Below are 55,510 nucleotides of genomic sequence, written 5' to 3'. Positions count from 1 at the left end.
TGCGCCAGTCCATGTCCTGGCTGCACACCTGGAGCGGCCTGCTGCTGGGCTGGCTGCTCTACGCGGTGTTCTTCACGGGCACCCTGAGCTATTTCCGCGACGAGATCAACGACTGGATGCGGCCCGAGCTGCACGGCTCGGTGCAGGACCCCGACACCGCGCAGCGCGCACTGGAGGCCATGCAGCGCATCGCGCCGGAAGCCACGACCTGGACGCTGGGCCTGCCCGGCCCGCGCCAGGTGGCCGTGGCCGCATCCTGGCGCGAGCCCGGCGCCGCCACGGGCCGCGCAGGCACCAAGCGCGCCGAGATCGACGCCGCCACGGGCGAGAAGCTGGAGCCGCGCGAGACACGCGCCGGCAACTTCTTCTACCGCTTCCACTTCGAGCTGCACGCCATGCCGCGCATCTGGGGCCGCTGGATCGTGGGCTTCGCCACCATGCTGATGTTCGTGGCCATCATCACGGGCGTGATCACGCACAAGAAGATCTTCACGGACTTCTTCACCTTCCGCCCGCGCAAGGGCCAGCGCTCCTGGCTGGATGCGCACAACGCCACGGCCGTGCTGGCATTGCCGTTTCACATCGTCATCACCTTCAGCGGCCTGGTGCTGCTGATGTTCATGCTCATGCCCTGGGGCATACAGGCGGCCTACAAAGGCGACACCAATGCCTACTTCGCCGATGTGCGGGGTGCGCGCGGTCAGGCGGCCAACCAGGGCCCGGGCGCGCGCGGTGGCAAACAGGAGCGCCAGGCCGCCGCGCTGGCCGATATCGCGCCCATGCTGGCCGAGGGCGCGCGCCGCTGGCCCGAGCACGGCGTGGGCAGCATCACCGTCAACGCGCCCGGCACCTCGCGCGCGGTGGTCGAGCTGCGCGAAGGCGGCGGCATGAGCCTCATCAACCGCGGCCAGTCCGAGACGCTGCGCTTCGACGGCGTGACCGGCCAGTTGCAGGCCAGCCCCGAGGCGCCCGCCATCTCCTGGGTGCGCGCCACCAGCAACGTGATCACCGGCGTGCACCTGGGCCGCTTTGCCGAGCCGGCCATGCGCTGGCTGCTGATGCTCAGCGGCGTGGTCGGCACCTTCATGGCCGCGTCCGGCATGGTGCTGTGGGTGGTCAAGCGCATGCCCGAGCGCCGCAAGCTGGGCCGCACGCCCTTCGGCCACCGTCTGGTGGAGGTGCTCAACGTGGGCTCCATCGCGGGCCTGTCGGTGGCCGTGGCCGGCTTCTTCTGGCTCAACCGCCTGCTGCCCGTGCCCATGCAGGCGCGCAGTGATTGGGAGATCAACGGCTTCTTCCTGATCTGGCTGCTGTGCCTGCTGCATCCGCTGCGGGTCTCTCACCGCAATGCCTGGCTGCAGCAGATGGCGCTGGCCGCCGTGCTGTATGCGCTGCTGCCCCTGCTCAACCTGCTGACGGGCGGCGCATCGCTGGTGCAGACCATGGCCAACGGGCAGTGGAGCATCGCCAGCTTCGAGTTGCTGATGCTGGGCCTGGCCGCCATCCACGGCGTGGTGGCCTGGTGGCTGCTGCGCGGCAAGCCGGCAGCGGCTGCAGCGCCTGCAGCCCCCCGCACGCAAGCCCGTGCCGCCAGCCATGCCCCCACGCTGGAGCGCGCGTCATGATGATTCTTGCCGCCTTTTTTCTGGCCTTTGCAGGCTTTGCCGTCGTCGCCGCTTCCATGGACCGGCACCAGGACCAACTGGGCACCGAAGGCCTGGCGCCCGCGCGCCTGAAGGCCTGGCGGCTGGCCGGCTACGCGCTGCTGGCCCTATCGCTGGCGCCTTGCCTGCTGCGCTGGAATGCCTCGGTGGCCGTGGCCGCCTGGCTGGGCCTGCTCACCTTTGCCGCGCTGGCCCTGGGCCTGCTGCTGACCTATGCGCCGCAGTTCGCGCGGCGTGTGGCGATTGTGGCTGCTGCCGCAGGATTGGGGACTTGGCTGCTGCTGGGCTGAGCGGGCAGGTCTTTCCCTTCGCTTTTTCCTGTTTTCCTTTGAGTGAATCACACGGCGGGGCCCCTTGCGGGCCCCGCCCCATTGCTGAGCATGCAAATGGTGCGGACCTCCTATTAATTGTGATTTATCAATAACAATCACATATTTGTGCGCAGAGATCGCTGCGTGATTGAATATCAATATTCAGCATCTGATTTCAATCCATCAGTCAGAAACAAGTTCGATTCGTGTTGTCAAACTGTGGTTCTTTGGCGGGAGAATGCGTATGACTGTTCCGGCATTTTATTTCCCTCTGGTTTTGACTGGCGGCTTGATGCTTGCCTCCAGTATGGCTCAGGCAGGACCCATGCAGGATATAGGGACTGCCTCGGGTCCGCAGTGCGCAGGCCTGGATGTCAATAATTCCGGATATGTGGTGGGCGCCTGTGCAGAGGCCAATGGATCTGCCTCGGGCTTTGTTGCCCTGGCGCCCGGCAGCGCGGTGGATCTGGCACATCTGGTCGATGGTCGCAATTGCGTGGCAGGCGCCATCACCAATGTGGGCCGTCTGGTCGGGTGGTGCATGAACAGCAATTCGCTGTCAACGGGCGTGGTCTGGAATGCCACGGCCCCCACCACGGTACAGGCTTTGCAGGCGTTGGCGGGCGGTGTGCGCACCAAGGTGACCGCGCTCAGCCAGAGTGGCGCGGTCGCGGGTGTCAGCCTCAATGCCGACAACACGGCCTTGCCGGTGATGTGGCGCAACAACGAAACCACGGCACGCACGCTGCCGGCCGGCCTGCTGGGCCTGGTTGCCACGAACTGCGTGCCCGCCGATGTGGACGACCATTCCGTGAATCCGACGATGCCCAATATCGTCGGCAACTGTCCCGGCTCCAGCGGCCGGCCCCAGCCCGTGCTGTGGTCCCCGGGGCTGCTGGGAACCTACGCCTCCGCCGCGCTGCCGCTGCCTGCCGATGCGCTGCACTGCCGCGCTTCCCAGGTGGTGAACTCGCGCATTCTGGGCCATTGTGATTTTGGTGCACAGGGCGGTCATGCCGTGCTGTGGAGCAATCCGGCTTCGGCGCCGCTGGTGTTGTCCACGGGCGCGCAGCGCAGCAGTGCCAAGACGCTGAACGCCAATGGCCGGGTCATCGGCAAGTACAGCAACACCAACGGCGATCCCGTTCCCTTCCACTGGGACACCACGACCAATGTGCGCACCGACATCCCCGCGCCAACCGGTGGCATGCATGCCTCGGTGTCGGACATAGGCGACAACGGCAATGTGGTGGGCAGCAGCGAGATGGGCGACGGTACGCGCCATGCGTTCAAGTGGACCCTGGCCGGAGGATCGGTGGACCTGGGCACGCTGCCTGGCGGCAAGAACAGCGGTGCCATTGCGCTCAGCCAGGACGGCTGCTATCTGACGGGCGGCAGCGAGACGGGCTCGGGGCAGGATACGCATGCGTTTGTGCAGAACCTGTGTGCGCCTTGAATGAATATGCCTCTTTTCATATTTTCAATGAATGGAGTGTTTCATGAATCAATTTAATAAAGCAATGGGTGGCTGGGTTGCCTTGATGCGGAAGATAAACATCGTTGCACAGACTAGATATACGGTATTGCTGCCTTTTGCTTGTGCAATGATGGTGCTGCCCGTTCCTGGTGACGCCAAAGATCTTCGGGAAGCGTACCGTCTTTATGACAAAAATGGCGTTGCCTTCACTCCTATTACAGACTTGAGGAAAGTTTTAGGGGACCAACTCACGGAGGAGGAGCTTGACGAGCTGATTGCGGAGATTGACTCGGATGGCTCAGGCCCCGTGGATCACGATGGATTCATGAAAATCATGACAGGCGAGTGACCCGCGCCTGTGCCGCCCCATGTTCTCAATACGCAGCCCCGAGGCGCTGCACAGGCTCGGCCACCGGCGAATCATCGAACTGCCCCCGCAGCCTTCGCGCCGCATTCGCAAACAGCAGCACATCCACGCCCACGGCCACGAAGCTGCAGCCCAGGTCCAGGTAGCGGCGGGCCAGGGCGGGGTCCGAGGTCAGGGTGCCGGCCGCCTTGCCGCTGGCGATGATGGTCTTCATCGCGCCCTCGATGGCGGCCTGCACTTCGGGGTGGCCGGGGTTGCCGCGGTGGCCCATGGAGGCGGCCAGGTCGGCGGGGCCGATGAAGACGCCGTGCACGCCGTCCACCGCGCAGATGGCTTCAAGGTTGTGCAGCGCGGCCACGGTCTCGGCCTGCACCAGCAGGCAGATCTCGTCGTCGGCCACCTGCAGGTAGTCGGCGCGTGCGCTCCACTGCGATGCGCGGCCCACGGCGCTGCCCACGCCGCGCACGCCCAGCGGCGGGTAGCGCGTGGCGGCCACCACGGCGCGCGCCTGTTCGGCCGTGTCCACCATGGGCACGAGCAAGGTGGTGGCGCCTATGTCCAGCATCTGCTTGATCAGGGCCGTGCTGCCTTCGACCACGCGCACCACGGCCTGGGCCGGGTGCGGGGCCACGGCCTGCAGCGCGGCCAGGGTGCTGCGCACGTCGTTGGGCGCGTGCTCGCCGTCGATCAGCAGCCAGTCATAGCCGCAGGTGGCGGCCGCCTCGGCCAGGTAGGGGTCGGCCATGGACAGCCACAGGCCGATGCGGGGCTGGCCTGCGGCCAGGGCGGTCTTGAAGGGGTTATGGGCTGGCATGGTGTCCGGTGATTTCGTTGAGGGAAAGATTCAGTCCAGCAGGCCCTGGCAGACGTACTTGGTGTGCAGGTAGTCGTCCAGGCCGTGGGTGGAGCCCTCGCGGCCGTAGCCCGACTCCTTGACGCCGCCGAAGGGCGCTGCCTCGGCGGCCAGTGCGCCTTCGTTGATGCCGACGATGCCGGTCTCCAATGCATCGGCCATGCGCCAGATGCGGCGTGCGTCATTGCTGTAGAAGTAGGCGGCCAGGCCGAAGGGCGTGTCGTTGGCGGCGGCGATGACCTCGTCCTCGCTGTCGAAGACGGTGAGCGGCGCCACGGGGCCGAAGGTTTCCTCGCAGGCGCAGGCCATGGAGGCATCGGCGCCCGTGAGCACGGTGGGCGCGTAGTAGTTGGCGCCCAGGGCATCCAGGCGCCTGCCGCCCGTGAGCACCCTGGCGCCGCGCGCCACGGCGTCCTGCACATGGCGCTCGATCTTTTCCACGGCGCGCGCATTGATCATGGGGCCGATCTGCGAGGCCGGGTCGCTGGCCGGGCCCACGTGCAGCGCGGCCACGCGCGCGGCCAGCTTCTGTGCAAACACGTCGTGCACGCTGCGGTGCACGAAGACGCGGTTGGGGCAGACGCAGGTCTGGCCGCCATTGCGGAACTTGGCGGCCATGAAGCCGTCGACGGCGGCATCGATGTCGGCATCCTCGAAGACGATGAAGGGCGCATTGCCGCCCAGCTCCAGCGAGAGCTTCTTGAGCGTGTTGGCGCTGCGCCGCGCCAGGTGCTTGCCCACGGGCGTGGATCCCGTGAAGGTGATCTTGCGCACGCGCGCGTCGTTCAGCCAGACATCCACCACCTCGGGCGTCTTCTCGCGCGAGGCCGTGACGATGTTGAGCACGCCGGCCGGCACGCCTGCCTCCTGGGCCAGCAGCACCAGGGCCAGCGAGGTCAGCGGCGTGTCTTCCGCGGGCTTGCAGACCACGGTGCAGCCGGCGGCCAGCGCGGGCGCGATCTTGCGGGCGATCATGGCGGCAGGAAAGTTCCAGGGCGTGATGGCGGCCACCACGCCCACGGGCTCGCGCAGCGCAAACATGCGCCGGCCCGGCACGGGTGCGGGAATGATCTCGCCGTTCATGCGCGTGGCCTCTTCGGCAAACCATTCGATGTAGCTGGCCGCGTAGGCGACCTCGCCCTTGCCCTCGGCCAGGGGCTTGCCCTGCTCGCGGCTGATGAGGCGGCCCAGGTCGTCCTGGTGGGCCAGCACCAGGTCGTTCCAGCGCTTGATGATGGCGGCGCGCTGTTTGGCGGGCGTCTTGCGCCAGGCGGGGAAGGCGGCATGTGCGGCGTCCAGCGCGGCGCGGGCCTCGGCGGCGCCGGAGTCGGGCACCTCGGTGATCAGTGCGCCCGTGGCGGGGTCGGTCACGGCCAGGCGCGGGGCGGGAGCGGCGGGCGTGGCAGTCGCAGTGGTAGTCGCGGTCGCCCATTGGCCGGCGATGAAGTTGGCGCTGCGCAGCAGCTCGGGGCGGGTCAGGGTCAGTGGCATGGAGTCGGTGGATGCAGGTGTTGTAAGGGGCGGCTCAGCTCACGATGCCCAGGTGCCAGGGCACGAACTCATGGTCGCCCAGGCCCAGGGCCTCGCTCTTGGTGGGCTCGCCGCTGGCGTGGCGCAGGATCTGCGCGAAGATGCGCTGCCCCATCTCGGGCACGCCGCATTCGCCGTCCACGATCAGGCCGCAGTTGATGTCCATGTCTTCCTCCAGTCGCCGGTACATGGGCGTGTTGCTGGCCAGCTTGATGGTGGGCGCGGGCTTGCTGCCGAACATGGAGCCGCGCCCCGTGGTGAAGCAGATCAGGTGCGCGCCGCTGGCAATCTGGCCCGTGGAGGCCACGGGGTCGTAGCCCGGCGAGTCCATGAACACAAAGCCCGGCTCGGTGATGGGCTCGGCATATTCGTAGACGGCGCGCAGCGGCGTGGTGCCACCCTTCATGGCCGAGCCCAGCGATTTCTCGAAGATGTTGGCCAGGCCGCCGGCCTGGTTGCCGTGGCCGACCACGCCGTTGAACTGCGCGTTCTGGCCGGCCGCGTAGCGCTCCCACCAGGCCAGGCGGTCCAGCAGCTTCTGCCCCACGGCAGGCGTGATGGCGCGGCGCGTGAGCATGAATTCCACGCCATGGATCTCGGGCGTTTCCGACAGGATGGCCGTGCCGCCGTGGCGCACCAGGATGTCCATGGCCGCGCCCAGGGCCGGGTTGGCCGAGATGCCCGAAAACCCGTCCGAGCCGCCGCACTCCAGCCCGATCTTCAGGTGGCTGGCGCTGACCGTGCTGCGCCGCGCGGCATCGGCTTCGGGCAGCATCTCTTCGATGGCGCGGATGCCTGCCTCTGTGGTCACGCGCGTGCCGCCGACCTCCTGCATCACCAGGGTGCGCATGAGCCGGCCTTCGCTCAGGCCCTGCGACTCCACGAGGGCATCGACCTGGTTGCGCTCGCAGCCCAGGCCCACGATGAGCACGCCGGCCAGGTTGGGGTGGCGCGCATAGCCGGCCAGCGTGCGGCGCAGCACGTCGAAATGCTCGCTGGGCGAGGACATGCCGCAGCCGCTGGTCTGGGCGAAGGCCACCACGCCGTCCACGTTGGGGAATGCCGCCATGCGCTCGGCCGTGAAATGCGCGGCAATGCGCTTGATCACCGTGGCCGAGCAGTTCACCGACGACAGGATGCCGATGAAGTTGCGCGTGCCCACGCCGCCGCCGGCGCGCACAAAGCCCTGGAAGCTGGCGCGCTGCGCCTCGGGCACATAGTCCACGGGCCGCACGTCGGCGCCGAAGGCCGGGTCGCGGTAGTAGTCCACGATGCGCAGGTTGTGGCTGTGCACATAGTCGCCGGCCTCCAGCTCACGCGTGGCCACGCCGATCACGGTGTCGTACTTCTTCACCTGCTCGCCCTCTGCGATGCGGCGCGCGGCGATCTTGTGGCCCGCAGGCACCTGGGCGCGGGCGCGCACGCCCAGTTCGGGAATCTCCTGGCCCAGCGACAGAGCGGTCCTGGCGACCAGCACGTTGTCGTTGGGATGCAGGTGCAGCAGGGGGCTATCGGTGCGGGACATGCGGGGCTTTCATGGACGGATATTTGCGGGAGGGGCCAAGCCCCAGGTCAAAAGAGAGCGTTCTTTCATCAGGTAGACGCATGTGAAAGCGGCATGCCCCAAGCCAGGGGCACCGAGCAAGGGCCTATGCCGGCCGCGCCGCCCCGCAGTGAGGGTGCCGTCCCCTGGGGGAAGGCGCGAAGCGCCTCAGGGGGGGTCAACTCCTCATCAATTCGCGCAGCTTGAGCTTGTCGATGAGCACGGTCTCCTTCTGGTAGACCGTGTTCACGTATTTCTCGTAGTCGGGGCCATCCAGGTACAGCAGCGGCGCGTCCAGCTTCTCGGCCACGGACTTGAACTCGGGGCTGGCCACGGCGGCGCGGAAGGCCTCGCGCAGCCTGGCCGCCACGGCCGGGTCCAGGCCACGCGGCGCGCCGATGCCGTTGGGCGCATCGACCACCACGTCGTAGCCGCATTCGCGCAGGGTGGGCACGTCCTTGAAGCGCGCCGTGCGCTGCTCGCCCCAGGTGGCCAGCAGGCGCAGCTTGCCGGCCTCCGCATGGGGAGCCCAGGAGCTGGAGTCGGCCAGCGCATCCACATGGCCGCCCAGCACGCCCTGCAGTGCCTCGGCGCCGCCCTTGTAGGGCACATGGTTGAGCTGTATGCCGGCCACGCCCGCAAATTCCTCCATGCCCACATGCGTGGCACCGCCCACGCCTGCATGGGCATAGGTCACCTGGCCAGGCCGGGCCTTGGCGGCGGCCACGAAGTCCTTGAGCGTCTTGAGCGGCGAATGGGCGGGCACGGCAATGCCGAAGGTCTGGCCCGAGGTGCGCGCGATGTAGGTGTAGTCCTTGCGCGGATCGGCCTGCAGGCTGCCCAGTTGCGAAAAGCGCGTGACCGAGATGGGAATCTGGCCGATGGTGTAGCCGTCCGCCCTGGCCGAGGCCAGCGCCTTGGCGCCGATCATTCCCGAGGCGCCCGCGCGGTTCTCCACCGCGATCGGCTGGCCCAGCAGCTTGCCGGCCACGGTGCACAGCGCGCGCATGGACTGGTCGGCCGTGCCGCCCGCAGGCCAGGGGCAGATGAAGGTGATGGGGCGTTCGGGCCAGCTCTGGGCGAAAAGAGGTCCGGTGGCGGCCAGTGCGCTGGCGCCGAGGGTGGCGAGCACGAATTCGCGCCGGCTTGCATGGCGTGTGCGTGGGGTGTTCATCGCTTGTCTCCTGTATTGGCTTTTTGCAGCCCTGTGATCCGGGCCTTGGGCTGACTGGCGCGATTGTTCAGCGCCTGATCATGACAATCCAATGAAAAGATAGACTGGCTTCATAACCTCAAAGCTATGAAGACCCCATGAGCAAGATAGACCGCGTGCTGCGCTCCAACCTCAAGCTGCGCCATCTGCAGCTGCTGGTGGCGCTGGACCAGTTCCGCCACCTGGGCCGCGCCGCCGAGTTCCTGGCCGTGACCCAGCCCGCCGTCTCCAAGACCCTGGCCGAGATCGAGCGCATGCTGGACATGACGCTGTTCGAGCGCTCCACGCGCGGCACCGAGCCCACGGCGGCCGGGGTCAGCATGGTGCGCTTTGCGCGCTCGGTGCTGGCGGGCTTCGAACGCACGCGCGATGAAATGGCGGCCGAGGCCAGCGGCACGCGCGGGCGCACCAGCGTGGGCGCCATGGTCGTGGCCACGCCCGTGCTGCTGGCCCGGGCCGTCGAGCAGTTGAAGGCGCGATCGGCCCAGACCACGGTGCTGGTCGAGGAGGGCGATCTCACGCGGCTGCTGCCCAAGCTGCGCATGGGCGAGCTGGACCTGTTCGTGGGCCGGCTCGAACCCGGCTATGCCTCGCCCGACCTGGAGACCGAAGCCCTGTACGACGAGCCCATGGTCGCCGTCGTGCGCCCCGGCCATGCGTTGCTGGCGCAGCCTGCGAGCTGGCAGGCGCTGGCCGACATGCCCTGCGTCATGCCCCCGCCCTGGGCATCGCTGCGCGTGAAGCTGGAGCAGCAGTTCTTCGCCCACGGCCTGCATCCTCCGGCTGATCTGGTCGAGTCCGCCTCATTCCTGTCGCAGATCAGCTTCCTGCACCAGCGCGGCGCCGTGGCCTTCATGGCGCGCGGCGTGGCCGAGCATTTCGCGCAGCAGGGGCTGGTCGCCGTGCTGGATCTGCCCGTGCCCATCGACCTGCCGCCCGTGGGCCTGATCACCCTGCGCGGCCAGCCGATGACGGCGACGACGCGGTTGCTGGTGGAGTGTTTGCGGGCGGTGGCGGGCAAGTCGTTGGCTACAGCACGCCACGGCAAGCAATTGCAACATGGCAGATAAGGAAACGCGGCAATGTCTGAAGATAATCCATGGCCCAGCGGCGAATCAAAGCCGGTCATCCTGTTGTCTGATGGGCCTTCGGAGCTGTCCAGAAAGCACGGACTGCATTTTGTGAGAGATGTCGACGATCTGGATGTCTGCCATTATTGCTATGCCTTGGATCAGGATGTTGGTACCATCCTCTTTCATTTCTACGTGAATTCGCCGGCCAAAGGCACAGCGATCTATGTGGACAGAAGTGTTGAGACGGTTTTTGCCATCAACAAGCTGATGGCGAATTTTGCCATTCACCCATCGGAGGTGAAGTGGGTTCAGTCGGACATGTAGATGCGCCCATGAAGAACATGCTTGTAGTATCGAAAACCTGCGATGCGGGCAAAATTCAATCCAGTCCGCTTCCGCATGGCTGTTTTGTTGTGACGGGGAAGGGTAAGGACCCCGGATTCAATCTTGCAATAACGAGGTTGCTGGAGATCGGGTGTGAATTCTTTGCGACGTGGGGAGACTACTCCGACGCGGAATAGATCATTGATGACTTGATTCTGGACGCCGGCGATATGGATGCTGTCACTATCTCCCTGAACGAGAGCTTGGAGGATGCCGTTGAATTCTTCGCTCATGGCGCATTTCCCGGGCTCAATTGCGTGAGATTTGTATTGTTGATTTGCCAAGATGCACCAGAGTGTCTGATGTTGAAAGCGATATCTCTGTTTGAAAAGGAGTTGAATCTGTAGGAGTGTCTTGGGTTTCTGTTGGCTGAAGATGATTTAAGAATCCATCTGGATGAGATTCAATTCATGATCTGGAATAATTTTCTTGTAGACGGCGTTCATGAGGCAGCAGCACTGCTCGGTTATCTTGCGAGTTCCTTGGAACTTTCTCCTGGTGATGTTTGTGCAATAGATTCAGACGAGCCGCTCGTGGAGCAAAAGGTAAAAATTGTTTTGCTGATTGAAGATTCTCATGAATTCCAAGGGATGAAAATGGTCACTGTATATCTTGAAGAGGATGTTGTGGTGGAGAATTCAATCTTTGCTTTTATGGCAAGGAATTTCAAGATTGATATTTATTTGCCTGACGAAGATTCCGGATATTGTCGTGATCTTGTTTTGCTGGATAAAACGGGCGGAATGAAGAAAGTCACCCTTCAGGGGAGTTGACTCAATGAGTACAATTATCCAGGATATTGCGGAACAGGTTCTTGTGAAATATGGTTCATTGCGTGAACCCAATTACTTTAAATTATCTGTTCCATCTTTTGATGCCAGTGCGCTGAAAGAATCGATTGAGCATATCGCTGAGGCACAAGACAATTCAGATGTGAACGATGATGTGTGCTATCGCCTTGACATTAACGGCAGTATTGGTTGTTATGAGATTTTTATTTCCTGGGTCGGAAATTATGTGGCCATCCTGGAAAATTCTGATAAATCAGGCAGGCAGGTGATTTCAGGGGCAGGGTGCGATCATTTGTTGAATCAAATAATTGAAAAGATAGTATCGGCTGGATTTGTCATTCTGGAAAAGAGTGTTCTTTTGATGAATATGGATTTCACGCTGATAAATTCAGACGATGATTTTTCTCCGGTATACAAGGTACTATTTACCGACCACGATCTCAGGTTCTCTTGAGGTATTTGATTACCCAATGTAGTGGGCTGAGATAGCCCTTCGCCCTCTCGATTCCAGGCAATGGCTTGCGGTGCCGCTTGACGCGTTCCGGAACCAACCCTCAGCTCTGCGCCACCGGCATGCCCACCACCAGCCCATTCAGCTGTGGCGATACCGTGATCTGGCAGGCCAGCCGCGAGTCTCCGCGCACGTCGAGGGCGAAGTCCAGCATCTCCCTTTCGCCGCCCTGGGCCGGGCCCACGCGGTCCAGCCACTCCGGTTGTATGTAGACATGGCAGGTGGCGCAGGCACAGGCGCCGCCGCATTCGGCATCGATGCCCGGCACGCCGTTGGAGACAGCGGCGCGCATGAGGCTCTGTCCCTCCGTGGCCTGCACCGCATGCTCGCTGCCGCCGTGCTCCATGAAGGCAATGGAGATCATGACGTGAGTGGGGCTTTGGAGGGGAGCGTTGGGAAACCGGGGTCGGCGCAGTGCGTGGCGGCGATGGCCTTGCGCGCAGCCATGAATTCGCCCGGCGAATTCACGCATTCGGCGGCGCACAGCTGGCCGCCGCGCAGGTGCAGGACGGCGAACCTGCCGCTGGCCGGGTTGCCGCGCAGCACGGTCTGGTCGCCCTGGCCGGGCAGGCCGGCGATCTGCAGCCTGGTGTCGTACTGATCGGACCAGAACCAGGGCGTTTCATGGGCGGGCAGTTCGCTGCCCGTGATGGCGCAGGCCGCGCGCCGGGCCTGTTCGAGCGCGCTGGGCACGCTTTCGAGCCGGTGCAGCCCGGGGTAGCCGGCCAGCGGGCGGCGCGTGGCATCGCCTATGGCGTAGATGCCGCTCATGGCGGTACGGCCTTCGCCATCCACGGCAATGCCGTCGGCGCAGTCCAGGCCGAGGGATTGCGCCAGTTCCATGCAGGGCGCCGCGCCCACGCCGATGAGCACGGCATCGCACTCCAGTCGGGAGCCATCGGCCATCCACAGGGCCGTGATGCGGGTGGGGCTGTCTCCCTGGATGGCGGCGACCGCTGCATTGAAATGCACCTCCACGCCCTGGCCTGCATGCAGCTGCAGCAGATGCGCAGCCATCTGCGGCGAGGCGCTGCGCGTCAGCAGCCTGCCTTCGCGCTCGATGATCCGGACCTGCACGCCCAGCTTGCGGGCCGTGGAAGCGATTTCGAGGCCCGCATAGCCGCCGCCGATGATGGCCAGGCAGCGTGCGGTCTGCAGATGGCCCCGCAGCGCCTGCGCGTCTTCCATGGTGCGCAGGTAGGTGATGCCAGGCCGCTCATCCCCGGGCAGGACCAGCCAGCGCGGCGCGGAGCCTGTGGCAATGACCAGGTGTTCGTAGTGCAGCACCGATCCGTCGTTCAGCGCCACCTGCCGCGAGCCCGGCTCTATGGCCATGACGCGCATGCCCGGGCGCAGGGCGATGGCCTGGTCCGCAGAGGCGCCGGCGGGCCGCGGCAACAGCTCGTCCGGGCCCATGGCCTGCTGCAGCCAGGCCCTGGACAGCGGCGGGCGCAGGTAGGGCGGCAGGTCCTCGCCGCCGACCACAGTGATCGGGCCCGGGTGGCCGTACTGGCGCAGCAGGGCGGCCAGGGTGCCACCGGCGTGTCCGGCGCCGATGATGACGGCATGGCCTTGGGGGTGTTGTGCGGGGTTCATGCTGCACCTTCGCAGGAGGCCCGGAGTACGGGGCGGGCGCAGATCTCGTCCCAGGCTTGCCGCATGAAGCGCGCGGCCGCCACGTTCTGCTCCAGCAGGTCATAGCCTGCGCCCAGGCCGTAGTCGGGGAGATTGATGAATTCGGTGGTGAGGTAGCGCAGCGGGCTGTGCGGCTGCGCATGGTGGCAGGCCAGCACCTTGCGGATGGCCTCTTTGGAGGGCTCCAGCAGGTAGGCATGCCAGGGTGAATGCCATTCGCCGGGTCCGGGCCGCAGCATGGGGTACTGGATGCCCCGGCCCGGGCTGCCGTCCTCGTCGCGGTGCCACAGGTTCAGGGGCTGGTTGGGGCCGGCCGCGCGCAGCTGGGCCCAGCGCACGATGCCCATGTCCAGCCATTGTTCGCACAGCGAGCCGGGCTCGAACGGGTCCAGCACCAGTTCGCCGCGCTCGAGCAGCCCGCGCACGCCCGACCGGTCCAGCTCGGCCGGGTTGCCGATCTTGAAGTTCACATGGCTGTAGTCCAGCGTGAAGTGAAAGGGCACGCCGCGTGCCTGCACGCGCCCGGCCACGCTGCGCACGCGCAGGAAGTCTTCGGTCCACGTGTTCACATGCAGCGCGAAGCTGGGCTCCACGCCCAGGCCCATGGCGTCGTCATAGACCCGCAGATAGTGTTCGGCGATTTCCACATCGGACAGCACATGGCCGTCGCGGTGGTGCTTGAAGGTCATGATGTTGTGGCAGCGCACGCCGATCTCGCGGCAGATGCGAAGGTTGCCGGCCAGCAGGACCTCGTCCTCGCCCAGGCGGTAGAACCAGCTGGCGGTGTGCACGGGCAGCTTGAATTCGGCGATGGCCGACTCGTAGTCGGCCAGCTGGTGGCGCAGCGGCAGGCGGTCGAAGCAGTCGAACACGCCGGTCTCGCTGACGAGGCGGAACTGCTCGCGTATGGGCAGCTCCTGCAGGCCGATGGGCTGGTGGCGCGAGGAGCGCTGCACGCCACGGCCGTTGCAGCCGATGGGCGGGAGGGTGGGGCGGGGGGCTTCGTGCATGACCTGCTCCTCAGCCGCCAGTGGGCGCGCCCATGATCATGCGGTCCGCCGGCAGAGGGTGGCCCGCGTTGCGCGACCCGGTCAACGGGGACCGGACATCGAGTACATCGGTTGTCATGGATCTGTCTCCTTGTTGAGTCTGGTGTTGCGCCCCGGCCGCTGCTCAGCCCCATAGGCGCTGCGGGCCAAGAAGGCTTCATCGGCCAAGCGGCTCCCGGCGCCGCTGCCCGCACGGTGGAAGGCCTCCAGCGCGAACACTGCTTTCAGCCTGCTGCCCGGCGCGTGCGTTTGCCGCAGGGGCCAGAAGCTGGCCTGCATGCCGCCTGGCGCGGGCTCGCCATGCCCTGTCTTCGAATGCAGTCTGGGCATGGGATGTCTCCTGGGCTCCGATCGCGGCTCTCGACCCATGGCTGCTGGGTTGATGTGGAAAATCAAGGTGTATGCACTCGAATTAAGTCGGATTGCCTACAAAGAAACACCAAGGCTTTCCATGGAGCAATGCCTCTTTTTCCCCGCGTACAAGGATTGTGAATTTTTCGATTTGACTTGACTATCGGGAAAATACTTTATTTGTTTTTGACTATTGATTTGGGTGTTTGAGCGTAGGCGCTTGAAATTCCCACGGTGGACGGATGTTTCCACCGGGCCAGCGTGGCGACGCAGGACCCTGGACGGTGGAAATGCACCGCAGGCAGCTGAAATGTCAGCCCATAGCCATGCAGGCAGCGGCGGCATGCAGGGGCAGGAGGTCCATGTCGGGGGAAGGAAAAGGAGAAGGAGAAGCGGAGCCGGCTGCGGATCGCGCGCAGCTTGTGGCTGCCCACCAGCGTCCGCGAGGCTGGCGTCAGGAGCACGGCGCAGATCGGCCTGCTCCCGGCCATTCCCGATGCCTTCGCCGACCTGGGCGGCTTCGCGCTCGCCCGGCGCGTGCCCTGCCCAGGGCGGTGGTCAACCGCCGAAGGCAGGTGGTGCGCGCCGTTCAGCGCATGGTCACGAACTCTTCTGCCGCCGTGGGGTGGATGGCCACGGTGTCGTCGAAGTCCCGCTTGGTGGCGCCCATCTTGAGCGCCACGGCAAAGCCCTGCAGCATCTCGTCCATCCCCAGGCCGATGCCGTGTATGCCCACGATGCGTTCCTCGGGGCCCACGCAGACCAGCTTCATGCGCGCGGGCTGGCGGTGGCGCGTGACCGCCGTGTACATGGCGGTGAAGGCCGACTGGTAGATCTTGACCTGATCGTCGCCAAATCGCTCGCGCGCCTGCGGCTCGGTCAGGCCCACGGTGCCGATGGGCGGGTGGCTGAAGACCACGGTCGGCACGTTGTCGTAGTCCAGGTGCTCGCCGGTTTTGCCGTTGAACAGGCGCTCGGACAGGCGCCGGCCTGCGGCCACGGCCACGGGCGTGAGTTCGATGCGGCCCGTGATGTCGCCCACGGCGTGGATGCCGGGCACATTGGTGTCCTGGAACTTGTCCACCGCGATGTGGCCGCTGTCCTGCAGCGCCACGCCTGCGGCCTCCAGGTTCAGGCCCGAGGTGTCGGGCCTGCGGCCCACGGCCCAGACCACGCAGTCCACGGTGTGGCTGCTGCCGTCCTGCAGTTGCAGGTCCAGGCTGCCGTCGGCATTGCGGACCACGGCCTTCGGGGTGGCCTGGCGGTGCACGGCGGGGCCTTCGGCCTCCATGATCTCCATCAGGGTCTGGCTCAGCAGTGGATCGAACCCGCGCAGTGCCGAGTTCTGGCGCAGGAACAGATGGGTCTGCGAGCCCAGCGCGTGCAGCACGCCGGCAATCTCCACGGCGATATAGCCGGCACCCACCACGGCCGTGCGCGCAGGCAAGGCCCCGAGGGCGAAGAAGCCGTCGGAGTCGATGCCCAGCTCGGCGCCAGGTATGTCGGGCCGTGCCGGGCGCGTGCCCGTGGCGATGAGGATGTGGTCGGCACTGAGCCGCTGGCCGCCCACCTCCACGGTTCGCGCATCCACGAAGCGGCCAAAGCCCTGGATCAGCTCGACCTTGTTGCGCGCCAGGCCGCTTTCATACGAGGCATGGATGCGGTCGATGTAGGCGCTGCGGCTGTCCAGCAGGCGCTGCCAGTCCAGGCCCTCGACGGTGGCATCCCAGCCGTAGTCGGGGCCGTAGCGGTGCATGGCCTCGCCGATCTGGGCCGCATGCCACATGACCTTCTTGGGCACGCAGCCCACGTTGACGCAGGTGCCGCCGATCTCGCCGGCTTCGATCAGCGCGCAGTGGCGCCCGTGCATGGCGGCGCGGTTGGCCGATGCAATGCCGCCGCTGCCGCCGCCGATGACGATGTAGTCGTAGTGCTTCATGGAGATTCCGTGCTGTGTCTGAGCGGCCCGAATGCCGCAGCCGGCCATCTTGCCCTGTTCGCCGGCCAGGGGCCTGCGGCGGGGGCAATGCCGCCATCTCCGCGCCCAGACGATGGCCCGGTTGGACGGCGTATCGCCGCTTTGCAGGGCCGGGGGCAGCAGGCGTTTGGTGGCGAATGAACGGACGGTGGCGCGGCAGCCCGCGTTGCGCAGGGGGCGGGACGCACTGTCAAGAAAAGCGCAACGCGCAGTCAAGGCGCGGGCAGGTGCGGCCGCTAGGCTCCTGCATTGCCGGTACCCCCGGCACGGACCAGAAGAACAGCAAGTTGAAACGGGAGTGCATGTGAGAGAACGAGGCAGTCGCCTTCAGGCGGAATTTTCCAGGGCCATGATGCCGTGGGTGGTGGTATTCGGAGCCGGCCTGCATTGCGTCGCGGCCGTGGCCGCGCCGGCGCAGGGGCTGGTCATGACGGGCTACCAGACGCAGTCCAACGCTTGGTATACGTCCATGGTGACCGAATACACGTTCAGCGTGGGCGGCGTGGTGCAGCAAGGCGGCTCGCCGCCCTCCACTGCGGATTGGGTCACCCCTTCCAACTACTGGGATGACGGCTGGGGTCTCAACAGTTGGAACGAGGACTACACATACAGCTACCAGGGCCAGGTCCTGCGGACGAGCGATCCCATGGGAATTCCCGCAGCGGCAGCCTGGGCCACGATCAGCTCCTTTCAGATCGAGGGGTCCTCCCTCCCGCGCCCCATCGACAGCACTGTTTTCCACTATTCGCTCGATGGCATCCAGACCCTGCTCGCCATGGACGCATCGACCATCCCCGCCAATGCGGTCTGGGCGGGTCTGTCATCCCTGTCCGATGGGTGGCATGCAGCGCAAAACCCTGGGTTTGCCGGCTATGTGCTGGGCCGCCCGGTCTTCAGTCTGGCTCCCGTCGTCGACCCGCAGGCGGGCGGTGTGACGGCCAAGGCCCGCGTGGCGCTGGACCGGGACGGCACGGGCTACTGGCAGGTGCTTGCTGCGGCCGCCGCGGCGCCGGATGCCGCCACGCTGCAGGCCGGCGGCTCCCCGGTCGGCATGACGGCAGGCGTGGTCCACGATATCGATATCGGGGGGCTGGCGGTGAATACGGCCTACAGGCTGCACTTCATCGCCAGGGATGGCGCAGGCCGCGTGCAGCCGGATGTGGCCAGCGTGCCCTTCACCACGCTCAGGCTGGAGCAGACCATCGACTTTGCGCAGCCGTCGGCGCAAACCTTCGGCACGACATTCACGCCCGTTGCAACGGCTACCTCCGGCCTGGCCGTGACGTTTTCCGCATCTGCGCCAGAGGTTTGCACTGTCGATGCCGCAGGGGTGTTCAGCTTCCATTCCGCAGGCACTTGCACGATGACGGCCCGGCAGGGCGGCGACGCGATCTATGGTCCCGCCCCCGAGGTGGCTTACCCGGTGACGGTGCAGCCTGCTGCGCAGAACATCGTCTGGAGCATGCCGGCGCCCCTGGTCGTGGATGCACGGGTGGCTCTGACCGCCGCCGGCGGTGGCTCGTCCCAGGCCGTGCAGTTCAGCTCCCTGACGCCGGCGGCGTGCTCCGTCAGCGGTGCCGAGGTGTCCGGCAGGCTGGCGGGTACGGACAACTGCCTGCTGGCCGCCGATCAGCAGGGGGATGCCAACCATCTGCCTGCGGCCCGGCAAGTCCTGTCCCTGAGCATCGGCAAGGGCCCGCAGGCCATTGCCTTCACTTCCGTGGCGCCAGCGGCCGCCAAGGTGGGCGATACCTATGCCGTGGCAGCAACGGGCGGGGCTTCCGGCAAGGCGGTGGTGTTCTCCGTGGATGCGGCGACGGCTGCCCATTGCACCATCGCGGGCGGTTCTGTCTCCTTCATTGCGCCGGGACCCTGCCGCATCCTGGCAGACCAGGCCGGCGATGCGAACTACGAGGCGGCGGCAAGGCAGCAGCAAAGCGTGCAGATCGCCCAGGCCACAACCACCCTGGCGATCACCTCGACCCCCAACCCTTCCCGGCCCGGCGACGATGTGACCATCAGCGTGTCGGCCGTGACCGGGGCGCAGGACCGACGGGGGGCGCTGCGGGCGATGGCGGCGGCGCTCCCCTCGGGCAGCATCACGGTCTCGTACAACGGGGCGCAGCTGGGGTCGGCGCCCCTGGTTGGCGGCGCCGCCAGCATCACGGTCCGGCTGCCCGTGGCGGCCGGATCCCACGGCCTTGTGGTCGACTACAGCGGGGATGCAGTCCACGCCCCGATGAGCCAGGGCTTCACACAGGCCGTGGTGGCGGCGCCGGTGCCCACGCCTGTGCCGGCCCTGCACACCGTGGCGCTGGTCATGCTGAGCCTGCTGGCGGCCGGGATGGGGGCCGGCAGGCTGCGCAGGGGCCGCATGGGCCGCATGGGCCGGTAGGCCGGGCTGCCGGGCGGCATGAACCCCGGCGCGGCGCCTCAGGCGGCAGCGATGCGCCGGGCGATGGCCTGGCCCACCTCGGTGGTGCTGGCCGTGCCGCCCAGGTCGGGCGTGCGCGGGCCGCTCCTGATGACTTCCTCGATGGCCGAGACGATGGCGTCGTGCGCCGCGCGGCCTGCGCCCTGGCCGTGGGTCAGGAAGTCCAGCATCAGCGCCGCCGACCAGACCATGGCGATGGGGTTGGCGATGTTCTTGCCGTAGATGTCGGGCGCCGAGCCGTGCACGGGCTCGAACAGGCTGGGGAAGCTGCGGTCGGGATTGAGGTTGGCCGAGGGAGCCAGGCCGATGGTGCCCGTGGTGGCCGGGCCCAGGTCGCTGAGGATGTCGCCGAACAGGTTGGTGGCGGCCACCACGTCGAAGCGGCCCGGCTGCAGCACGAAGCGCGCGGTCAGGATGTCGATGTGCTGCTTGTCCAGCGTGACTTCCGGGTAGGCCTTGGCCACGTCCTCGGCGCGCTGGTCCCACCAGGGCATGCTGATGGCGATGCCGTTGCTCTTGGTGGCCAGGGTGACGTGCTTGCGCTCGCGGCTTTGGGCCAGGTCGAAGGCGTACTTGAGCAGGCGCTCGGCACCCTTGCGCGAGTAGACCGATTCCTGGATCACGATCTCGCGGTCCGTGCCCTCGTACATGATGCCGCCCAGCGAGGTGTACTCGCCCTCGGTGTTCTCGCGCACCACGTAGTAGTCGATGTCGCCGGGCTTGCGGCCGGCCAGCGGGCAGGGCACGCCTTCGAACAGGCGAACGGGGCGCAGGTTGATGTACTGGTCGAACTCGCGGCGGAACTTGAGCAGCGAGCCCCACAGCGAGACATGGTCGGGCACGGTGGCGGGCCAGCCCACGGCGCCGAAGAAGATGGCATCCATGCCGGACAGCTGCGCCTTCCAGTCGTCGGGCATCATTTTTCCGTGGGCCAGGTAGTAGTCGCAGTGGGCCCAGTCGAAATGGTGGAATTCGAGCTTGATCGCAAAGCGGCTGGCGGCAGCTTCCAGGGCGCGCAGGCCTTCGGGCATGACTTCCTTGCCAATGCCGTCACCGGCGATGACGGCGATCTTGAATGTGTCTTGCATGGTGTCTGTCCTTGGATCGAATGGATGGATATGAAGCGGCGCCGCTGACAGCCAGGCCGCATGCATGGCATTGTTGGCTGCGCCAGGGCTAAATACAATCGGCCAACTGTGGTTCCATTATTTACAGATCGTGAATAAACAGCCGTCTCCCGAAGACCTGCGCGTCTTCACCGTGGTGGCCCGCAAATCCGGCTTTGCCGCTGCGGCCGAGGAATTGGGGGCCTCGCCCGCCTATGTGAGCAAGCGCATCCGCCTGCTGGAAGAAGAGCTGGGCGTGAAGCTGCTGCACCGCACCACGCGCCGCGTGGCCGTGACCGAGGAGGGCGAGCGCGTCTTCCACTGGGCGCAGCGCATCCTCGACGACATGGACCAGCTGATGCAGGAGGTGGCCATCACGCGCAGCGAGCCGCGCGGCCTGCTGCGCGTGAGCAGCAGCTTCGGTTTCGGGCGGCATGTGATCGCGCCCGCGCTTTCCAGGCTGGTGGAGCGCCATCCGGGGCTGCAGGTGCGGCTGGACGTGTTCGACCGGCTGGTGGATGTGGCGGGCGAGGGCTTCGATCTGGATGTGCGCGTGGGCGACGAGATCGCGCCCCACCTGATTGCGCGGCGCCTGGCCGACAACCACCGCGTGCTGTGCGCCGCGCCTGCCTACCTGGCGCGCCGTGGCACGCCGCGCACGCCGGCCGAGCTGTCGGCCCATGACTGCCTGGCCATCAAGGAGCGCGACCAGGCCTTTGGCGTGTGGCGGCTGCGCGCGGGCGCGGCCGAGCAGGCGGTGAAGGTCACGGGGCCGCTGTCGGCCAACAACGGCGAGATGGTGGTGCAGTGGGCCGTGGACGGTCGCGGCATTGCGCTGCGCTCGCTATGGGATGTGGGCGCCCATCTGCAGGCCGGGCGCCTGGTGCAGGTGTTGCCCGAATGGCGGCAGGAGGCCAATGTCTGGGCTGTGTATCCGACGCGGCTGCAGCTGTCGGCCAAGGTGCGGGTGTGCGTGGAGTTCCTGCAGGAACACTTCAAGAAGGAGTGGATGGCAGCCGCTCCCTGAGCGGGGCGGCTGCTGCAGCGGACTGGCCGGGGATCAGCCTGCCAGGGCGGCCTTCACTGCGGCGGAGACCTGGCCCATGTCGGCCTTGCCTGCCAGTTGCGCCTTGACCGCGCCCATGACCTTGCCCATGTCGCCGGGGCCGGATGCGCCCAGTTCGGCCACGATGGCCTTGACGGCGGTGGCCACTTCCTCGGCCGACATGCGCTCGGGCAGGTAGGCGGTCAGCACGGCCATCTCGGCCTTTTCCTTGTCGGCCAGGTCCTGGCGGCCCGCGCCCTCGAAGGCGGCGATGCTGTCCTTGCGCTGCTTGATCAGCTTGTCCACGATGGCGATGACGGCGGCGTCGTCCAGCTCGATGCGCTCATCGACTTCCTTTTGCTTCATCGCTGCCTGCAGCAGGCGGATGGTGCCCAGGCGCTCGCTGTCCTTGGCGCGCATGGCGGTCTTCATGTCTTCGGTGATCTGGGCCTTGAGGCTCATGGCTTTTCTCCTGAGGTGATGGCGTCGGAAAACACGGAACAAAAAACAAAAAACCCGCGCCTGGCGTCCCGAGCGCGGGTTTTGCGGCTGACGAGAGCCGGCTGGTCAAGGGCTGATCAGTACAGCTTCTTGGGCAGCTGCATGCTGCGAACGCGCTTGTAGTGACGCTTGACGGCGGCAGCCTTCTTGCGCTTGCGTTCGGCAGTGGGCTTCTCGTAGAACTCGCGAGCGCGCAGGTCGGTCAGCAGGCCGAGCTTTTCGATGGTGCGCTTGAAGCGGCGCAGGGCAACTTCATAGGGCTCGTTTTCTTTTACGCGGATGGTGGTCATTAGCTAGATTTCCAGATATCTGTGCTGACAGCGGGTTCCCGGGAAGATCGGGCCTGAGAGCCATGTTCAGCGGTTGGTCCCCGTCCAAAGTTAACTAGTATTGGCCGACGGGGCGATTGCCAGCAAAGCGGGCGATTATACGCGAGACGAAAGCGGTCTGACAAATCAGGCAGAAGGCAAGGCCTGCGCACAGGCGTGCCCACTGGCCCAGGCCCATTGGAAGTTGTATCCGCCGAGCCAGCCGGTGATATCCACCACTTCGCCAATGCAGTACAGGCCCGGCTGGGTCTTGCATTCCATGGTCTGCTGCGAGAGCGCCCGCGTGTCCACGCCGCCCAGCGTCACTTCCGCCTTCTTGTAGCCTTCCGTGCCCGTGGGCACGATCTCCCAGCGTGACAGGCGCTCGGCCAGCTGGTTCAGGGCCTTGTCGGAGGCTTCGGCGATGGGGCGCTGCCAGGCAGCATCCTGCTGCACCCAGGCATCGGCCAGTCGCGAGGGCAGCCACTGCGCCAGTTCATTGGCGATGAGCTTGCGCGAGCGCGACTTGGCCCTGAGCAGCTCGCCCTGCAGGTCCACCTCGGGCGCGAGGTTGATGCTCAGGGGCGTGCCGGGCTTCCAGTAGCTCGATATCTGCAGCACGGCCGGGCCCGACAGGCCCCGGTGCGTGAACAGCAGGTCTTCCATGAAGGCCATGCGCTCTTTCTTGCTGCCGGTGCTGATCTCCACGGGCAGGGCCAGGCCCGCGAGCTGGGCGTAGGGGGCCCAGGCGTCGCCATCGAAGGTCAGCGGCACCAGGCCCGGCGTGCGTTCGACCAGGGGCAGGCCGAATTGCTGGGCCAGGCGGTAGCCGAAGTCGGTGGCGCCGATCTTGGGGATGGACAGCCCGCCCGTGGCGATGACCAGGCTGGGCGCCTGCACGGCGCCCCGGCTGGTCTGCAGGCGGTATTGGCCGTCCGAGTGCGCCACGGAATCGACCTTGCAGGGCTGCCAGCGCTGCACGCCGCCGGCCTGGCATTCGGCCAGCAGCATGGCGATGATGTCTTCGGCCGAGCGGTCGGCAAACAGCTGGCCCTTGTGCTTTTCATGGTGGGCGATGCCGTGCCTGTCCATGAGCGCAATGAAGTCGGCCGGCGTGTAGCGCGACAGGGCCGAGCGGCAGAACTGCGGGTTGCCGCCCACGAAGTGCTTGTGGGGTGCGCGCACGTCCAGGTCGCGGTTGGTGAAGTTGCAGCGGCCACCGCCCGAGATGCGGATCTTCTCTGCCACCTTCTCCGCGTGGTCCAGGAGCAGCACCGACAGGCCACGCTGTCCGGCCTGGGCCGCGCAGAACAGACCGGCCGCGCCGGCGCCGATGACGATGGCGTCGAAAGAGAGGGAAGAGGTCACAAAAACGTCACTCGGGGGGCAAAAGGGCGCCCATTCTCGCGCAATGGCGCTTTTTCCTAGAATCCCGTGATGAATTTCCCATCGCACCAGCTGAGCATGACTGTGCTCATGTCGCCCGACATGGCGAACTTTTCGGGCAACGTCCATGGCGGCGCCGTTCTCAAGCAGCTCGACCAGGTGGCCTATGCCTGCGCCAGCCGCTACGCGGGCCGCTATGTGGTCACGCTGAGCGTGGACCAGGTGATGTTCCTGCAGCCCATCCACGTGGGCGAGCTGGTGACGTTCCTGGCCAGCGTCAACCACACGGGCAAGTCGTCGATGGAGATCGGCATCAAGGTGGTGGCCGAGGACATCCGCACCCAGGTGGTGCGCCATGTGAACAGCTGCTTTTTCACCATGGTGGCCGTGGACGAGAACAAGCAGCCGGCCGCCGTGCCGACGCTGGTGCCGTCCAACGACGAGGAAAGGCGCCGCTGGCACGCTGCGCTGATCCGCAAGGACCTGCGCCGCGAGCTGGCCCAGCGCTTCGAGCAAAGCCGCGTGACGGCCAGCAGCACGGTCAGGCCGGGCTGAGCGTGGAGGGCGCGGCGGGTGGCGGATGCCAGGTGCCGGGCGTGCCGCCCTGCAGCTCGTTCCGCACCTGTTCGATGACGCGCCTGAGGTCTTCCATGGCAGCCGGCTTGGACAGCACCTCGTCGGCGCCGGCCTGCAGGTAGCGCAGCGCTTCGGAGGCTTCGGGGCTGGCGGTCAGCGCGATCACGCGGCAGTGGCGCAGCTGGTTTTCGGCCTCGCGCTGGCGCAGGCGCCGGATGAACTCGAAGCCGTCCATGAGCGGCATGCGTCCATCGGTGATGATGAGATCGAAGGACTCGACCAGGCAGCGTGCCCAGGCTTCCTGTCCATCGCCGGCCAGGCAGATGCCGTGGCCCAGCGCGGCCAGCTGGCTCTTGAGCAGCTCGCGGTTGAACAGATAGTCTTCCACGGCCAGGATTCTGAGGTCGGACCCGGACCCGGGCTGTGATGCGGGCAGGGGCTCGGCACTGGCCTGGGGCTTTCCTTGCAGCGCCACCGAGGCGGGCAGGACCAGGGGCAATATTCCCTCTGACGCGGGCGTGACGTCGGCCTGCATGCGGTGGTCCGGCTCCACCAGTGGCAGGCTCAGCCTGACCGTGAAGCGCGAGCCTCGGCCCGGTGCGCTGTCCACCGTGATGGTTCCCCCCATGTGCTCCAGCAGGCGCCGCGTGATGCTCAGGCCCAGGCCGCTGCCAAAGGCCCTGTCCTGGTGGGCGCCTTCCACCTGCGAGAAGGGCTGGAACAGCCGGGCCTGGTCCTGCGGCGCAATGCCGATGCCCGTGTCCTCGACCTCCATCTGCAGCAGCAGACGGTCATGCCGGCTGGCGCCATGCGCGCGCAGGGTGACGCTGCCGCGCTCGGTGAACTTGATGGCATTGCTGAGCAGGTTGAACAGCACCTGCTTGAGATGCAGCGGGTCGGCCGTCACGCTGTGGTCCACGCCGCTGCCCACTTCGGTGCGCAGCGACAGCCGCTTGCCGTGGGCCAGGCCTTGCAGCAGCGGGGCCATGCCTTCGATCAGCGGGCGCAGTGCCACGGGCTGGAGCGTGGAGTCGATATGGCCCGACTCGATGCGGTGCAGATCCAGCACATTGCCCAGCAACAGCAGCATGCCCTGGGCGGCCTTGTGGGCGGAGGCCAGCATATCGCGGTGGGGCAGGCCGAGCTTTTCCCGGTCCTGCGCCAGTTCCAGCAGGCCGATGACGGCGCTCAGCGGCGTGCGTATCTCGTGGCTGGTGGTGGACAGAAACTGGCTCTTGGCCTGGTTGGCGGCCTCGGCGCGCCGCTCGGCCCGGCGTGTCCTGCGCATCTGGCGGCTCAGGTAAAAGCCCCAGACCAGTGAGATGACCGTGACCAGGGCCAGCGCCCCGGCCAGCAGCAGCAGGCGCTGGCGGTGCTCGCGCCAGAAGCTCGCGCCGTTGCCGTTATGGTGCGGCGCCCAGTGGTGGACGATTTCGGCCACCTCTTCGGGTGCGATGGACAGCTGGGCCTTTTCCAGGATGCCCAGCAGTTCAGGTTCGGCGGCGTGCACGGCCAGGCTGATGGGGCGGGTGTAGTCGTCCAGGATGCCGGTGAGCTGCAGCCGGCTGCCCAATTGCTGGGCGTTGGCATAGCGCGCCGCGTAGTCGTTGCCCACGAAGGCATCGCTGTCATTGGCCGCCACGCTGGCCAGGGCCTGGGTCAGGTCGGCATACAGCTGCAGCCGTATGCTCGGATGCTCCCTGCGCACCGTGCTTTCGAGAAAGAAGCCCGCCACCATGGCCACGCGCTTGCCCTCCAGTCGCTGGAGGTGGTGTATGGGCTTGTCGCGCGGGGTGCCTGCGTTGGCCTCGGGCCGGGCCATCACCACGACCGTGCTGCGCAGATAGGGCGGCAGCAGCCTGATATCGGGCGAGGCCGTGGGCGGCGAGGTGTACGCCGGGGTGAGCAGGGCCTTGCCGGAGCCCAGCATGGTTTCGAGTTCGGAATAGTTGCGCGCGGCGATGTACTCGAACTGCAGGCCGGCGCGGCGGCTGATCAGGTCCAGGTAGTCGGGGCCGATGCCCTGGGCCTGGCGGTCGGCATCGAGCTGTCCCAGCGGACCCAGCGAGCCGTTGAGGACCACGGGAATGCGCGGATGGGCATCCAGCCACTGCTTTTCCGAGGGCGTCAGCGCCACGCGGTCGCCGCCCAGCAGCGGGCGGCGGCTTCCACTCCAGCTGCGCAGGATGTCGTCGCCGTGCTGCACGGTGATGCTGGGCAGGGCCTGGTCCAGGTAGGCCTTCAGCTGTGCATCGCCATGCCTCACCAGCATGCCGAAGCCACGGCTTTCTATGGGCGCAAAGCCCTGCACGCGCAGGTTGAGCAGGTAGTTGGCCTGGATCAGGTAGTGCACCGTGACCGTGTCGCCGACGAAGCCGTCGATCTCGCCCAGGCTCAGCGCCTCCAGCGCGCGGCGGGGTGTTTCATAGGTCAGCAGCTCGCTGAGGGGGTAGGCGGCAGCCACCTGGGAGCGCAGCAGCTGGTCGGGCGTCATGGCCAGCCGCGCACCCCGGCGCCTGGCGTCGAAGGGAGCATTCGACGGGGAGACCAGCACGGGCTGGCTGGGCAGGTAGGGCACGCTCAGGGCCAGGTCGGCGCGCTCGGCTTCCAGCTCGGTGCCGCCGCAGGCCAGGTCGATCTCGCCGCGGCGCAGCGCATCGAGCACGGCCGCACGCGATCCATAGGACTTGAAGCGCACGGGCGTGGGAAAAAGCAGGCCCAGGTGGTCGGCCGTGATGCCCTGGAAGCGATCGCCATCGATCATGCCCAGCGGCGGATGGTCCGGCGTGGAAATGCCCAGCGTCAGCGGCCCGCGCGCCTGCAGCCATTGGCGGTGCGCAGGCGTGAGCCAGGGCTTGGCGCCTGCCGTGACGCGCGTGGCCAGCACCATGTCGGCGCCGCTGGCCAGGCCGGGCATGGGCATGGCCATGCCAAGTGCGCAGCCGGCCAGCAGTTGGGCCGCCAGGTGTCGGCATGCCGGCCACCATGCCTGCGTCGCTGTGGAAGTGAGAGTACGGCTTGATGTTTTCATTGAATCCCCCGGTGGCGCTGCCGCCGTCCGGCGCAGCTGACGGCCTGCGAAAACGGTCTAGACGCTGTTTTCGGCAACCAACAGGAGATTTTTAATGAAAACTAATGATTTTATCTATCGATAGATTTTTTCTTTGTTGCGGCTCGGCACTCAGGCGGCAGCAACCGCAGGGTTGGGCTGCTCCTGGGGTTCGGCCATTGCCCGAATGCCATGGACCACATCTCCAACGACGATGACGCTGGGGCTGCCCAGGCCGGTGTCGGCAATGCATTGCACGAGCGTGTCCAGCGTGGCCAGTGCATGGCGCTGCTGCGGCAGGCTGGCGTGCTGGATCACGGCCACGGGCGTGGCGGCGGGCAGGCCGTGCAGCAGCTCGGCGCGGATGTGTTCCACGCTGCTCACGCCCATGTAGATCACCAGGGTGAGCCGGGCATCGCGCGCGGTGGCGGCCAGCTGGCGCCAGTCCGTGCCGCTGTCGCCGGGCTTGGCGTGGCCGGTGATGAAGACCACGCCGTGCGCCCGGTCGCGGTGCGTGAGCGGCGCGCCCAGGCTGGTGAGCCCGGCCAGGCCGGCCGTGATGCCGTTGACGACCTGGACCTCGATGCCGGCCTCGCGCAGATGCTCCACCTCTTCGCCGCCGCGCCCGAAGATGAAGGGGTCGCCGCCCTTGAGGCGCACCACCGTCTCGCCATCCTGCACGGCGGACAGCATGAGCTTTTCGATGAAGGCCTGGGGCGTGCTCTTGCAGCCGCCGCGCTTGCCCACGTAGACGATGCGCGCCGTGGGCGAGGCATGGGCCACGATGGCATCGCTGACCAGGTCATCGACCAGCAGCACGGTGGCCGTCTGTATGGCCTTGAGGGCCTTGATGGTCAGCAGCTCCGGGTCGCCGGGGCCGGCGCCGACCAGGGTGCAGCTGCCGCGCCGGGCGGTGTTTGCGGGGGTGGGGGACGGGGTCGTCATGGCGGGGCTCCGTTTTTCTGGGGTGTTCAGCGAATCTGATCGGCAAGGTGGACGATGTGTTCCACCTGGCGCGTGAGCGCCGGCGGCACGGGCAGGCGGCCCGCAAGCACGTCCTCGGTGTAGCGCGCCGTGGTGTCCACGTCGATCTCGGCGGGCAGGCCCGGGATTTCGGAGGCCGTGCCGCTTTGCTGCTCGGCCAGCAGCTGGTGGGCGCCTGCGACGAATCCGTCGTAGCGCGGCAGCCGGCGCGGGTCGGCCGCGACCTCGCCTTCCAGCCCGCGCGAGAGCAGCACATTCATGCCCAGCGTCCCGAAGGTGCCGTGCAGCATGGGCAGGTACTCGGGATGGGTGTAGGCCGTCACCAGCAAGGACGGGCCGTCGCAGGGCGCCAGCAGCTTGACCACGCTGTGGCCCGGATTGCGCAGGCCGATGACCTCGCGCACGGACAGCAGCCGGGCCAGCGCCGGATGCAGGTGTTCGGTATGCAGATGGGCCACCTGGCCGCCATCGAGTGCCTGGGGTGCCTGCAGCGGCGCAATGCCCAGCGCCTGCAGCACATCGCTGGCCAGGATGCGCCGCGCCTCGGTGCGCATGCCGTGCAGCAGCACGGGCAGGCCTTCGCGCGCCAGCAGCAGGGCCAGCAGGGGCGTGAGCACGGGCAGACGGCGCGCGCCGTTGTAGCTGGGCAGCACGATCACGGGGCGGCCATGGGCCGATGCGGGAAAGCGCGCGGCGCGCGCATGCACGGCATCCAGGAAGCCGCTCATCTCCTCGACCGTCTCGCCCTTGATGCGCATGGCGATGCAGAAGGCGCCGATCTCCAGATCGGTGACGCCCCCGTCCAGCACCTGGCCGAACAGGTCGGCGGCCTGCGCGCGCTCCAGCGCCTTGGCTCCGCGTGCGCCGCGGCCTATTTCCTTGATGTATTGGCTGATGCCCATGGCGTGGTGATCGTGGGTGGAATCCTGTGGGCGCATATTTTCCCGCAGGTTTCATTACTTTTCGCTATATATGCAAACCTGTCGTTCCATGGCCTCTTTCATGCCGCCTGCGGGCTGGGCGCAACGGGGATGTGGCGCACCAGGCGCTTGAGTTCAGGCAGGCAGGAGCCGCAGTTGGTGCCGCAGCGCAATTGGCCTTGCAAAGCGGCCAGGCGGGCATCGTCGCTGCCCTCGCAGCGCGCAAGCACGCCTTCGATGGCGGCCTCGTCCACGTCGAAGCACGCGCAGACCTGGCGCGTGCGCTGCGCCAGGGGCAGCGGTGCCGAGGCCGAGGACATGAGCAGCAGGCGCCCATAGTCCTGGGCCGGCAACTGGTCCTTCAGCAGGGTGCCCAGCCAGCTGCCGGCGCGCGTGTCTCCGGCCAGCAGCAAGGCTTCGACCGTGGTGGACAGGCTGGTGCGGTCCAGCCGCAGCGCACGGCTGTGCTGGCGGCGGCGGTCGCTGTAGCGCAGGGTGTCGGCGGCATCCAGGCCCAGCAGGGACTCGATCTGCGCGATGAGGGCGTCGTCGGGCGCCTCATGCGCGGCGGCGCGCAGCAGCACTCCGTGGCGGGCGCGGGCGGCGTCCTGCAGCGGCACGGCATTGCCGAAAGGCACGCAGCTGGCAAAGCCGAAGTGCGGCATGAGGGCAGACAGCTGCTCGCGCACGGCCAGCACGCGGTCCTCGGGCAGCCAGGCCATGGCCAGCAGGGTCCATGGCAGAGCGGCCTTTTGCAGCTTGACGGCCGTGTGCTTGAGTTCAGGCTGCTTGGATGCGGGGCAGAAGGCCGGCGTGGTCAGTGCGTTGAGGCCCCCCGTGGCCGTGCCGCCCAGGTACTCGCCGCCCCAGTGCATGGCCATGAAGAGCTGGGAGGGCGCGAGCGTGGCATCGGGCTGCACCGGCACCAGCAGGGCACCGCGGCGGCTGCTCACCTGCACCAGGTCGCCCGCGCGCAGGCCGCGCTCGGCCATGTCCTGCGGATGCATCTGCACACTGGGCTCGGCAGCCTGGCCGAACAGTCGTCCCAGCTGGCCCGTGCGGCTCATGCCGTGCCACTGGTCGCGCAGCCGGCCCGTGGTCAGGCTGAAGGGGTAGCTCGCATCGGGCGACTCGGCCAGCGGCTGCCAGGGCAGCAGGGCAAAGCGGGCGCGGCCATCGGGCGTGGGAAAGCGGCCGTCTTCGTAGAGCCGTGCGCGGCCCAGGGCTGCGCCTTCGGGCAGCGGCCATTGCTGGGGGCCTTGCGCGTCCAGCAGATCCCAGGACAGGCCGGTGATGTCCAGGTCACGCCCGCGCGTGCTTTCGCGGTGCTCGTTCCAGATGGCTTCGGCGCCTGCGGCGGCGTCCTCGGTGTCGTAAGGGAAGAGGCTGGGCCGGCCCGGGCGCAGCCGCGTTTCCATGCGCCGCGCGCAGTCCACGGCGATGCGCCAGTCATGGCGCGCGGCGCCCGGTGCGGCCACGGCGGGGCGCACGCGCGAAATGCGCCTTTCGCTGTTGGTCACCGTGCCGATCTTCTCGCCCCAGGTGGTGGCGGGCAGCAGCAGGTCGGCGTAGGCGCAGGTGGCGGTGGTGGCGAAGGCCTCCTGCACGATGACGAATTCGGCCCGCTGCAGCGCGCGCCGCACCAGGGCCTGGTCGGGCATGCTTTGCGCGGGGTTGGTGCAGGCTATCCACAGCGCGCGGATCTCGCCCTCGGCGGCGGCCTCGAACATCTCCACGGCGGTCTTGCCAGGGCGGGGCGGCACGGCGTCCACGCCCCACAGGGCGGCCACTTCGGCGCGGTGGGCCGGGTTGGCCAGGTCGCGGTGGGCCGACAGCAGATTGGCCAGCCCGCCCACCTCGCGCCCGCCCATGGCATTGGGCTGGCCCGTGAGCGAGAACGGTCCCGCGCCTGCGCGCCCGATCTGGCCGGTGGCCAGGTGCAGGCCGATCAGCGCGGCGTTCTTGGCCGTGCCGTTGCTGCTCTGGTTCAGGCCCTGGCAGTACAGGCTGAGCGTTGCGCCACGGGCGGCGCCGTCCCGCGCATCTCCTCCCAGCGCGAACCACTGCGCGGCCTGGAAAAGGTCGTGGCGGGGCAGGCCGCAGACCTCGCTCACGCGCTCGGGCGTGGCCTGTCCGAGCAGGGCCTGCAGATCGGCAAAGCCGCTGGTGTGGCGCGCGATGTAGTCCCGGTCCAGCCAGCCTTCCAGCTCCATGATGTGCAGCATGCCGTGGAACAGCAGGGTGTCGCTGCCGGGGCGCAGCGGCAGGAAGAGGTCGGCCATGCCGGCCGTGTCGGTGCGGCGCGGGTCGGCCACGATGATCTTCATCTGCGGCCGCGCGGCACGCGCCTGCTCGATGCGCCGCGTGAGCACGGGGTGGGCCCATGCCGCGTTGCTGCCGACGATGAACAGGCAGTCCGCATGGTCCACGTCCTCGTAGCAGGCCGGTGGCGCGTCGGCGCCCAGCGTGGCCTTGTAGCCCGCCACGGCGCTGCTCATGCACAGGCGCGAATTGGTGTCGATGTTGTTGGTGCCGATCAGGCCCTTGGCCAGCTTGTTGAAGACGTAGTAGTCCTCGGTCAGCAACTGGCCGCTCACATAGAGGCCCACGGCGTTGGGGCCGTGCTCCTGCACGATGGAGGCCAGCCTGCCGGCTGCCAGGTCCAGCGCGGCATCCCAGCTGATGTCCCGGGGCGCCGCCCCGCGCGTGGTGCGCAGGGCGGGCTGCAGCAGCCGGGTCTGCCGCGCCAGGGCGGGCGAGGCCGTCAGATGCAGCGTGCTGCCCTTGGTGCACAGGCGGCCGTGGTTGGCGGGGTGCGCCGGATCGCCACGCACGCCCGTGATGCGCGCACCATCGCTTTCGATGATGACGCCGCAGCCTGTGCCGCAGTAGGGGCAGGTGGATCGGGTTTCTTGCATGGTGGGCCTGGGGTGGATGAGGGAAGGGCAGGGCACGGGGGCGGGCGCCGTCACGGGCCGCTGGCCGGGTCGGCCTGGCTGGCTTGACTTTCGCCGAACATGAGGCGGTCGCGCAGTTCCTGCACTGCCACGCCATCGCGCAACAGGCGGAAGTACCAGCCACCGTCTTCGGTGTCGCCATACAGGCAGGCGCCGACCAGTCTGTCGCCGCGCAGCACCAGCTTGCGGTACACGCCCGCGCCGGGGTCGCTGAGCACGATTTCCTCCGTGCCGTCGTCGCCGCGGAAGTCGCCTGCGCTGAACAGATGAATGCCCGTGACCTTGAGCTTGGCCGAGGTCTGCGAGCCCGGATAGCGGCCGATGCCGATTTCGGCCAGGTGGTTGGCCAGCACCTTGCCCTGCTCGAACAGCGGCGCCACCAGCCCGTAGGCCACGCCCCGGTGCGCCGCGCATTCGCCCACGGCATAGATGCGCGGGTCGGTCACGGTCTGCAGCGTGTCGCTGACCACGATGCCGCGCTGCACGTGCAGGTGCATCTGCTCGGCCAGCGCGGTCTCGGGTCGGATGCCCACGGCCATGACCACGAGCGAGGCCGGCGCATCGCGCCCGTCCTGCAGGTGCACGCAGGCCACGCGGCCCCGGCCATCGCCCGTCAGCGCGCGGGTCTGGGCCTGCATCAGAAAGCGCATGCCGCGCTCGGCCAGCGAGGCCTGCAGCAAGGCGGCGGCGGTCTCGTCGAGCTGGCGGTCCAGCAGGCGCTCGCCCGCATGCACCACGGTGACCTCCATGCCGCGCTTCATGAGTCCGTTGGCGGCCTCCAGGCCCAGCAGTCCGCCGCCGATGACCACCGCCTGGCGGTGGCTGGCGGCCGCCGCGATCATGGCCTGGGTGTCGGCAATGTCGCGGTAGCCCAGCACGCCTTCCAGCTCGCGCCCGGGCACGGGCAGCATGAAGGGGCGCGATCCCGTGGCCAGGATCAGGCGGTCGTACCCGGCGCTCACGGGCTGGCCGGTGGCGTCCACGGCGTGCACCACGCGGCGCGCCCGGTCCACCGCATGCACGCGGCAGCCTGCATGCAAGGTGATGCCGTGCCGGGCATACCAGGACCAGTCGTTGAGGATGATTTCGTCCAGCTGCTGCTCGCCCGCCAGCACCGGCGACAGCATGATGCGGTTGTAGTTGGGGTGCGGCTCGGCGCCGAACACGGTGATCTCGTAGAGGTCGGGCGCGATCCTGAGCAGCTCTTCCAGCGTGCGCACGCCGGCCATGCCGTTGCCCACCATCACCAGCCTGGATTTCTTCATTGCGCCCCCGCATCGGTTCGAAAAGCAAAAAGGCGTCATCCCCACTGCGCGGCTGCTGCCTGCGCGCGGGTTGACGCCTTTGTCCCTGGGGCAGCGGCACCTCGTTGCGCCTTGCCCCCATGGCCTGCAATGGCCACGCACGGGATGAAGCAAGCGGCATGCCAGGGCGCGCAGCCCTGCGGGGGCGCTGTCCTCGGGGCTGCCGCCCGGCGGCCGAGCCATGGTGGTGCGTCGCATGCCTCAAGGCGGTGCGCCCGCTATCGAGAGCGCGCAATCAGATGTCTGAATCGAATGGAGGTTTTGTGGCGATTTGTTTCAAATGCGACGAATCGGGGTACAACAAGCCACCGGGTCCTGCAGTAAGCCAGGGCCGCAATGACGTGAAGGATTTTTCTTCTTCAAGGGACCACGCCTATGAGAGTGAATCTGCCAGTCAGCACGCGTGAATACGCATTTCCCAAGGGCCAGACCCTGGTGTCCACCACGGACCTGAAGGGGCGCATCCTCTACTGCAACCCGATGTTCATCGAGGTCAGCGGCTACGAGCGCGAAGAACTGCTGGGCCAGCCCCACAACATGATCCGCCACCCCGACATGCCCGAGGAAGCCTTCCGCGACATGTGGGCCACCATCTCGGCCGGCCTGCCCTGGTCGGCGCCCGTGAAGAACCGGCGCAAGAACGGCGACTTCTACTGGGTCATGGCCAATGTCACTCCGCTGATGGAAGGCGACCGGCCCTCGGGCTACATGTCGGTGCGCACCGAGGCCACGCGCGAGCAGACGGATGCGGCCGAGCGCCTCTACGCCACCATGCGCGCCGAAAAGGACGCAGGGCGCAAGGTCCACGTGCTGCGCGCCGGCCATCTGGTGCGCAACAACCTGCGCGGACGTCTTGCCAGCGCGCTGAGCCTGGGCCTGGCAGGCAAGCTGGTGCTGATCTTCTTCCTGGTGGTGGCGGCGGCCTTTGGCGCGGCGATGGCGGGAGGGCACACGCTGGATGCATGGTCCGCGCTGGCCTGGCTGGCGGTCTGCATCTTCACGGGGCTGGCCGGGGCCTGGGCGTACCGGCTGACCGTGGCGCCGCTGGCGCAGATGGTGCTGCAGGCCAACCGCCTGGCGGCCGGCGACCTGACGCAGACCATACGCATCACGCGCAAGGACGTGGTGGGCGATCTGCAGAAGGCGCTGAGCCAGCTCAATGTGAACCTGCTGTCCATCGTGCGCGATGCGCGCGAGGAAAGCGACAAGATGCAGATCTCCACGCGGGAAATCGCGCAGGGCAACCAGGACCTGTCCGCGCGCACGGAAACCCAGGCCGGCAACCTGCAGCAGACGGCGGCCTCGATGGAGGAGATCACGGGCACGGTCAAGCACACGGCCGAGTCGGCGCGCCAGGCCACGGACCTGGCCACCCAGGCCAGCGAGGTGGCCGAGCGCAGCAGCGGCGCCGTCGACGGCGTGGCGGCCACCATGAAGCAGATCCAGGCCGCGTCGGGGCGTATCGGCGAGATCACGCAGCTCATCGACTCCATCGCCTTCCAGACCAACATCCTGGCGCTGAACGCCGCCGTGGAGGCCGCGCGCGCGGGCGACCAGGGCCGGGGATTTGCGGTGGTGGCGGCCGAAGTGCGCAGCCTCTCGCAGCGCACGCAGGCAGCGGCCAAGGAGATCCGCGAACTCATAGACGACTCCGCCGCCAAGGTGCTGGATGGCAATCAGCGCACCGAGGTCGCGCAGAAAACCATGACCGAATCGCTGGACCTGGTGCGGCGCGTGAACCTGCTGATCGGCGAAATCCACAGCGCCTCCAACGAGCAGCTCAGCGGCATCTCGCAGGTCAACGCGGCCGTGGCGCATCTGGACAACATCACGCAGCAGAACGCGGCGCTGGTGGAGCAGAACGCGGCATCGGCCATGGCCTTGCAGGCCCAGGCGCAGACCGTGTCGGAGACCGTGCAGGTCTTCCGGCTGGACGCCACGGCCCGGGCACCGGCGGCCGTGGCCGACGCAGTGGCGCTGCGCCGGTCCATGAAGGCGCAGGCGCCGCTGCCGCCGCTGCGGCCGCCGCGCACCCAGCCGCAGCCGGCGCTGACCACGGGCTGAGCGCGATCCGGGCGCTGGAAAACATCGTTGACACTTGGGGCGCTGCGCCGTCATGCCCGCTGCACCGGCCGGCGCTACCATGTGACTTTGTGTTGACCGGGCGACCGGATGAAGGAACGACCATGAACTCCAGCTCTTCCCTGGCCGCCGAACTGATGGCCCAACTGCAGGGCGCGCCCATGCAGCAGATGGCAGACCAGATCGGCGCCAGCCCCGCTCAGACCGAAAGTGCCGTGGGCGCGGCCCTTCCCGTGCTGCTGGGCTCGCTGGGCCGCAATGCGGCCGATCCGCAGGGCGCGGCCAATCTCTTCGGCGCGCTGCAGCGCGACCACGGCGCGGCCAGCGGTGGCGCCGGCGGGCTGGATCTGGGAGGCCTGCTGGGCTCGCTGCTGGGCGGCGGCGCAGGCGCAGGCGGCAATGCGGGCGGCGGGCTCGACGGCGCAGCCATCCTGGGCCATATCCTGGGCGGCAACCAGCAGCGCGCGCAGGACGGACTGGGCCAGGCCACGGGCCTGGGCAGCGGCGGCGCGGCCCAGCTGCTGCAGCTGCTGGCCCCCATCGTCATGTCCTTTCTTGCACAGCGCGTGAGCGCAGGCGGCATGGATGCCGGCGGCCTGGGCCAGGTGCTGGGCCGCGAGCATGCGCAGGCGCAGCAGCAGGGCGGTCTGGGTGGTGGTTTGCTGGGCAGCCTGCTCGATCAGGATGGCGACGGCCAGGTAGGTCTCAGCGATCTGATGAAGATTGGTGGCAGCCTGCTGGGCGGCCGCCGCTGAAGGGCCGCATTCACTGAATCGGGCAGGGCCGGTGCGTGTGCATACACGCGCTGGCCCTGTTGCTTTTTGGGCGCAGTTCGGATGACACTAGAACCGAATTGGCGAACGACTGAAAGGCACTCATGACAGCAGTTGCAGACATTCTCAAGTCCAAGGCCACCAGCGCGGTGTACAGCATCGCGCCTACCGATTCCGTGCTCGACGCGCTGCGGCTCATGGCCGACAAGGGCATTGGCGCCCTGCTCGTGATGGAGGGCAGCGAGATCGCCGGCATCGTCACCGAGCGCGACTACGCGCGCAAGATCGCGCTGCTGGGGCGCACCTCCGGCGCCACCCTGGTGCGCGACGTGATGACGCGCGACGTGCTGTTCGTCGGCCCCACCCAGACCACGCAGGAGTGCATGGCGGTGATGACCGAGAACCGGCTGCGCCACCTGCCCGTGGTGGACGAAGGCGGCAAGCTGCTGGGCCTGATCTCCATCGGAGACTTGGTCAAGGACATCATCTCCGAGCAGAAGTTCATCATCGAGCAGCTGGAGCACTACATCTCGGGCCGGCACTGAGCCGGGGCTCGGCCTGCCCGCCATGGGCAGGGTCTCGAAGGCGGCAGGACCTGCGAAGGTTCAGGCCGCCTTTTCCACATGCCCCTGGCGGGTGTAGAGGAAATCGATCACGGCCTTGCGGCACTGGCGGTAGAGGTCGTCCTCGGCCAGCGCCACGCGGTTGCGCGGGCGGGCCAGGCCGACCTGCAGCACCTCGCCGATGGTGGCGGCCGGGCCGTTGGTCATCATCACGATCTTGTCGGACAGCAGCACGGCCTCGTCCACATCGTGCGTGACCATGACCACGGTGCTTTGCGTGCGCGCCACGATCTCCAGCAGCTCGTCCTGCAGCTTGGCGCGCGTGAGCGCATCGAGCGCGCCGAAGGGCTCGTCCATCAGCAGCACCTGCGGCTCCATCGACAGCGCGCGCGCAATGCCCACGCGCTGCTTCATGCCGCCCGATATCTCGCCGGGCCGCTTGTGCGCGGCATGGGCCAGGCCCACCAGTTCCAGCGCGGCCAGGGTGCGGGCCTTGAGCTGGGCGCGGCTTTCCGTGCGGCCATAGACGCGCTCCACGGCCAGGTGGATGTTGCCCTCGCAGGTCAGCCAGGGCAGCAGCGAGTGGTTCTGGAAGACCACGGCGCGCTCAGGCCCGGGGCCCTTGATCTCCTTGTTGGCGCACAGCAGCACGCCCGTGGTGGGCGTGGTCAGGCCCGCGATCAGGTTCAGCAGGGTGGACTTGCCGCAGCCCGAGTGGCCGATCAGCGAGACGAACTCGCCCCGCGCAATGGTCAGGTCGATATTGCGCAGCGCCGGAAACAGGCCCTTGGCGGTCTTGAAGCTCTGCTCCACGCCCTGGATCTCGATGAACTTGGACGATGCATTCATGCTTTCACCTCTTCGAACGTAAATGCCGTTGCCAGCTTGACCAGGGCCATCTCCAGCAGCAGGCCTACGATGCCGATCACGAAGATCGCGATGATGATGTTCTTGACGTTGAGGTTGTTCCACTCGTCCCAGACCCAGAAGCCGATGCCCACGCCGCCGGTGAGCATCTCGGCCGCGACGATGACCAGCCAGGCCGTGCCCACGGCCAGGCGCACGCCGGTCAGCATGTAGGGCAGCACGGCCGGGAACAGGATGGTGGTGGCGATCTTCCATTCGCTGAGGTTGAGCACGCGCGCCACGTTCATGTAGTCCTGGGGCACGCGCTGCACGCCCACGGCGGTGTTGATGAGCATGGGCCAGATCGAGCAGATGAAGATGGTCCAGATGGCCGCCGGGTTGGCGCCCTTGAAGACCAGCAGGCCTATGGGCAGCCAGGCCAGCGGCGACACCGGGCGCAGCAGGCTGATCAGCGGGTTGAACATGCGCGACAGGAAGTTGAAGCGCCCGATCACGAAGCCGGCCGGAATGCCGACCAGGGCCGCCAGGCCGAAGCCCACGGCCACGCGCTGCAGCGAAGCGAGCACGTTCCAGCCCACGCCCTGGTCATTGGGGCCGTTGCGGTAGAACGGGTCGCTGAAAATCTCCACCGCCTGCTGCCAGGTCGCCAGGGGCCCCGGAATGCTCTGGCCGGAGCCCGCGGCCACCAGGGACCACACGCCCACGAGCAGGCCGAGGCCGCACAGCGGCGGCAGCACGGCCAGCCAGAAGGCGCGCGACAGCGCCGCCCAGTCGCGCGCAGGGGCGGGAGTCCTGGGCGTTGCCGGTGCAGCCTGCATGGCCGGGACCGGGGATGCAGCGGTGGGGGAAACCGGCGCAGGCGGGGCGGCGGCGGTGGAGGACTCTGCCGGGAAGTGGAAGACGGCGCTGACCATGGTGTGTTCCTCGGTGGGATGGGTCTTCAAAGGGGATCTCTCAGGCCTTGATGGCGAAGCTGTCCGCGTACTTGCGCGGGTCCTTGCCGTCCCAGACCGTGCCGTCCATCAGCTTGCTGCTGCGCATCTCGCCCTTGGGCAGCGGGGCCTTGGCGGCGGTGGCGGCCTGCTGGTAGATGTCCAGGCGGTTGATGGAGCGGGCCACGCCCAGGTAGTCGGGGTGCTCCTTGAGCAGGCCCCAGCGCTTGTGCTGGGTGAGGAACCACATGCCGTCGGACAGATAGGGATAGCCCACGCTGCCGTCGCCATAGAACTTCATGTGGTGGGGGTCGTCCCAGGTCTTGCCCATGCCGTCCTGGTAGCGGCCCAGGATGCGCTGGTTGATGGCGTCCACGCCGGTGTTCACATAGGCCTTGCCGGCAATGGTGTCGGCCATGCGGGTCTTGTTGGCCAGGCTCTCGTCGATCCAGCGGCCAGCCTCGATGATGGCGGCCGTCACGGCGCGTGCCGTATTGGGGTTCTGGCGGGCAAATTCGGCCGTGGTGCCTAGCACCTTCTCGGGATGGTCCTGCCAGATGGCCTGGGAGGTGGTGGCCGTGACGCCGATGCCGTCCATGATGGCGCGGTGGTTCCAGGGCTCGCCCACGCAAAAGCCGTCCATGTTGCCCACGCGCATGTTGGCCACCATCTGCGGCGGCGGCACGGTGATGACCTTGGCATCCTTGAGCGGGTGGATGCCGTTGGCCGCCAGCCAGTAGTACAGCCACATGGCATGCGTGCCCGTGGGAAAGGTCTGGGCAAAGGTGTATTCGCGCTTTTCGCTGGCCATCAGCTTGGCCAGGCCTGCGCCGTTGACGGCGCCCTTGTCGGCCAGCTTCTTGGACAGCGTGATGGCCTGGCCGTTGTGGTTGAGCGTCATCAGCACGGCCATGTCCTTCCTGGCGCCGCCCACGCCCAGGTGCATGCCGTAGACCAGGCCGTACAGCACATGGGCAAAGTCCAGTTCGCCATTGGCCAGCTTGTCGCGCACGCTAGCCCAGCTCGCTTCCTTGGAGGGAATGATCCTGACGCCGTACTTCTGGTCGATCCCCAGCACCGAGGCCATGACCACGCTGGCGCAATCGGTCAGCGGAATGAAGCCGATGCGCACTTCCTTTTTCTCGGGCGCATCCGAGCCTGCCGCCCAGGCGCCGTGGTGGCCCAGCTGGGTGTAGAGCGCCGCGCCACCTGCCAGCGTGCCGGCCTGGCGCAGAAAATCGCGCCGGGGCAGTGCCGGGCCGGAGGTGAGAGGGCCTGTGGTGGGCTGGGGCGTGGACGCCATGGCGGAACTCCTTCGATCGTCGGGAATGGAACACTTGCAAACCGGCATGTCCCAAGCAAAACGGCGTCCTCTCCGGCCGCGCTGCGCGGGGAGAGTGACGCCGTTGTCCTGGGGCCCTGAATCAAGACCGGGTTCCCGGCCGCCTTTGGCCGGGATTTGCCAGAGTCAATGCAGAAACCGTGCCAGGCGGCGTTCAAGGGGGACCATGCACTCCACCGGCCTTGCCGTCCGCGCCGGGCCACCTTCTGGTGCGCGACTTGCCACAGCACTGCACCAAGTCGGTGCTGCGCTGCAACATGGCGCGCAGCGGCCCGGGTTCATGGGGCGGGCGGCAGCAGATCGGCCATGGAAAGCACGGCCTGCGCCACTTCGGCCAAGCGGCGGTTCTGGTTCATGGCGGTCTGGCGCAGCAGCTTGTGGGCCTCGCCTTCGCTGAGCTGGCGCCGTGTCATCAACAGGCCCTTGGCGCGCTCCAGCAGCTTGCGTTCCGTCAGCGTGGCGCGCACGGTCTCCAGCTCGGCCTGCATGGCCTGCAGCCGCTGGGACTGGTCCTGCACCAGGTCCATCATGGATCGGTCCAGCTGCGGGCCCAGACGCGCGGCCGGGGGCTGCAGCCCGCCCAGCGCCAGCGTGGCGGAGACGGGCGTGATCTCCATTGCCTGCGGCGCCTGCAGCAGCGTCTTCAGGGCGGCGCGCGCATCGACAATGCAGCGCTGGCACTGCTGCTGCAGCTCGGCCGTCAGGCGGGCCTCGACGGTGTGCAGCGCATCCATGCGCCGCGAGCAGCTGTCGAACCAGGGCTCGGCCATCTCTGGCGCCAGGGGAGTGCCCGGCGCGGCCGTGCAGCCCACGCGGCGCAGGCGTTCGATCACGGCCAGCGTGGCGTCGGCCGCGCTGCTTTCTTGCCACAGGGCCAGGGAATGGGGCGGCGCAAACTCCGCAAAGACCTGAAAGCAGCGCTCCTGCGAGGCGATCAGGTGCAGCCAGTGCTGCTGGCGCGGCGCTTCGCTGACGCCCGCACCAAAGGCGGCCACGCCCGTGGCACGCTCCTGGCCCGCGAATTCCTTGCCCTGCATGAAGTTGAACAAGGCCACCAGCAGGCGCGAGATACCGGGCTCGGGTGCGCTGTCGGCCGCCTCGAACACCACGGCCAGCAGGCCTGCCACCAGCTCGATGTAGATGGCGGTGGCCGCCTCCGGCGACAGGTCGTGGCTGGCGACGCGCTCGCGCAGCGCAGGCAGGGCGTCCAGGCACTGCAGCACATGGGCGATGCGGCTGAACAGCCGCGCGCCATGGCCGGGGTGTCCCGTGGAGTCTGTTTGGCCGGGCTGCATGTCCAGCCGGTCGAAGCCGTCAAGCGCCGCCGCGGCAATCCGGTCGCACTCGGCCATCTGCGCCAGCCGTGCCTCGCCGCCATGCGCGCCCGCGCTGGCCAGAAAGACGTTGGACAGGCCGCGCTCCTTTTGCAGCGCATGGATGAGGCGGCTGAGCAGATCCACCAGTGCGCTGGTGCGCTGCAGTTGCTCCAGCTCGCCGATTTCGCACTGGCGCGCGGCCACAAGAAAGTTGAGAGCGGTTTTCATGGGGGACGGGTCCTGTCTGCCTGCATTGATGCAATTCCCATGCCGGGCCTGCCGTGGCGCAAAAGGAGAAGTAGAAGCAAGGCGCAGGGTTTGATAGAATTTTTCTAACGTTTTGAAATCGTCGATACAAATTTGGACGCGCGAATGTGTCGAGTATTTGCCGGGCGCCCTGCAGGAAAAGCCCGGCTTTCCGGCACACACGACAACCATGGCATAGCCATTCACAAGATCGGGCTGCGCAATGCGGCAGCGAGGCTGAATCAGCATGAGCTTGCAATATCACGAGAAGATCGGATGTCCCCCGTGCGCTGGCGGTTCATGACCCAGGCGGTGTTGCGGCGGACTGCTGTGCGCCGGCGTGGCCCGTCCCTGGCTGCGCTGCTGCTGGGCCTGGCGCAGTGCCGGGCACTGGCGGGGGGCGAGCTCCTGGCCGCGTCGGCGCCATCCGATGGCCAGGGAAGCTGGGCCGCGGGGTGGAGCGCTTTCGGCCTGTGGGGCGCCATTCCCGTTCTGATATTCCTGCTGGTTTCGCTGGTGGTCCATGTGCGCCTGCGCGAGAAGGCTCAGCGCCTGACGCAATCGCTGCAGCAGACCAATGAAAAGCTGCTGCGCGCCAATGTGAAGCTCAAGCGCATCGCCTTCAGGGACCCGCTGACCGGCACGGCCAACCGGGCGCTGCTCGAGTACCGGCTTGGCCGGGCGATTGCGCGCGCCGACAGCTCGGTGGAGCAGCCAGGGCCCGGCGGACCGGTGCGCGTGGGCCTGCTGTACATCGATCTGGACGGATTCAAGCCCATCAACGACGTGGAGGGCCATGCCGCAGGTGACGCGCTGCTGTGCCAGGTGGCCGTGCGCCTGAACCGTATGACGCGCAAGTCGGACACGCTGGCGCGCGTGGGGGGCGATGAGTTCGTGCTGCTGCTGGGCTGCCTGGCATCGGAGGACGATGCCGTGGCCATGGCCGGCCGGGTGCAGAAGGTTTTGGGTCAGCCCTTCGATCTGCCGGGAAAGTCCATCTCCATCGGCAGCTCCGTCGGCGTGGCCATCTATCCCGATCATGGCCAGAAGGAAAAGCTTATGGCGGCGGCCGACCTCGCCATGTACACGGCCAAGCGCGCCGGCGGGAATTCCTGCGCCATCTTCAAGGAAAGCATGCGCAAGGATGTGGCCGTGCAGTTCGACCTGCAGCAAGCCCTGCGCCGCGCCGTCGCAAGCCAGCAGCTGGTGCTGTTCTACCAGCCCAAGATCGATGCCCGCACGGGCCGCATCCGCAGCGTGGAGGCGCTGGTTCGATGGAACCATCCCCGATTCGGCCTCATCAGCCCCCGCGTGTTCATTCCGCTGGCCGAGCGCTTCGGCCTGATCAGCGAGATCGGCGACTGGGTCATCGACGAGGCCTGCCGCCAGACTGCCCAGTGGACGCGCCAGCGGCGCTTCATGCGCGTCTCCATCAATATTTCGGGCTATCAGCTCTTTCAGACGCGGCTGGCCCAGTACATCGGCGAAGCGATCGAGCGGCACCGCATTCGGCCCGAGCAGCTGGTCTTCGAGATCACCGAGTCCGTGGCCATGGAGGACGACAAGACCACCATGGCCGTGATTGCCGAGTTGACGGGCATGGGCGTGCAGATTTCCATCGACGACTTCGGCACCGGCTACTCCAGCCTGGCCCTGCTGCGCCAGCTGGGCGCCGACGAGGTCAAGATCGACCGCAGCTTCGTGCGGGACGTGGCCATCAAGAGCGACGCGCGGGCCGTGGTCGATGCCATCGTGCGCCTGGCCCATGCGCTGGAGCTGCGCGTGGTGGCCGAAGGCGTGACCGACCAGCAGCAGCGCGAAGTGCTTCAGACGCTGGGCTGCGACGAGCTGCAGGGCTTTTACTTCGCTCGCCCCATGAACGCCCAGGCGTTGATCGCCAGCGAAATCTGGACCTCCGACGGCATCGAGCCCGTGCAGTTCTCGCGCTCGTCATACCTGGACAACCTGTAGCGGCCCGCCGGCCCCGCAACTGCCCGCCGGCCAGGGGCCATTGACGCGGGCGGCCGTGCGCCGCGCCCGCAGGTTCTACACTTCAGTCCCATGAGTTTGCTGATTCTGGGGATCGAATCCTCCTGCGATGAAACCGGCGTGGCCCTGGTCGAGGCCCCCGATGGCACGGGCGTGCCCAGGCTGCTGTCCCATGCGCTGCACAGCCAGATCGACATGCACCGCGCCTATGGCGGCGTGGTGCCGGAGCTGGCCAGCCGCGACCACATCCGCCGCGTGCTGCCGCTGACCGAAAGCGTGCTGGGCGAGTCCGGCCGCGCGCTGGACCAGGTCGATGTGATCGCCTTCACGCGCGGCCCCGGCCTGGCCGGCGCGCTGCTGGTAGGCGCGGGCGTGGCCTGCGCCATGGCTGCGGCGCTGGACAAGCCCGTGCTGGGCGTGCACCACCTGGAAGGCCACCTGCTGTCGCCCTTCCTGAGCGCCGATCCCCCCGAATTCCCCTTCGTGGCCCTGCTGGTCTCGGGCGGCCACACGCAGCTGATGCGCGTGGACGGCGTGGGCAGCTACGCCATCCTGGGCGAGACCATCGACGACGCGGCCGGCGAGGCCTTCGACAAATCGGCCAAGCTCATGGGCCTGCCCTATCCGGGCGGCCCCGTGCTCTCGCGCCTGGCCGAGGGCGGGGACGCGCAGGCCTTCAAGCTGCCCCGGCCGCTGCTGCATTCGGGCGACCTGGACTTCTCGTTCGCCGGCTTGAAGACGGCCGTGCTGACCCAGGCGAAGAAGCTGGGCGATGACCTTGAGGCGCGCAAGGCCGACCTGGCCGCCAGCACGCAGGCGGCCATCGTCGAGGTGCTGGTCAAGAAGACGCTGGCGGCGCTGCAGCAGACCGGCATGAAGCGCGTGGTCGTGGCCGGCGGCGTGGGCGCCAACCGTCTGCTGCGCGCCCAGCTGGATGCGGCCTGTGCCAAGCGCAAGCTGCGCGTGCACTACCCCGAGCTGCACCTGTGCACCGACAACGGCGCCATGATCGCCATGGCCGCCGCCATGCGCCTGCAGGCAGGCCGCGAAATGGCGAACAGGCACTACGCGTTCGACGTCAAGCCGCGCTGGCCGCTCGATTCGCTGGCCTGATGGTCCGGGGCCGCGTGCCCGGCCTGCACGGCGGGCGCAAAAAAAGCCCGGCGCGGGCCGGGCTCTGGAAACGGGCTGTCACCTTGCCAAGAGGATGGAAGAAAGGATGGTTGACAGCCCGGGTGCACAAACGCGCTGGCCGTGACCGGACTTACTGGATGCTCAGCATGGTGGCCTTGCTCTGGGGTTCCAGGCGGGCCAGGGACAGCGTGAGCACGCCGTTTTCCAGCTTGGCGCTGCTGGCGGCCGTGTCGATTTCATGGTCCAGCTCCCAGGCACGCTGCACCTGGCGGGGCGCGCCCTCGACGCTGGACAGACGGACCACGGCGCCTTCGATGCTCAGCTGCAGCTGCTCGCGGGACAGGCCGGGCACATCCAGCTGCAAGGTCGTGGCCTTTTCATCGCGCTGAACCTGCACCGACGAGAGCGAAGGGGCCGCGTTGCCCAGGGTGCCTTGCAAGAAGCGCTGCAGGGCCAGATCGGCGGCTTGGGGAGCGAAGGCGTTGCGGCGGAGAACAGGCGTGAAGATCATGGTGGGTTGGCTCCTATAAACTGCGCGGCTTCATCGAAGTTGTCGCCGCATGGAGCCTAGTTAAGCGGTGTTGAACGCATTTCAAGAGGAAAAAGCCATGAATAAATTGCGCCGCAAGGTCTTGAAAAGCGGCGCCATGGCGCTATTTGCGGCGCCCGCGCTGCTGGCCCGGGCGTCAAGCGGACACGACCGGCCCGTGTCGCCGCAGCGCGGCGAGCCGATACGGCTGGCGCTGATCGAAAGCCTGTCCGGCCCCTTTGCCAACACGGGCGAGGCCGTGTTCCGCAACCTGCTGTGGGCCACCGAGCGCGTGAATGCGCGCGGCGGTGTGTCACTGCCGGCCGCGCAGGGCGGCGCCCGGCCCCTGGCCATCGAACGCCATGACAGCAAGGGCCAGAACGAGGAGGCGCTGTCCGCGCTGCGCGCAGCCATCGACGGCGGCGCGCGCGTGGTCATGCAGGGCAATTCATCGGCCGTGGCCGCCGTGCTGGTCGACGCCATTGCCAAGCACAACGAGCGCGATCCGGCCCGGCGCGTGCTGTACCTGAACTACTCGGCCGTCGATCCCGCGCTCACCAACGAGCGCTGCAGCTTCTGGCACTTTCGCTTCGACGCCCATGCCGACATGCGCATGGCCGCGCTGATGCAGGTGCTGCGCGAGGACGCGGCCGTGCGCAGCGCCTACCTGATCGGGCAGGACTACAGCTTTGGCCAGGCCGTGCTGCGCGAGGCAAGGCGCCAGCTGGCCGCGCAGCGGCCCGATGTGGCCATCGTGGGCGACGAGCTGCACCCCGTGGGGCGCGTCAAGGACTTTGCGCCCTATGCGGCCAAGATCAAGGCCAGCGGCGCCCAGGCCGTGGTCACGGGCAACTGGGGCAACGATCTGATGCTGCTGGTCAAGGCCGCGCGGGAGGCGGGTTTTGACGGCCGCTTCTACACCTTCTACGGCAATGCGCTGGGCGCGCCAGCCGCCCTGGGCGAGGCCGGCGTGGGCAAGGTGCTGGCCGTTGCCGACTGGCTGCCCAACGTGCCGGGCCCCGACAGCCAGGCTTTCTACAAGTCATTCCGCGAGCGCTTTCCCAGGCCTGCCGATGACTATGTGCACATGCGCATGCAGCTGATGATGGAGGCCCTGGCCCAGTCCATGGCGCGCGCGGGCAGCACCGACACGGTGGCCGTGGCGCAGGCGCTGGAAAGCGCGGAGGTGACCCTGGCCGGACGCAGGGGCCGCATGCGCGCGGCCGACCACCAGTTCCAGCAGGCGCTGGTGGTCGGCGTCATGGACAGGCAGGGGGCGCCAGGCGTGCCCTTCGATGTGGAAGGCTCGGGCTACGGCTTCCGCGTGGTGCGAGAGATCGAGGCCGCGCGTGCCGAGCAGCCCGCGATGTGCCGCATGCGCCGGCCCTGACCGCCTCGACGGTTTGGATGGCCTGGATCAGCGGCCCATGGCTGCCGCGACTTCCTGGCCCAGCTCGATCACGGACAGCGCGTAGTAGCTGGACCAGTTGTAGCGCGTGATGGCATAGAAGTTCTCCGTGCCCGCGATGTACAGCGGCTGGCCCTGCGCGCCGTTTTCCAGCTTGACCAGGGCCAGCGGCCCCGGGTGCGCGGCGCCGTCGCCTGGCAACTGCACGCCGCGTGCGGCCATCTCGTCGGCCGTGAACTGGGGAAGGATGTCGGGCGCCAGCAGGGCGGCCAGGTCGGCGCCCTGGGCCTGCATGATCACCGGGTAGTGGGTGGGCATGCCGCTTTTCCAGCCATGCGCGACAAAGTAGTTGGCCACCGAGCCGATGGCATCGGCCGCGCTGCCGAACAGGTCGATGCGGTCGTCGCCGTCAAAGTCCACGGCCCACTTCACCCAGCTGCTGGGCATGAACTGGCCCATGCCCATGGCGCCTGCGTAGCTGCCGCGCAGCGAGAACGGGTCCGTGCCCGCACGGTGGGTGAAGCGCAGGAACTGCTCCAGCTCGCCACGGAAGTACTCGGTGCGCGCCGCAGCGCGCGGGTGGGCGGTAGGGAAGTCGAAGCTCAGCGTGGCCAGGGCGTCCATCACGCGGAAGTTGCCCATCTGCTGGCCGTAGATGGTCTCCACGCCGATGATGCCGACGATGATTTCGGCCGGCACGCCGTACTGCTTTTCGGCACGCGCCAGCGCAGCGGCATTGGCCTGCCAAAAGCGTGTCCCGGCACGTATGCGCACGGGCTCGACAAAGCGGCTGCGGTAGACGCCCCAGTTCTTGGCCGTGCCCTGGACGGCCGGCGTCATCAGGCGCGGCACCTGGGGCAGAAAGCGGGCCTGGGCGATGGTCTCACGCACCCAGTCCACCGGCAGGTCGTGGCGCATCGCAATGTCGGCGGCCATCTGCATGGCTTCAGGCCGTTCGCCGTAGGGCGTGCTGCCCTGCACGGTCCTGGCCACGGCGGCGCCGCCAGCGGCCGTAGCGGCGGCAGCAGCGGCCGTGCGCTTTTTCGTGGAAGGTTTGGCCGTGGACTTGGCGGCAGTCTTGGCTGCGCCGGTCTGGGCGGGCGCCGGCTTGCTGGCCAGCGCGCCGCAGGGCAGGGCGGCGGCCGCAAGCAGCAGCAGGGCGGAGGGGATCAGTCGTTGCTTGGTCATGGTGTGCTTGTCGTGGGGCCGGCAGCGGCGGCTTGTGGCCGTGGCTGCGGAGTGCGTGGCCAGTCCAGCGCCCGCCATTGGCGTCGCAGGGCGGGCAGGCCGGGGGTGTCGGGTGCGGATGAGGATGGGGATGGCCGTGCGTAGCGCTGGCGCTCCATGCCCAGGAGCCAGTCGTGAAGGGCCTGGGCCGCCTTGGCATCGTCCCGGCCCCAGCGGTCCATGATCTGGGCTGCCAGCGCACGTGGGGGCAGGCTGGCGTCGGCGTCCAGGCCGATGCGCCGCAGCCGGGCGCGGGTCCTGTCCATGAGGCGCAGCCATTCGTCGCGGCTGGTGCGCTGGGCGCGGGCCATCCAGGCCAGCCACGCCAGCGCGGCCACGCCGGCCAGCGCGCCCAGCAGGCGCAGCATGTCCACCCACGAGGGCGATTGCACGCCCAGGTTCTTGAGCAGGTCCAGCTGGCGGCTTTGCGTGTAGTTGAGCACCCACTGGTTCCAGCCGTTGTTGACGGCCTCCCACACGGCGCGCATCTGCTGCAGCATGCCCACGCCCACGAAGTTGCCCATGGCTCCAGCGATGGCGCCCTGCGGCGCGCGCAGGCGCTGGAACTCGCCCACGCGCGACGGGGCCACGGCGCCGGTGGGGTCGATGCGAACCCAGCCCTCATCCTCCAGCCACACCTCGGTCCAGGCATGGGCGTCGGCGTTGCGCACGGTCCAGTAGCCGTCGACCGGGTTGCGCTCGCCACCCTGGTAGCCGGTGACGATGCGGGCAGGCACGCCCATGCCGCGCATCAGCACGGCGAAGGCGGAGGCGATGTGCTCGCAAAAGCCCTCTTTGCTGTCGAACCAGAAGTCATCGGCCGTGTGCACGCTGTCCACCACGCCGGGCTCCAGCGTGTAGGTGTAGCCGCCCTTGCGCAGGCGCGCCAGCGCGGCCTGCACCCAGGCGCGGGGCGTGGCATCGGCCAGTTGCGGGTCGGCACGCATCTGCCGGGCCAGTTCCAGCGTGCGCGGGTTGCTGCCTTCGGGCAGCTGGGTGTAGCGGCGCAGGCCGCGCGTGGGCTTGAGCGGGCCGTAGCTGAACTGCACATGGCTTTGGGCGCTGATGCGCACCACGTCGGTGATGGGGCGCCAGGTCAGCCATTGCAGCTGGGGTGTCATGCGGGCGGTGCCCATGCCCTGGGGCAGTTCGGGGGGCTGGGGCGTGGCGTCAAGCATGGTCAGCCAGGGGCGGCGGCTGGGCTCTATGGTCATCTGGTAGCGCACGCCTTCGCCCGAGACGCGCAGCTGGGCGCTGTCCAGCCCGGCCTCCGTGTCCATCTGCCATTCCTGGCCGTCGAAGCGTGACAGCACGGGGCCGCGGAAGTACAGGGTGTTGGCCGGTGGCGGGGCGCCGTCGGGCGTGTCGAAGCGCAGGCGCAGTGCGATGTTCTCGTCCAGCACCAGCGAGGCCATGGAGCCCACGCGCATGTTCTCCGACAGGCCGCTGCGGCCCGCCAGGTCGTTGCCCGGCACGCCCCACAGCGGGGCCATGCGTGGAAAGAACAGGAACAGCGCCACCATCACCGGCGTGCCCCATAGCGCCAGCAGGGCTGCCGTGCGCAGCGCCTGGGTCAGCGGCGGCCGGCCGGCGGTCATGTGGGCATTGACCAGGGCCGTGAGCAGGCCCAGCAGGCCCAGCACCATGGCCAGGGCCAGCAGCAGGGACTGCGAGTAGAAGAAGTTGGCCAGCAGCGCGAAGAAGCCCAGGAAGAACACCACCATGGCGTCGCGCCGGGCGCGCAGCTCCAGTGTCTTGAGCGCCAGCAGCAGCACGATCAGCGTCACGCCCGCATCGCGCCCGACAAAGGTGCCGTGCGAGACCCAGGTGGCGCCCAGGGCCAGCAGCAGCAGTCCGCCCAGCAGCCAGCGGCCGGGCAGGGGCTGGCCACGCCAGGCCAGCAGGGCGCGCCACAGCAGCAGGCCGGCCACGAAGACCATGGTCCACCAGGGCGTGTGGGCGGCCTGGGGCATCAGCACCCAGGCCACCACGGCCAGCAGGAACAGGGTGTCGCGCGCATCGCGGGGCAGGGCGGCCAGGCGCTGGCGCCAAGTGGCCGCAGGCTGCGCAATGGCTTGGAAGGAGGAGGGCATGGACGTGCGATTCATGGGCAGGCCGCCAGGGCTTCCAGGCAGAGCGTGGCATGGGCCGGGCCCTGGTCGGGGGCGATCTCGCGGCCGTCGGGCAGGCGCAGGCCCCAGGTCAGGTCCTGCTGGCGCGCGGCCAGCACCCAGGCGGTCAGGCGGCTGAGGCGGGCCTCGGGGTCGGCCAGGCCGGTGGCCTTGGCATCCAGCCACAGGCGGTGCTGCTGGGACAGCGGGCGGTCGCGGCTCACCAGCTGGTTGCTGCCCGTGGCAAAGGCCTGTGCAGCCTTTTTCCAGACCACCAGCTTGAGCGGATCGCCGCGACGGTAGGCCCGCACACCGTCGAACTCGTCGCCGTGCCGCGTGGCAGCCGCGCTGCGGCCGCCGGCATCGGCGCTGGCCGGTGGCAGGGGCGGCGGATTGTGCTCGGGCGCCGGGTAGATCCAGGCCTGCGTCTGTGCGCGCCACAGCGCCCAGACGCGGAAGGTGCCCAGCGGATAGCGGGTGGCCGCCGTGATCGTGGGCAGTGGCTGCCGTCCCCGGCGCAGCGGTGTGAAGGCCAGCTGTGCCGTGGTGCTGCCCTGTGCCGGTACATCGATCCAGGTCCAGTCGGTGGCCGGGACATCGCCCTGCACGGCCAGGCCTATGCCCCAGCGCGTGCTGCGGCGGCTGTTGTGCAGCACCACGTCGAAGCGGCAGGGCTGGCCGGCAAAGCTGCCGGCCGGCGGCACCAGGTGCATTGCCAGGCCGCGCAGGTTGCCGTGGCCGACCACCATGCCCGCAGCCGCGCTTCCGGCCAGCAAAAAGGTCAGCAGGTAGCCCAGGTTGAGCTGGTAGTTGATGGCTGCCACCAGCAGCACGCACAGCGTCAGCGCCAGGGCCCAGCCTGCGCGCGAGGGCATGATGTAGACATTGCGCTGGGTCAGCCTGAGGCTGTCGGTGCGCGGCAGGCGGGCATGCCACCACTGGCGCACGCGCCGCGCAGGAGACCAGCGCTGGCGCAGCGATGCCCCCGGCTGGGCGGCGCCGGGCGAGGACGCGGGAGCGGCCGGCATCAGCGCAGCGCCACGGCGTCCAGCATGGCGCGCACCTGCTCCACGGCACCCCGGCCGCTGGAGCCTATGGGCACCAGGCGGTGGGCGGCCGTCTGCGGCAGGATGGCCTGCACATCGTCGGGCGCCACGTAGTCACGCCCCTCCATCAGGGCCACCGCCCTGGCCGCGCGCAGCAGCGCAATGCCCGCGCGAGGCGACAGGCCCTGCACGAACCACTGGCCCGAACGCGTCGCCTCCAGCAGGTCCTGCACATAGTCGAGCAAGGCATCGCTGGCATGGACCTGCAGCACGGCGGCCTGCAACTGCTGCAGCTCGTCCGTGGCCAGCAGCGGGAGCAGTGCATCGGCCTGGGCGCGCCGGCCATTGCCGGACAGCAGGGAGCGCTCGGCCGCGCGGTCGGGATAGCCCAGGCTGATGCGCATCAGAAAGCGGTCCAGCTGGCTTTCGGGCAGCGGGAAGGTGCCCAGCTGTTCCTGGGGGTTCTGGGTGGCGATCACGAAGAAGGGCTCGGGCAGGCGGTGCGTGCGGCCTTCGGACGAGACCTGGCGCTCTTCCATGGCTTCGAGCAGGGCGCTCTGTGTCTTGGGGCTGGCGCGGTTGATCTCGTCGGCCAGCAGTACCTGGGCGAAAACGGGACCTGGATGGAAGACGAAGGACTCGCTGCTGCGCTCATAGATGGACACGCCGGTGAGGTCGCTGGGCATGAGGTCGGCCGTGAACTGCACGCGCGAGAACTGCAGCCCGAAGCTGTGCGCCAGCGCATGGGCCAGCGTGGTCTTGCCCACGCCGGGAACGTCTTCCAGCAGCAGGTGTCCCCCGGCCAGCAGGCAGGCCACGCTGTCGCGGACTTGAGCCGGCTTCCCTACAACCACCGTGTTAAGCTGATCCAGAAGCGCCTTGATCTTGTGTGTAGCTTGCATGGCGCGACGTTATCCTAAAAAAAACATCGCGGAGACATCACTGTGCGCAAGACGGGTTATTTCACCCATAGGGAGTGCTGGCGGCATGAGATGGGGCCGGGGCACCCAGAGTGCCCGGCCCGGCTGGACGCCATCGAGGACCGGCTGCTGGTGACCGGCGTGGCCGATGCGCTGGAGCGGCACGAGGCCCCCCAGGCCTCGCTGGCCGACATCGAACTGGCCCATGACCGCATGCATGTGGCCGCGCTGCAGGGCCTGACCCAGCGCCTCATCGAGGAGCAGCAGGCCGGCGGCCCCGAGTACTCCCAGATCGACACCGACACCTCCATCAACAGCCACACCTTCTCGGCCGCGCTGCATGCGGCCGGTGCCGCGCTGGCGGCCACCGATGCGGTGATGGCCGGTGAGCTGGAGAACGCCTTTTGCGCCGTGCGCCCTCCCGGCCACCATGCCACCCGCCACCAGGCCATGGGCTTTTGCTTCTTCAACAACGTGGCCGTGGGCGTGAAGTACGCGCTCAGCCGTCACCACCTCAAGCGCGTGGCCGTGATCGATTTCGACGTGCACCACGGCAATGGCACGGAGGACATCCTCTCCGGCGACGACCGCGTGCTCATGTGCGGCATCTTCCAGCACCCCTTCTATCCCTTCAGCGGCGACCAGCACCCGGCCGCCAACATGGTCAACGTGCCGGTGGCCGCCTATACCAAGGGCATGGACATCCGCGAGATCGTCGAGATGATGTGGATCCCGCGACTGGAGGCCTTCAAGCCCGAGCTGATCTTCATCAGCGCCGGCTTCGACGCCCACCGCGAGGACGACATGGGCCAGCTGGGCATGACCGAGCAGGACTTCACCTGGATCACCTCGCGCATCAAGGACATTGCGCGGCGCTTTTCCAAGGGGCGCATCGTCTCCTGCCTGGAAGGCGGCTACGTGATGGGGCCGCTTGCGCGCAGCGTGGAAGCGCACGTGCGCGTGCTGGCCGACCTTTGAACTCGATCTGGAGCACCATGAACGCGAGCACCCATCCTTCTGAAGCCAGCCCCCTGCTCGACGTGCAGCGCGACGCGCGCGGCGTCGTGCGGCTCACGCTCAACGATCCGCAGCGCTTCAATGCCCTGGGCGAGCAGATGCTCACGCAGCTGCAGCAGGCGCTGGACGATGTGGCGCGTGACGAGTCGGTGCGCGTGGTCGTGCTGGCTGCAGCCGGCAAGGCCTTTTGCGCCGGACACAATCTCAAGGACATGGCGGCCCATCCGCAGCTGGACTACTACCAGAAGCTGTTCGCCCAGTGCAGCCGCATGATGCTGTCCATCCACCGGCTGCCCGTGCCCGTGATTGCGCGCGTGCACGGCATTGCCACGGCGGCGGGCTGCCAGCTCGTGGCCCAGTGCGATCTGGCCGTTGCTGCGCAGGCGGCGCGCTTTGCCACCAGTGGCATCCACTATGGCCTGTTCTGTGCCACGCCCAGCGTGCCCTTGGTGCGCAATGTGCCGACCAAGCAGGCCATGGAGATGCTGCTCACGGGCGACTTCATCGACGCGCAGCAGGCGCTGGACCAGGGCCTGGTCAACCGCGTGGTGGCCGAGGAGGCGCTGGACGATGCGGTGGAGCACTTCGTGCAGTCCATCGTCAGCAAGCCCCGCGCGGCCGTGGCCATGGGCAAGGCCCTGGTCTACCGCCAGCGCGAGATGGGCATCGAGGCGGCCTACCAGCTGGCCGGCCAGACCATGGCCGCCAACATGATGGATGCCGACGCCCAGGAGGGCGCCCAGGCCTTCGCCGCCAAGCGCGAACCGGCCTGGAAGACGGGCCGCTGACCGACCTGCATGTAGGCCCCGGTCCGGTTGGCCTGTCCTGGATCTGCGCGATGATGGCGGCCTGCGCCCTTGCGGCGGAACGGCCCTGATCCATGGACATCTTCGACAAGCTCATCAACGACTTCCAAAGCTCCAGCGCCTGGCTGGAGTTCTCCGTTCTCATCGGCTGCCTGCTGCTGGCCTACGGCGCCATGCGCGGCCTGCATGCGCGCTACGGTCATCTCAACGATGGCAAGCCCTCCGTATGGATTGGCCGCCATGCGCTCGACGGCGCACTGTTCCCGCTGCTGGCGCTGGTGCTGGTCTTCACCAGCCAGGAGATCCTGGCGCGGTTTTCCACGGTGTTCTGGTTGCGCGTGGCCGTGTCGCTGCTGGTATCCCTGTCGGTGATCCGCTTCGTGGCGCGGGTGCTCAGCCGGACCTTCCCCCACTCCACCGTGGTGCGCCTGATCGAGCGCATTTTTTCCTGGCTGGCCTGGGGCGCGGCGGTGCTGCACAGCATCGGCCTGCTGCCGCAGGTCATGGAGGAGCTGGAGGCCCTGCAGTTCAACATCGGCAAGACGCCGGTCAGCCTGCTCAACCTGATCGAGGGCACGCTGTCGGCGGGGCTGATGATGGTGGCCGTGCTCTGGCTGTCCACGCTGTTCGAGCAGAAGGTCATCAACCAGTGGGTCAGCGACCTGTCCATGCGCAAGGTGGCCATGAACATCACGCGCAGCGTGCTGATCCTGGTGGGCCTGCTGGTCTCGCTGTCCATGGTGGGCGTGGACCTGACGGCGCTGTCCGTCATGGGCGGCGCCATCGGCGTGGGCCTGGGTTTCGGCATGCAGAAGATCGCCTCCAACTACGTCAGCGGCTTTCTGGTGCTGATCGAGCGTGCGCTGCGCATCGGCGACAACGTGCGCGTGGACGGCTTCGAGGGCCGCATCACCGACATCCGCACGCGCTACACCATCATCCGCGCGCTCAACGGCCGCGAATCCATCGTGCCCAACGAGACGCTGATCACCCAGCGTGTGGAGAACCTCACCGGATTCGACGTCAAGTTCGGCCTGTCCACCAACATCGTCGTGGGCATGGACAGCGATGTGGAGCAGGTGCGCGGCATCCTGCTCGATGCCGCAGCCGCGCAGCCGCGCGTGCTCAAGACGCCCGCGCCTTCGGTGGCTCTGGTCGACTTTGTGGAGCAGGGCCTGCAGTTCAGTCTCAGCTACTACATCAACGACCCGCAAAATGGCCAGGGCAATGTGCGCTCCGAGGTCAACCTCGCCGTGCTGCGCGGCCTGCGTGCCGCAGGCGTGAGCCTGCCGGTCCCCAGGCAGGTGGTACAGATCACCGAACGCGTGGGCGTGGCGGCCCAGGCAGCAGAGAAAAGCAGCTAGGATTATTCCTAGGTGCATACCCTGAGTTCAGGCTGTTCCCCTGCAGGAAATCTCAAGGGTCGTGCTTAAAATGGCACGATCGTTCTTTTTTGTGAGCGCGCATGCGGCCCTCGGCCGTCAGGGAAACCTGCCTCAGCTGCTGCAGCGCCGCATACAATGATTTCGGTTTACGTAAACGTCAATCTATCAATCAATCAGGAGCCGCTGCAATGAAGGTTTTGGTCCCGGTCAAGCGCGTGGTGGACTACAACGTGAAGGTCCGCGTGAAGTCGGACGGCACGGGCGTGGACATCGCCAACGTCAAGATGAGCATGAACCCCTTTGACGAAATCGCCGTCGAAGAAGCCGTTCGCCTCAAGGAAAAGGGCGTGGCCACCGAAGTCATCGCCGTCTCCTGCGGCGTGGCCCAGTGCCAGGAAACCCTGCGCACGGCCATGGCCATCGGTGCCGACCGCGGCATCCTGGTGGAGACCACCGAGGAACTGCAGCCCCTGGCCGTCGCCAAGCTGCTCAAGGCGTTGGTCGACAAGGAGCAGCC

At 67.6% G+C, this 55,510-nt stretch carries 48 protein-coding genes (1 of these 48 cut by a window edge); 21 read left to right on the top strand and 27 right to left on the bottom strand.

Features of this window, described 5'->3' with window-relative positions:
- The 4 genes from HFGMBDPB_RS20155 to HFGMBDPB_RS20140 all read left to right on the top strand — a co-directional run.
- Positions 1–1,625: the 3' portion of a PepSY-associated TM helix domain-containing protein gene (locus HFGMBDPB_RS20155; RefSeq protein ID WP_212646105.1), read on the top strand. It extends 28 nt beyond the left edge of the window; the window shows 1,625 of its 1,653 coding nt (coding positions 29–1,653); its start codon lies beyond the left edge, outside the window; its stop codon occupies positions 1,623–1,625.
- Complete coding sequence (locus tag HFGMBDPB_RS20150) at positions 1,622–1,954, top strand: DUF3325 family protein (RefSeq protein WP_212646104.1); 333 nt, start codon at positions 1,622–1,624, stop codon at positions 1,952–1,954. The genes HFGMBDPB_RS20155 and HFGMBDPB_RS20150 overlap by 4 nt, the downstream gene beginning before the upstream one ends.
- A 346-nt stretch (positions 1,955–2,300) precedes the next feature.
- Entirely contained in the window at positions 2,301–3,431 is a 1,131-nt protein-coding gene (locus HFGMBDPB_RS20145) for an HAF repeat-containing protein (RefSeq protein WP_249343575.1), read from the top strand.
- Between the two features lie 43 nt (positions 3,432–3,474).
- Positions 3,475–3,801, top strand: coding sequence for an EF-hand domain-containing protein (locus HFGMBDPB_RS20140; RefSeq protein ID WP_128422775.1), 327 nt, complete (start codon positions 3,475–3,477; stop codon positions 3,799–3,801).
- Between the two features lie 25 nt (positions 3,802–3,826).
- On the opposite strand, the gene hpaI is transcribed toward HFGMBDPB_RS20140, so the two are convergent.
- From hpaI to HFGMBDPB_RS20120, 4 genes are all read right to left on the bottom strand, one after another.
- Positions 3,827–4,633, bottom strand: a complete 807-nt coding sequence (gene hpaI / locus HFGMBDPB_RS20135; protein ID WP_212646102.1) for a 4-hydroxy-2-oxoheptanedioate aldolase — start codon at positions 4,631–4,633, stop codon at positions 3,827–3,829.
- 30 nt (positions 4,634–4,663) lie between these two features.
- The gene (locus tag HFGMBDPB_RS20130; protein ID WP_212646101.1) at positions 4,664–6,163 is read right to left on the bottom strand and encodes an NAD-dependent succinate-semialdehyde dehydrogenase; all 1,500 of its coding nucleotides are present in this window, start codon (positions 6,161–6,163) and stop codon (positions 4,664–4,666) included.
- A gap of 34 nt (positions 6,164–6,197) precedes the next feature.
- Positions 6,198–7,727 carry a UxaA family hydrolase gene (locus HFGMBDPB_RS20125; RefSeq protein ID WP_212646100.1) on the bottom strand — a complete coding sequence of 510 codons (1,530 nt, stop codon included), beginning with the start codon at positions 7,725–7,727 and terminating at the stop codon, positions 6,198–6,200.
- Positions 7,728–7,923: 196 nt separating this feature from the next.
- Positions 7,924–8,919 carry a Bug family tripartite tricarboxylate transporter substrate binding protein gene (locus HFGMBDPB_RS20120; protein WP_212646099.1) on the bottom strand — a complete coding sequence of 332 codons (996 nt, stop codon included), beginning with the start codon at positions 8,917–8,919 and terminating at the stop codon, positions 7,924–7,926.
- A gap of 137 nt (positions 8,920–9,056) precedes the next feature.
- On the opposite strand from HFGMBDPB_RS20120, the gene HFGMBDPB_RS20115 reads away from it, so the two are divergent.
- Positions 9,057–10,028, top strand: a complete 972-nt coding sequence (locus HFGMBDPB_RS20115) for a LysR substrate-binding domain-containing protein (RefSeq protein ID WP_212646098.1) — start codon at positions 9,057–9,059, stop codon at positions 10,026–10,028.
- A 12-nt stretch (positions 10,029–10,040) separates the two neighbouring features.
- Positions 10,041–10,355 (top strand): hypothetical protein, encoded by a 315-nt coding sequence (locus HFGMBDPB_RS20110; RefSeq protein WP_212646097.1) that lies wholly within the window; start codon positions 10,041–10,043, stop codon positions 10,353–10,355.
- Here the strand turns inward: HFGMBDPB_RS20110 and HFGMBDPB_RS20105 are convergent.
- Positions 10,340–10,648: a hypothetical protein gene (locus HFGMBDPB_RS20105; RefSeq protein ID WP_212646096.1), complete on the bottom strand. Its 309-nt coding sequence runs from the start codon at positions 10,646–10,648 to the stop codon at positions 10,340–10,342. The two genes, HFGMBDPB_RS20110 and HFGMBDPB_RS20105, sit on opposite strands and share 16 nt — an antisense overlap.
- A 132-nt stretch (positions 10,649–10,780) precedes the next feature.
- On the opposite strand from HFGMBDPB_RS20105, the gene HFGMBDPB_RS20100 reads away from it, so the two are divergent.
- A complete protein-coding gene (locus HFGMBDPB_RS20100) occupies positions 10,781–11,188 on the top strand; it encodes a hypothetical protein (protein ID WP_212646095.1) in 408 nt (135 codons plus the stop codon).
- A 4-nt stretch (positions 11,189–11,192) separates the two neighbouring features.
- Positions 11,193–11,660, top strand: coding sequence for a hypothetical protein (locus HFGMBDPB_RS20095; protein WP_212646094.1), 468 nt, complete (start codon positions 11,193–11,195; stop codon positions 11,658–11,660).
- A gap of 100 nt (positions 11,661–11,760) precedes the next feature.
- On the opposite strand, the gene HFGMBDPB_RS20090 is transcribed toward HFGMBDPB_RS20095, so the two are convergent.
- From HFGMBDPB_RS20090 to gorA, 4 genes are all read right to left on the bottom strand, one after another.
- On the bottom strand, positions 11,761–12,081 hold the full coding sequence (locus HFGMBDPB_RS20090; protein ID WP_212646093.1) for a 2Fe-2S iron-sulfur cluster-binding protein: 321 nt from the start codon (positions 12,079–12,081) through the stop codon (positions 11,761–11,763).
- Positions 12,078–13,313 carry an NAD(P)/FAD-dependent oxidoreductase gene (locus tag HFGMBDPB_RS20085; protein ID WP_212646092.1) on the bottom strand — a complete coding sequence of 412 codons (1,236 nt, stop codon included), beginning with the start codon at positions 13,311–13,313 and terminating at the stop codon, positions 12,078–12,080. The genes HFGMBDPB_RS20090 and HFGMBDPB_RS20085 overlap by 4 nt, the downstream gene beginning before the upstream one ends.
- Positions 13,310–14,362 (bottom strand): IolE/MocC family protein, encoded by a 1,053-nt coding sequence (locus HFGMBDPB_RS20080; protein ID WP_016449735.1) that lies wholly within the window; start codon positions 14,360–14,362, stop codon positions 13,310–13,312. Before HFGMBDPB_RS20080 ends, HFGMBDPB_RS20085 begins: the two co-directional genes overlap by 4 nt.
- 979 nt (positions 14,363–15,341) lie before the next feature.
- Entirely contained in the window at positions 15,342–16,691 is a 1,350-nt protein-coding gene (gene gorA, locus HFGMBDPB_RS20075; RefSeq protein WP_212646091.1) for a glutathione-disulfide reductase, read from the bottom strand.
- 388 nt (positions 16,692–17,079) lie between these two features.
- Here gorA and HFGMBDPB_RS20070 point away from each other — a divergent pair, with 388 nt between their 5' ends.
- Positions 17,080–19,125 (top strand): Ig-like domain-containing protein, encoded by a 2,046-nt coding sequence (locus HFGMBDPB_RS20070; protein ID WP_249343573.1) that lies wholly within the window; start codon positions 17,080–17,082, stop codon positions 19,123–19,125.
- Positions 19,126–19,163: 38 nt separating this feature from the next.
- Here HFGMBDPB_RS20070 and HFGMBDPB_RS20065 read toward each other — a convergent pair whose 3' ends face one another.
- On the bottom strand, positions 19,164–20,252 hold the full coding sequence (locus HFGMBDPB_RS20065) for a tartrate dehydrogenase (RefSeq protein WP_017406912.1): 1,089 nt from the start codon (positions 20,250–20,252) through the stop codon (positions 19,164–19,166).
- Between the two features lie 130 nt (positions 20,253–20,382).
- Here HFGMBDPB_RS20065 and HFGMBDPB_RS20060 point away from each other — a divergent pair, with 130 nt between their 5' ends.
- Complete coding sequence (locus tag HFGMBDPB_RS20060) at positions 20,383–21,297, top strand: LysR substrate-binding domain-containing protein (RefSeq protein WP_017406911.1); 915 nt, start codon at positions 20,383–20,385, stop codon at positions 21,295–21,297.
- A 33-nt stretch (positions 21,298–21,330) separates the two neighbouring features.
- On the opposite strand, the gene HFGMBDPB_RS20055 is transcribed toward HFGMBDPB_RS20060, so the two are convergent.
- The 3 genes from HFGMBDPB_RS20055 to HFGMBDPB_RS20045 all read right to left on the bottom strand — a co-directional run bounded on the left by HFGMBDPB_RS20055 (position 21,331) and on the right by HFGMBDPB_RS20045 (position 23,492).
- Positions 21,331–21,777 carry a GatB/YqeY domain-containing protein gene (locus HFGMBDPB_RS20055; protein ID WP_016449728.1) on the bottom strand — a complete coding sequence of 149 codons (447 nt, stop codon included), beginning with the start codon at positions 21,775–21,777 and terminating at the stop codon, positions 21,331–21,333.
- 116 nt (positions 21,778–21,893) lie between these two features.
- The gene (rpsU, locus tag HFGMBDPB_RS20050) at positions 21,894–22,106 is read right to left on the bottom strand and encodes a 30S ribosomal protein S21 (RefSeq protein WP_003052999.1); all 213 of its coding nucleotides are present in this window, start codon (positions 22,104–22,106) and stop codon (positions 21,894–21,896) included.
- A 165-nt stretch (positions 22,107–22,271) separates the two neighbouring features.
- Positions 22,272–23,492, bottom strand: a complete 1,221-nt coding sequence (locus HFGMBDPB_RS20045; RefSeq protein WP_016449727.1) for a BaiN/RdsA family NAD(P)/FAD-dependent oxidoreductase — start codon at positions 23,490–23,492, stop codon at positions 22,272–22,274.
- Between the two features lie 69 nt (positions 23,493–23,561).
- Between HFGMBDPB_RS20045 and HFGMBDPB_RS20040 the strand changes: the two genes are divergently transcribed.
- Positions 23,562–24,065 carry an acyl-CoA thioesterase gene (locus tag HFGMBDPB_RS20040; protein WP_034347993.1) on the top strand — a complete coding sequence of 168 codons (504 nt, stop codon included), beginning with the start codon at positions 23,562–23,564 and terminating at the stop codon, positions 24,063–24,065.
- Here HFGMBDPB_RS20040 and HFGMBDPB_RS20035 read toward each other — a convergent pair.
- From HFGMBDPB_RS20035 to HFGMBDPB_RS20015, 5 genes are all read right to left on the bottom strand, one after another.
- Positions 24,052–27,015 (bottom strand): ATP-binding protein, encoded by a 2,964-nt coding sequence (locus tag HFGMBDPB_RS20035; protein ID WP_212646090.1) that lies wholly within the window; start codon positions 27,013–27,015, stop codon positions 24,052–24,054. The genes HFGMBDPB_RS20040 and HFGMBDPB_RS20035 overlap by 14 nt on opposite strands.
- Before the next feature lie 252 nt (positions 27,016–27,267).
- Positions 27,268–28,080, bottom strand: a complete 813-nt coding sequence (gene cobA / locus HFGMBDPB_RS20030; protein WP_151019989.1) for a uroporphyrinogen-III C-methyltransferase — start codon at positions 28,078–28,080, stop codon at positions 27,268–27,270.
- Positions 28,081–28,106: 26 nt separating this feature from the next.
- The gene (gene ybiB / locus HFGMBDPB_RS20025; RefSeq protein ID WP_034367674.1) at positions 28,107–29,021 is read right to left on the bottom strand and encodes a DNA-binding protein YbiB; all 915 of its coding nucleotides are present in this window, start codon (positions 29,019–29,021) and stop codon (positions 28,107–28,109) included.
- 98 nt (positions 29,022–29,119) lie between these two features.
- Positions 29,120–31,957: a nitrate reductase gene (locus HFGMBDPB_RS20020; protein ID WP_212646089.1), complete on the bottom strand. Its 2,838-nt coding sequence runs from the start codon at positions 31,955–31,957 to the stop codon at positions 29,120–29,122.
- A gap of 50 nt (positions 31,958–32,007) precedes the next feature.
- Positions 32,008–33,261: an NAD(P)/FAD-dependent oxidoreductase gene (locus HFGMBDPB_RS20015; RefSeq protein ID WP_212646088.1), complete on the bottom strand. Its 1,254-nt coding sequence runs from the start codon at positions 33,259–33,261 to the stop codon at positions 32,008–32,010.
- Positions 33,262–33,675: 414 nt separating this feature from the next.
- Between HFGMBDPB_RS20015 and HFGMBDPB_RS20010 the strand changes: the two genes are divergently transcribed.
- From HFGMBDPB_RS20010 to HFGMBDPB_RS20000, 3 genes are all read left to right on the top strand, one after another.
- Entirely contained in the window at positions 33,676–35,364 is a 1,689-nt protein-coding gene (locus tag HFGMBDPB_RS20010) for a methyl-accepting chemotaxis protein (RefSeq protein ID WP_016449720.1), read from the top strand.
- Between the two features lie 122 nt (positions 35,365–35,486).
- Positions 35,487–36,137 carry a DUF937 domain-containing protein gene (locus HFGMBDPB_RS20005; RefSeq protein WP_016449719.1) on the top strand — a complete coding sequence of 217 codons (651 nt, stop codon included), beginning with the start codon at positions 35,487–35,489 and terminating at the stop codon, positions 36,135–36,137.
- Positions 36,138–36,259: 122 nt separating this feature from the next.
- Positions 36,260–36,700 carry a CBS domain-containing protein gene (locus tag HFGMBDPB_RS20000; RefSeq protein ID WP_016449718.1) on the top strand — a complete coding sequence of 147 codons (441 nt, stop codon included), beginning with the start codon at positions 36,260–36,262 and terminating at the stop codon, positions 36,698–36,700.
- A 60-nt stretch (positions 36,701–36,760) separates the two neighbouring features.
- Here HFGMBDPB_RS20000 and HFGMBDPB_RS19995 read toward each other — a convergent pair whose 3' ends face one another.
- The 4 genes from HFGMBDPB_RS19995 to HFGMBDPB_RS19980 all read right to left on the bottom strand — a co-directional run bounded on the left by HFGMBDPB_RS19995 (position 36,761) and on the right by HFGMBDPB_RS19980 (position 41,403).
- Complete coding sequence (locus HFGMBDPB_RS19995; RefSeq protein ID WP_017407363.1) at positions 36,761–37,567, bottom strand: ABC transporter ATP-binding protein; 807 nt, start codon at positions 37,565–37,567, stop codon at positions 36,761–36,763.
- Positions 37,564–38,499: a nitrate ABC transporter permease gene (gene ntrB / locus HFGMBDPB_RS19990; RefSeq protein ID WP_034367678.1), complete on the bottom strand. Its 936-nt coding sequence runs from the start codon at positions 38,497–38,499 to the stop codon at positions 37,564–37,566. Before ntrB ends, HFGMBDPB_RS19995 begins: the two co-directional genes overlap by 4 nt.
- A gap of 40 nt (positions 38,500–38,539) precedes the next feature.
- Positions 38,540–39,820 (bottom strand): CmpA/NrtA family ABC transporter substrate-binding protein, encoded by a 1,281-nt coding sequence (locus HFGMBDPB_RS19985; RefSeq protein WP_034367671.1) that lies wholly within the window; start codon positions 39,818–39,820, stop codon positions 38,540–38,542.
- 317 nt (positions 39,821–40,137) lie between these two features.
- Positions 40,138–41,403: a nitrate regulatory protein gene (locus tag HFGMBDPB_RS19980; RefSeq protein ID WP_212646087.1), complete on the bottom strand. Its 1,266-nt coding sequence runs from the start codon at positions 41,401–41,403 to the stop codon at positions 40,138–40,140.
- Between the two features lie 294 nt (positions 41,404–41,697).
- On the opposite strand from HFGMBDPB_RS19980, the gene HFGMBDPB_RS19975 reads away from it, so the two are divergent.
- Together HFGMBDPB_RS19975 and tsaD are read left to right on the top strand one after the other, a co-directional pair.
- Entirely contained in the window at positions 41,698–43,392 is a 1,695-nt protein-coding gene (locus HFGMBDPB_RS19975) for a putative bifunctional diguanylate cyclase/phosphodiesterase (protein ID WP_016453792.1), read from the top strand.
- Positions 43,393–43,482: 90 nt separating this feature from the next.
- Positions 43,483–44,523, top strand: coding sequence for a tRNA (adenosine(37)-N6)-threonylcarbamoyltransferase complex transferase subunit TsaD (gene tsaD, locus HFGMBDPB_RS19970; protein ID WP_074923136.1), 1,041 nt, complete (start codon positions 43,483–43,485; stop codon positions 44,521–44,523).
- A 151-nt stretch (positions 44,524–44,674) separates the two neighbouring features.
- Here tsaD and HFGMBDPB_RS19965 read toward each other — a convergent pair whose 3' ends face one another.
- Positions 44,675–45,055 (bottom strand): Hsp20/alpha crystallin family protein, encoded by a 381-nt coding sequence (locus HFGMBDPB_RS19965; RefSeq protein WP_016449711.1) that lies wholly within the window; start codon positions 45,053–45,055, stop codon positions 44,675–44,677.
- Positions 45,056–45,152: 97 nt separating this feature from the next.
- Between HFGMBDPB_RS19965 and HFGMBDPB_RS19960 the strand changes: the two genes are divergently transcribed.
- The gene (locus HFGMBDPB_RS19960; protein WP_212646086.1) at positions 45,153–46,463 is read left to right on the top strand and encodes a branched-chain amino acid ABC transporter substrate-binding protein; all 1,311 of its coding nucleotides are present in this window, start codon (positions 45,153–45,155) and stop codon (positions 46,461–46,463) included.
- Between the two features lie 27 nt (positions 46,464–46,490).
- On the opposite strand, the gene mltB is transcribed toward HFGMBDPB_RS19960, so the two are convergent.
- The 4 genes from mltB to HFGMBDPB_RS19940 are packed head-to-tail and all read right to left on the bottom strand — an operon-like array spanning position 46,491 to position 51,767.
- Positions 46,491–47,669, bottom strand: coding sequence for a lytic murein transglycosylase B (gene mltB, locus HFGMBDPB_RS19955; protein WP_212646085.1), 1,179 nt, complete (start codon positions 47,667–47,669; stop codon positions 46,491–46,493).
- A complete protein-coding gene (locus tag HFGMBDPB_RS19950) occupies positions 47,666–49,816 on the bottom strand; it encodes a transglutaminase TgpA family protein (RefSeq protein WP_212646084.1) in 2,151 nt (716 codons plus the stop codon). Before HFGMBDPB_RS19950 ends, mltB begins: the two co-directional genes overlap by 4 nt.
- Positions 49,813–50,847, bottom strand: a complete 1,035-nt coding sequence (locus HFGMBDPB_RS19945) for a DUF58 domain-containing protein (RefSeq protein ID WP_016449707.1) — start codon at positions 50,845–50,847, stop codon at positions 49,813–49,815. Before HFGMBDPB_RS19945 ends, HFGMBDPB_RS19950 begins: the two co-directional genes overlap by 4 nt.
- Entirely contained in the window at positions 50,847–51,767 is a 921-nt protein-coding gene (locus HFGMBDPB_RS19940) for an AAA family ATPase (protein ID WP_016449706.1), read from the bottom strand. Before HFGMBDPB_RS19940 ends, HFGMBDPB_RS19945 begins: the two co-directional genes overlap by 1 nt.
- A 90-nt stretch (positions 51,768–51,857) precedes the next feature.
- Here HFGMBDPB_RS19940 and HFGMBDPB_RS19935 point away from each other — a divergent pair, with 90 nt between their 5' ends.
- The 4 genes from HFGMBDPB_RS19935 to HFGMBDPB_RS19920 all read left to right on the top strand — a co-directional run.
- Entirely contained in the window at positions 51,858–52,763 is a 906-nt protein-coding gene (locus HFGMBDPB_RS19935; protein ID WP_017406772.1) for a histone deacetylase family protein, read from the top strand.
- A gap of 17 nt (positions 52,764–52,780) precedes the next feature.
- A complete protein-coding gene (locus HFGMBDPB_RS19930) occupies positions 52,781–53,590 on the top strand; it encodes an enoyl-CoA hydratase (RefSeq protein WP_212646082.1) in 810 nt (269 codons plus the stop codon).
- Positions 53,591–53,682: 92 nt separating this feature from the next.
- Entirely contained in the window at positions 53,683–54,972 is a 1,290-nt protein-coding gene (locus HFGMBDPB_RS19925) for a mechanosensitive ion channel family protein (protein WP_047325772.1), read from the top strand.
- Positions 54,973–55,181: 209 nt separating this feature from the next.
- Positions 55,182–55,510, top strand: a 329-nt coding sequence (locus HFGMBDPB_RS19920) for an electron transfer flavoprotein subunit beta/FixA family protein (protein WP_502757475.1), incomplete at its 3' end; no start/stop codon positions are given.

The organism is Delftia sp. PE138 (assembly GCF_018320755.1).
Lineage (GTDB): Bacteria > Pseudomonadota > Gammaproteobacteria > Burkholderiales > Burkholderiaceae_C > Comamonas > Comamonas tsuruhatensis.
The sequence above is the reverse complement of the archived record's forward strand: the minus strand, read 5'-3'. Positions and strand labels throughout refer to the sequence as shown.

Coding starts and splice junctions, on each gene's coding strand:
- HFGMBDPB_RS19975 (WP_016453792.1), top strand. CDS start 41,698: ATGTCCCCCGTGCGCTGGCGGTTCATGACCCAGGCGGTGTTGCGGCGG.
- HFGMBDPB_RS20070 (WP_249343573.1), top strand. CDS start 17,080: ATGATGCCGTGGGTGGTGGTATTCGGAGCCGGCCTGCATTGCGTCGCG.
- HFGMBDPB_RS20120 (WP_212646099.1), bottom strand. CDS start 8,919: ATGAACACCCCACGCACACGCCATGCAAGCCGGCGCGAATTCGTGCTC.
- HFGMBDPB_RS20010 (WP_016449720.1), top strand. CDS start 33,676: ATGAGAGTGAATCTGCCAGTCAGCACGCGTGAATACGCATTTCCCAAG.
- HFGMBDPB_RS20105 (WP_212646096.1), bottom strand. CDS start 10,648: ATGAGCGAAGAATTCAACGGCATCCTCCAAGCTCTCGTTCAGGGAGAT.
- HFGMBDPB_RS20115 (WP_212646098.1), top strand. CDS start 9,057: ATGAGCAAGATAGACCGCGTGCTGCGCTCCAACCTCAAGCTGCGCCAT.
- HFGMBDPB_RS20085 (WP_212646092.1), bottom strand. CDS start 13,313: ATGAACCCCGCACAACACCCCCAAGGCCATGCCGTCATCATCGGCGCC.
- HFGMBDPB_RS19950 (WP_212646084.1), bottom strand. CDS start 49,816: ATGAATCGCACGTCCATGCCCTCCTCCTTCCAAGCCATTGCGCAGCCT.
- HFGMBDPB_RS20000 (WP_016449718.1), top strand. CDS start 36,260: ATGACAGCAGTTGCAGACATTCTCAAGTCCAAGGCCACCAGCGCGGTG.
- HFGMBDPB_RS20140 (WP_128422775.1), top strand. CDS start 3,475: ATGAATCAATTTAATAAAGCAATGGGTGGCTGGGTTGCCTTGATGCGG.
- HFGMBDPB_RS20020 (WP_212646089.1), bottom strand. CDS start 31,957: ATGCAAGAAACCCGATCCACCTGCCCCTACTGCGGCACAGGCTGCGGC.
- ybiB (WP_034367674.1), bottom strand. CDS start 29,021: ATGGGCATCAGCCAATACATCAAGGAAATAGGCCGCGGCGCACGCGGA.
- gorA (WP_212646091.1), bottom strand. CDS start 16,691: ATGAAGCACTACGACTACATCGTCATCGGCGGCGGCAGCGGCGGCATT.
- HFGMBDPB_RS20040 (WP_034347993.1), top strand. CDS start 23,562: ATGAATTTCCCATCGCACCAGCTGAGCATGACTGTGCTCATGTCGCCC.
- HFGMBDPB_RS19935 (WP_017406772.1), top strand. CDS start 51,858: ATGGGGCCGGGGCACCCAGAGTGCCCGGCCCGGCTGGACGCCATCGAG.
- HFGMBDPB_RS19995 (WP_017407363.1), bottom strand. CDS start 37,567: ATGAATGCATCGTCCAAGTTCATCGAGATCCAGGGCGTGGAGCAGAGC.
- HFGMBDPB_RS20015 (WP_212646088.1), bottom strand. CDS start 33,261: ATGAAGAAATCCAGGCTGGTGATGGTGGGCAACGGCATGGCCGGCGTG.
- HFGMBDPB_RS19985 (WP_034367671.1), bottom strand. CDS start 39,820: ATGGCGTCCACGCCCCAGCCCACCACAGGCCCTCTCACCTCCGGCCCG.
- HFGMBDPB_RS20125 (WP_212646100.1), bottom strand. CDS start 7,727: ATGTCCCGCACCGATAGCCCCCTGCTGCACCTGCATCCCAACGACAAC.
- HFGMBDPB_RS20130 (WP_212646101.1), bottom strand. CDS start 6,163: ATGCCACTGACCCTGACCCGCCCCGAGCTGCTGCGCAGCGCCAACTTC.
- HFGMBDPB_RS20080 (WP_016449735.1), bottom strand. CDS start 14,362: ATGCACGAAGCCCCCCGCCCCACCCTCCCGCCCATCGGCTGCAACGGC.
- HFGMBDPB_RS19940 (WP_016449706.1), bottom strand. CDS start 51,767: ATGCAAGCTACACACAAGATCAAGGCGCTTCTGGATCAGCTTAACACG.
- HFGMBDPB_RS19930 (WP_212646082.1), top strand. CDS start 52,781: ATGAACGCGAGCACCCATCCTTCTGAAGCCAGCCCCCTGCTCGACGTG.
- HFGMBDPB_RS20065 (WP_017406912.1), bottom strand. CDS start 20,252: ATGCAAGACACATTCAAGATCGCCGTCATCGCCGGTGACGGCATTGGC.
- cobA (WP_151019989.1), bottom strand. CDS start 28,080: ATGACGACCCCGTCCCCCACCCCCGCAAACACCGCCCGGCGCGGCAGC.
- hpaI (WP_212646102.1), bottom strand. CDS start 4,633: ATGCCAGCCCATAACCCCTTCAAGACCGCCCTGGCCGCAGGCCAGCCC.
- HFGMBDPB_RS20145 (WP_249343575.1), top strand. CDS start 2,301: ATGCAGGATATAGGGACTGCCTCGGGTCCGCAGTGCGCAGGCCTGGAT.
- HFGMBDPB_RS20055 (WP_016449728.1), bottom strand. CDS start 21,777: ATGAGCCTCAAGGCCCAGATCACCGAAGACATGAAGACCGCCATGCGC.
- tsaD (WP_074923136.1), top strand. CDS start 43,483: ATGAGTTTGCTGATTCTGGGGATCGAATCCTCCTGCGATGAAACCGGC.
- HFGMBDPB_RS19945 (WP_016449707.1), bottom strand. CDS start 50,847: ATGCCGGCCGCTCCCGCGTCCTCGCCCGGCGCCGCCCAGCCGGGGGCA.
- HFGMBDPB_RS20110 (WP_212646097.1), top strand. CDS start 10,041: ATGTCTGAAGATAATCCATGGCCCAGCGGCGAATCAAAGCCGGTCATC.
- rpsU (WP_003052999.1), bottom strand. CDS start 22,106: ATGACCACCATCCGCGTAAAAGAAAACGAGCCCTATGAAGTTGCCCTG.
- ntrB (WP_034367678.1), bottom strand. CDS start 38,499: ATGGTCAGCGCCGTCTTCCACTTCCCGGCAGAGTCCTCCACCGCCGCC.
- HFGMBDPB_RS20005 (WP_016449719.1), top strand. CDS start 35,487: ATGAACTCCAGCTCTTCCCTGGCCGCCGAACTGATGGCCCAACTGCAG.
- HFGMBDPB_RS19925 (WP_047325772.1), top strand. CDS start 53,683: ATGGACATCTTCGACAAGCTCATCAACGACTTCCAAAGCTCCAGCGCC.
- HFGMBDPB_RS19980 (WP_212646087.1), bottom strand. CDS start 41,403: ATGAAAACCGCTCTCAACTTTCTTGTGGCCGCGCGCCAGTGCGAAATC.
- HFGMBDPB_RS20095 (WP_212646094.1), top strand. CDS start 11,193: ATGAGTACAATTATCCAGGATATTGCGGAACAGGTTCTTGTGAAATAT.
- mltB (WP_212646085.1), bottom strand. CDS start 47,669: ATGACCAAGCAACGACTGATCCCCTCCGCCCTGCTGCTGCTTGCGGCC.
- HFGMBDPB_RS19960 (WP_212646086.1), top strand. CDS start 45,153: ATGAATAAATTGCGCCGCAAGGTCTTGAAAAGCGGCGCCATGGCGCTA.
- HFGMBDPB_RS20090 (WP_212646093.1), bottom strand. CDS start 12,081: ATGATCTCCATTGCCTTCATGGAGCACGGCGGCAGCGAGCATGCGGTG.
- HFGMBDPB_RS19965 (WP_016449711.1), bottom strand. CDS start 45,055: ATGATCTTCACGCCTGTTCTCCGCCGCAACGCCTTCGCTCCCCAAGCC.
- HFGMBDPB_RS20035 (WP_212646090.1), bottom strand. CDS start 27,015: ATGGCCATGCCCATGCCCGGCCTGGCCAGCGGCGCCGACATGGTGCTG.
- HFGMBDPB_RS20150 (WP_212646104.1), top strand. CDS start 1,622: ATGATGATTCTTGCCGCCTTTTTTCTGGCCTTTGCAGGCTTTGCCGTC.